Origin of the sequence: Brachyspira aalborgi (genome assembly GCF_008016455.1) — a bacterium.
GTDB lineage: Bacteria > Spirochaetota > Brachyspiria > Brachyspirales > Brachyspiraceae > Brachyspira > Brachyspira aalborgi.
Genome location: NZ_SAXU01000001.1, coordinates 1,730,148 through 1,787,818, shown reverse-complemented (window position 1 = coordinate 1,787,818; position 57,671 = coordinate 1,730,148). Strand labels below are relative to the sequence as shown.

The following is a 57,671-nucleotide window of genomic DNA, read 5'->3' as shown; positions in this document are numbered from 1 at the left end:
TTTTGTATATAAAAAGTTTTTTTAGTAGAATGCGCCCTTATAAAAAGCATGATAAAATTCCTATAATGTATCCTCCCGATAAACATTCTTTTCCTTCGGGACATACTATGGTTGGTTTTGCAATATCTTTTTCTGTTGGAAGTTATAGTTTTGGTTCTGCAATTTTATTTTATACTATAGCTTCGTTAATAGCTTTTAGCAGAGTTTATGTTGGACTTCATTATCCTTTGGATGTTATATGCGGAATAGTTTTAGGAAGTATTATAGGTATGTTGACAAATATGGCTTTTTATTATATGATAGGGCTTCCTATAGTAGGACATATATAATATGAAAAAGTGAAAAAATAAATATAAATTTTTTTATATTTTTAGTTGACAAATTTTTTTTATTATAATATAATTATTAGCAAGTTATTGTATATAATTGCTTAACTATAAATATTAAGGAGTGTGCGCTATGAAGTTTTATAGAAGTATGCGAGATAATTTTCGCTACCTCGTAATTGTTTGCTTGTTCATATGCATAAATTCGTTTGCTGTTTATGGGCAAAATATCAGCGTCTATATGGAAACAAGATTACTTTATAATTTTGAAACATTAGACGAATGGCAGCCAATATCGAATGCAAGTAGATTTATGTTTACGGGCGAAAGAACAAATGAAAACGGTGTTGTAATGAAATATCCGAATATGAGATTATTTGCAACAAAGCCTTACGGTATGGGTAATCAGGGATATAATTCCACCAATTCTTTATCGGTAAGCGTTTCTTTTTTCAGAAGGTCTTACAACTTTTTTGATTTAGTTCCTACTGTTCAAAAGATTATACCTGGTAAAGCTCAAACTTTCGATGTATGGGTATGGGGAGGAAATTATAATTATTCGATTGAGATGCTCTTCTCGGACTATAACGGTTATACCTATACTTTGCCTTTAGGTTCTTTGAAGTATATAGGCTGGAGGAATTTAAGCACGGCTGTTCCGTCTTTCATACCTCAATCAGAACCTTATGTTCCAAGGGCTAAAGGTTTAAGATTCTTAAATTTCCGTTTTTGGGCATCGCCTGAAGAAAGAGCGGATAATTTCGTTGTGTTATTGGATTATTTCCAAACGGTTACCGACACATTTAGAGAATCTTATGACGGTTCTGATATTGAAACTACGCTTGGACAAGAAGTAGGCGGAAGTTCTTCGGAACAATATACCGAAGGCGGAGCTAGAGTGGTTGGCGAAGGTTCAGAAGAAAATACAGAAGAGCAACAATAAGATTAATTTTTAAGGAGAAAATATAAAATGAAAAGATTAAGTATTTCGATAATAATGTTGATTTTAACTGTTGCATTCTTGTTATTTGCGCAAGATGCGGCTGAACAAACTGACGGAGAAGAGGGTAATAATTTCGTTACCGAATCTATGACTAATTTCTTGATAGATAATTTTGAATTTGCCAATACATGGCAAGGAGCTATGCCAAGAGATTACGGTTTGGTAAGTATTATTCGTAGAGAAGGCGGACCTTCAGATGTAGTTGCTGAAGGAGAAGAAGAGAATAAATATATACTCGGAGCTAAAGTTGAATATTTTAGAACGGGTTATCCTTATTTTTCTATTACGCCGCCAAGACCTGTGAAAATTCCTGGCTATACTAAAGAGATAAGCGTTTGGGTTGCTGGAAGAAATCATAACAATATGATGAGTTTCTATATTTACGATATAAACGGAAAACCTCAATCTATAGGAAATGTTCCTCTTAACTTTGTAGGTTGGAAAAATGTATCGGTTCAAGTGCCTGCTAATGTTAAACAGGAAGATTTTAGAGGACAGGTAGAGCAGGGAATCAGTTTTATGGGTATATTTATTAAAGTTGACCCTAAAGATTCTTATGGTAAATATTATATCTATTTCGATAATTTAGTGGCTAAAACGGATATGTATTTAGAAACTTATAGAGAAGAAGATGACCCTATAGATAATTGGTAACATAGTAACAAAAATATTGATTATAATTGGGAAGTAAATATTTTTTATTTCCCAATTTTTTTATTTTTTATAAAGTAAATAATCCTATAACGATTAAATCTATAAAATATAAAATTGAAATTAATTTAATTATAATATATCATAAATTATTATATTAAAATATTTGGAGATAAAAATGTCCCTTACGAATAAATTACTAATAATAGGTTTTATACTTTTATGCATATACGCTATTATAAGCAGAATAGTTAATAATAAAAATAAAAACGAAAATGATAAAGACGATAAAAAAGAAGATAATATTAATAAGGATTAAATTTTTTTTATGTTAAATATAAATAATATAATAAAGACTTTAATTATTTTATTTTCGATTTCGTTTATTTTATATTCTCAAAATACGGATAGAAATAACAAAACCGCATTTTTTTCTGCCATTGAAAGCGGAGATATAAAGAAAGTAAGAGAGCTTATAAGAAACGGAATCGATATAAATATAACGGACGAATATAATTGGAGCGCATTGCATAGAGCGGTTCAATTTAACAAAAGAGAGATAGTGAGAGAATTATTATTAAATAAAAAAATAAATATTAATCCTATTCTTCCAAATGGCGCTATACTTGAAAATGACGGCAAAAAATGGTATGCGGACGGCGAAACTCCTTTATTGCTTGCTTCATATTATGGATATTCTGAAATAGTTACGATTCTTCTTAATTTCGGCGCTAATATTCTTGCAAAAGATAATGTAGACGGCGCTATGGCTATACATATTGCTTCTGCAAGAGGTTGGACTAAAACGGTTTTGGCAATTTTAGAATCGTATTCCGCTAAAAATACTAAAGATATTGTAAACGTCGTTGATAATACGGGAACTACTCCTTTAATGTGGGCTGCTATGAATAATCGAGTTTCCGTTATGAATTTAATTTTGAAATTTGGAGCTTATATCAACGCTCAAGATGATGACGGTTGGACAGCTTTACATTTTGCGGCTGCATCCGATAGTTATAAAGCGGTTGAGATGCTTATTAATAATAAAGCGAATGCAAATATTAAAAATTTAGACGAAAAGAAACCTGTAGATATTGCTTCGGATACGGATATTCAAGCTTTATTAAATAAATATACTAAACAATAATAAATTTTTATGGACGCTAAAAAATTACAGAGATTCAGCGAATACAGTATCGGAACTTATTTGCTTTGCCCTAAAAAATACAGATATATCTATATAGAAAAACTTTATACGAAACAAAAAAGAAAAATCAATAAATATTTTATATTTGGAAATGTTATTCATTTAACTTGCAGAGAATTCTATCAAAAGAGAGCGGAAGAGAGAACTATAGAAAATCTTTATAATATATTTAGAGAAGGATGGAGAAGAAGCGGAATAAGACCGTTTTTTAAAACGAGAGAAGAAGAAAAAGAATTAGGAGAAAAAGGATTATATATGCTTTCCAATTTTTATAATTCATTCGGGCAGAAAGTTCCTTATTTGATAGAACATTATATGGAAAATATATTTAAAGATTATGTTTTTTTTGGCAGAGTCGACAGAATAGATTTATCTGCAGACGGAACTTTACAAATCGTGGATTATAAAACTAATAAATATTACGATGTCGGAGAAGATAACGAAGATAGAGAAAGGAAAACCGTTCAACTTAAATTTTATGCAAATCTTTTAAACAGTTTGAAACCGAATGTTACAAGCGCCTCATATTATCATTTTGAAGACGATAAATTTGATACTATTGAATTTAATCAAAAGTCTATTAAATATTATGGCGAATGGTTTGACGAGATAGTTAACGATATAAGATACGATAAAACTTTTGAAAGAAAATTAGGAAAACATTGCGATTTTTGCGACTTTTATAAATTATGTTATAACACCGAAAATAATTCTGACAATTTAATTGCATATTATGAAGAGCCTAAAGAAAAAATTGATAATGAAAATAGCGAAGAATTATTTAAATAAATACTAATAATAAATTAGAAATTCCTTCTTTAGCCATTCCAACCATAGAATGAACAGAATGAGGTTTTACTCTTATAATATCGCCTTCTTCCACATCCACAATTTCCTCTTCAACCGTATATCTAACTTTTCCCGTGAGAACTATTACCATCTCTTCCGTTGGATGTTCATGATAAGGTATTAATTGATTAGTTTTTTGCCTAACCGAATAAACCGTATATCCTTTATCGGATAAAGTTTCAATTAATTTTTCATCGTCTTTTACGCAATTAAATTCTTTTTTAGTTGTGGATTTATAATAATATTTTTGTTCGGTCATTTTCGCCCTCATTATATATTAAATTTCGGATTAAAGAGTTATAAAATTTAATTTGATGAAGGCAAATATAATATAAAAAATATTATTTTATTTTCTTATAAAGCTTTTTTATCAATCCTATTTTTCCAAAAGCTATATAATAAAATAAAGCAAGAAGTAAAACTATAGGAATAGCTATGGCTACAAATCCTATTAAGAAAAATATTATACTTGAAAAAAAGTATTTCAAAAAATTAATTGTATATAAAAATTTATCATAAAAATTTACATTTCTTCGCATAGCTTCGGGATTTTTTATCGTTATATTTACTTTAGAATATTCTATAAGGCTTGTAAGATTTTCAAAATTTCCTTTCATTCTTTCTATTTCATAAGTTAAATTATTTATTCTATCCTCTACGCTTAATATTTCTTCTATATTTTTTGCTTCTTTCAAATAACTTCTAAATTTGTCTAAAAGAGCTTCTCTATTTTTTATTCTATTTTCAATGTCATAATAATTTTCAGTTATATCTTCCGTGTTAATATTTTTATTTTGAACATTTTGATTATTTTCGATAAATTCTAAAAAATTATATAAATTATCTTTTGGAATTCTTAAAGCTATAAAATATCTATATTTATAACTGTCAATATTTTCAAAATAGCCCTTATATTCTTTTACTTTCTCTTCTATCGATTTATAAGATTTTTCAATATCTTTTGAGTTAACGCTTAAATCAACGCTTATAATTAATTTTCTTTCTTTTATGTTATTCTCTTCAATTTCATTTTTGCTATTATAATTATTAAAAGATTCTGTTTTTCTTTCGGATACGCTTTCTTCTCCAAAAGAATTATCCGCCGTAGTTTGAATAGTTCCATAATTATCGGTATTTGCTCTTGCGCATGAAATTAAAATAATTATAATAAAACTATATATTATATTTTTCATTTTCTTTCCTACTTTTTTAATATTATAACAATATAATATATAAAATATAATTTATCAATCATAATTTTAAATAAAATTATAATGCAATTAAATTTATTTCCGACATTTATAATAATGTTTTTAATATGATTTGGAGATTATATGTTTAGGAATATATTTATTGTTATATCTGTTTTGTTTATTTTTTCATGTAAAACTATAGAAATTCCGCCGCAAAAAGAAGAACCTAAACCTACAGTTAAAAAAGAAGAAGAGCCTCCTAAAATAAAAATCAAAGAGTTCGGAGCGGACAACGAGGTTTTATGCGTTACAATCGGAGATAAAATTTATTATGTATTGGGAAAAAATAGCTCTCAAAATATAAACGAACAGAATATAAAAAATATTTCTCTTGTAGCGCCTTTAAAAATCAGCGAAGAGATAGTAAAAGGTTATAAAGGAATAGTTATTACATATTACGATGTAAAAATATTTTTAGGCGAAAAATCTTCAAGCGAAGTTAAAGTCGGACTTTTTGAGCCTCAAAAAAATTCTTGGACTGTAGGAAACGATACAGACAGAAGCCAATCAATACAATTAAAACTTTCGGATAGGTCAACAGGACTTATGACTATTGGACGTTCAAGCATATCTTTATCGTATCGCTAATTAAATAATCAATATTTAATTACAATGTTTATCGGATATTTTTCAATCTCTTTTCTTCCGTTTAATTCTTCAAGTTCTATTAAAAACGAAGAGCCTATTACATTTCCGCCTAATTTTTCAACCATTTTAATCATAGCTAAAGCCGTTCCGCCCGTAGCGATTAAATCGTCAACGACTAAAACATTATCGCCTTTTTTTATCGCGTCTTCATGCATATATAAAGTGTCAGTTCCGTATTCTAAAGCGTATTCTTCCGAAATAGTTTTATAAGGCAATTTTCCTTTTTTTCTAACGGGAATAAATCCGCAATTCATTTTATAAGCCAAAGCCGAACCGATTAAAAAACCTCTGCTTTCAGCTCCTACTATTAAATCTACTTTTTTATCTTTAACTTGTTCCGCCATTTTATCTATAGCCAACTTAAATGCGTCCTTATCTTTTAATAAAGTCGTTATATCTCTAAATAAAATTCCTTCTTTAGGATAATCTTGAATACTTCTTATATAGTCTTTTAATTCCATAATAAATACCTCTCTTAAAAGATAACATTTTATTATATAATTAATTTCATAAAAAATCAATAATTTTTATATTTTAATTTATAATTTTCTGCAGGAATTTCTTATAACTATATTAGGCTGAAGAGTTATATTAATATTTTCTTTAACTCTTCCAGTTATTATATTTAGAATAGCCAAAACGGCATTTTTTCCCATTTCGTAAACTTGAGACGATACCGTTGTAAGTCCTATTATCGAAGAAAAAGGTATATCGTCATATCCTACTAAAGAAATATCTTCAGGTATAGATAATCCGCATTCTTCTGCGGCTTTTTTTATTCCAAAACACATAATATCGCATGCGGAAAATATGGCGGTGTATTCCAAATTTGATTTTATAATTTCTTTCATTTGTTTATAACTTTCGTCAAAATCAAAATCCGCCGTTTTATAATATTTTCTAATGTCAAAATCTATATCGTTTTCATTTAAAGCCATTATAAAACCGCTAAATCTTTCTTTTTCAGAACTTATATTTTTAGCTCCCGCCATATAAATAATTTTTTTATGTCCCAAATCTATTAAATATTTTGTGGCATTATAAGCGCCTTCTTCATTATTGCTGCCTACATAATTTGTATTTTCTATGTCGACTTTTCTGTCTAAAAATATTATTGGAGCGTTTGATTTTTTTATTATGTCTTTAAAATATTCCGTATTTCCTATAGACGGAATTATTATATATCCCGATATTCCTATATTTCCTATCTCTTTAAAATATTTATTTAATATATCTCTGTTTTCTCTATATTGCGATAAAACTATATGATAACCGTATAAATTAGCCGTAACTTCTATTCCTTGTATAATATTCGCAAAAAACGGATTTGTTATATCGGGTATAATAACCGAAATGATTTTTTTATTTTTCTTTTTTCTATTATATCCGTCCGATTTTATTATTTCGTTAATTTTATTTTTTATTCTTTCGTCTACGCATTCGTTTCCATTTAATACTCTTGAAACCGTAGCTATTGAAACATTAGCTTTTTGAGCAATTAATTGAAGAGTTATTTTCTTTTTGTTCATAATGATATTTATTTTAAATTTGTTTTATAGTTTATAGATATATTAATATATGTATGTTTATTTGTCAATATTTTATATTTTTAAGAATAGTTTTTAATTTATTTAAATTGCAAATAAAAGTATTTTAATCGAAGTATAATCAAAATTATACAAAAAAATTAAAACGAAACTATTGCAACATTTTATAACTATTGATAAAATAAAACGATTATTAAACATTTAAATAATTTTTAAAAAATAGGAGAAAAATATGTTTAAAAGCGAATATGTAAAAAAAGTTTATGACGATTTATGTAAAAAAAATGAGGGAGAAAAAGAATTTCTAAATGCCGCTCTTGAAATATTGGAATCTTTAGAGCCTTATGTTATAAAAAATCCTATAGTTGAAAAAGAAAAAGTTCTTGAAAGATTTATAGAACCTGAAAGACTTATAATTTTTAGAGTATGTTGGGTTGATGATAATCATAAAATTCAAGTTAATAAAGGTTATCGCGTTCAATATAGTTCCGCTATTGGTCCTTATAAAGGCGGGCTTAGATTTCATAAAAGCGTTAATGCTTCTATAATTAAATTTTTAGGATTAGAGCAAGTTCTTAAAAATTCTTTAACTTCGCTTCCAATGGGCGGAGGAAAAGGCGGCTCGGATTTTGACCCGAAAGAAAAAAGCGACAATGAAATTATGGCATTTTGTCAAGCGTTTATGACAGAATTATATCGCCATATCGGACATGATACCGATGTTCCCGCGGGAGATATTGGAGTTGGCGGAAGAGAAGTTGGCTATTTATACGGACAATATAAAAAAATTTGCAATGAATCTGTAGGAGTTTTCACAGGCAAAGGATTAACATTTGGAGGCTCGCTTGCAAGAACGGAAGCTACGGGATATGGATTATGTTATTTTACTGAAGAAGCTTTAAAAACATTAAAGAATACGGATTTTAAAAATAAAACTGCAATAGTATCTGGAAGCGGAAATGTTTCAATATACGCATGCGAAAAAGCTATTAATTTAGGCGCTAAAGTTGTCGCTATGTCGGATTCCAACGGTTATATTTACGATGAAAACGGAATTGATTTATCTTTAATTAAACAAATAAAAGAAGTTAAACGCGGAAGAATAAAAGAATATTTGGATGTTCATAAAAATTCAAAATATTCTGATAATTGTAAAGATATTTGGAAAATTAAATGCGATATCGCTCTTCCATGCGCGACTCAAAACGAATTAGATTTAGAAGACGCTAAAATTTTAGTTAAAAACGGAGTTATAGCCGTATGCGAAGGAGCAAATATGCCTTCAAGTTTGGAGGCCGCTAAATATTTTATTGATAATAAAGTAGTATTCGGACCTGGAAAAGCAGCTAATGCGGGCGGAGTCGCTACTTCTGGACTTGAAATGTCTCAAAACTCAATGCGTTATTCTTGGACTTTTGAAGAGGTTGATTCTAAATTAAAAGATATAATGATTAATATTTTCAAAAATACTCATGAAACCGCATGCGAATTTGGAAATCCTTTCGACACTCTAACGGGAGCAAGTATCGCGGGATTTAAAAAAGTATGTAACGCTATAATTAGTCAAGGAGTAATTTAAATAAAAAATCGTTTAATAAATTTTTAACTATAAATTATTAACGAATATATTATTTAATTTATTTTAAAATATTTATTTAAAAAGTATTGCATATTTTTTTATAACTATTATAATATTACTATAAAAAATAATCTTAAAAAATTGTAGGTTTAATTTGTTTTATGAAAAAAGTTAATTTATGTTTATTAGGAGCTTCTGGCGCCGTTGGTAAAGAAATGTTAAAAGTTTTGGAAGAGAGAAAATTTCCAATCAACGAATTAAGATTACTCGGCAATAAAGACGCTGGCAAAAAAGTATTATTTAGAGACAAAGAATATATAATAGAAAAAGCGGGTAAAGATTCTTTTAAAAATATGGATATTACTTTAGTTGCAGTCGGAGGCGATATAAGTAAAAAATTAAGTCCGATTGCAGTTAAATCTGGAAGCGTAGTTATAGACAATAGCAGCGCTTTTAGAATGGATAAAAATGTTCCTTTAGTTGTTCCCGAAGTTAATCCCGAAGATGTTAAATGGCATAAAGGAATAATATCAAATCCGAATTGCACGACTATAATCGCGTTAGTAGCGTTAGCTCCTTTAAATAAATATGCAAGAATTAAAAGAATAATCGCTTCGACATATCAAGCGGTATCGGGAGCGGGAAAAGAAGCTATGGAAGAGCTTGAAAATCAAGTTAGAAATTATTCTATTGGCAAGAGATTTGAAATTAAAGCGTTTAAGCATCAAATATGTTTTAATTTAATTCCTCAAATAGACGCGTTTGATAAAAACGGATATACAAAAGAAGAATTAAAAATGTTAAATGAAAGCAAAAAAATTCTTCATTCTCAATATTTGAAAGTAAATTGCACATGCGTCAGAGTTCCTATATTTAGAAGCCATAGCGAATCTATAACTATAGAAACTGCAAAAAAAATAACTCCTCAAAAAGCGAAAGAATTATTATCTAAAGCGAAAGGAGTTAAAGTTGTTGACAATCCCGCAAAATTCAAATATCCTATGCCTTTAGACACGACAGAGCAAGATTTGGTATTTGTTGGAAGAATAAGAGAGGATATTAGCGCTAAAAATTCTTTAACTTTATTTTGCGCGGGCGACCAATTAAGAAAGGGAGCTGCAACAAACGCCGTTCAAATAGCCGAATTGGTTTTAAAGAATTTGAAAGAAAAGAAATAAATAATCGTCATTGTGAGCGACTTAAAGGAAACAAAGTAATACAAATTTATAATTCGTTAATATTTTTAATAAAAGGCTTAAAACAAATTGTTATTATATTTATATTGCTTCGTTCATTTGCCAATGGCGACTTTAATCTCGCTCTCAATGACAATAAAATAAAATTTTTAATTCCTCTTTTTCAGTTAAAATAATTTTTTTTTAAAAAATTCGCCGTTTTTTATGGTTAATTTTTATACTTAAAAATAATAATTAAAGCCTAATCATATAAATTATACGATTAAGCTTTAAATTAATTTATTGTATAAAATTTACTTTCACATTATCTAAAGGAAGTTGACTCACATCTTTAGCGTCCGTATCTTTCAAAATTTTAACGCTTCCGTCAACTAACTTTTTATAAATATTATCGTAATCTTCTTTAGTAAAGTTTTTAAATTTTGAAGTTTCCATTGGCAAACCTATTCCATGAACTTTCGCGTCTAAAACGGCTATTTTACCGCCTGGAAAATTGCCTTTATAAAATTCGTCTATCGCATTATAAACGGATTCTCCAATCATTTTCATTGCCGAAGTTATAACCGTTGGCGATTCTACGCTTTGGTCAACATCGACTCCGATTACATAGCCGTTATTTTGTTCGGCGGCGGACATTATAGAATTACCCGCTCCTCCTGCTGGCGCAAATATAACTTGAACTCCCTTTATAAACCAAGAAGACGCTTTTGTTTGAACTTCTGGCGTAGGTTCATAACCGCCAATATAAGTATAATCGATTTTTATATTTTTAACGCCCAATTCTTTAGCCGCATAATCGGCGCCTTGAACGAATCCGTATCCGAATCTTATAACCGAAGGTTCAGCCATACCGCCCATAACTCCTAAATTTGTATAGCCTTCTTTAACTACTCCATAACCCGCTAAAAATCCCGCTTCTTCTTCAGCGTATAAAACCGAATAAACATTTTTTTCAATTCTAAAATCTGTATAAGTGCCGTCTTGAGGAGTTCCGTCTAAAAGCACAAAATTAATTTCGGGATAAATATCTTGAACTTTATATATTGCTGGCTCAAATAAATATCCTGGCGTTATAATTAATTTTGCCCCCGAAGATATTGCCAAATATATAGAATCAATTTTTGAATCGGTATCTTTTCCCGCTGGTTTATAATATTTATAAGTTATGCCTTTCTCTTCTGCATATTTTTTTAAGCCTTCCCAAGAACCTTGAGTAAAAGATTTATCGTCTATAGTTCCTATATCGGTTATCAATGCAAGCTCGTATCCGCTATTCTTTTTTGTATCTTTGCATGATAAAGAAATTATTAATATAATCGATAAAATTGTTAATTTTAAAAAATTTTTCATTGTTTTCTCCTTAAATTAAATTAATTTTTATAATTAAAAATAATAATTAAAGCCTAATCATATAAATTATACGATTAAGCTTTAAATTAATTTATTGTATTAAATTTACTTTTATTTTATCTAAAGGAAGTTTATTTACATCTTTAGCGTCCGTATCTTTCAAAATTTTAACGCTTCCGTCAACTAATTTTTTATAAATATTATCGTAATCTTCTTGAGTAAAGTTTTTGAATTTTGAGGTTTCCATTGGGAGTCCTATTCCATGAACTTTCGCATCTAAAATAACAGAATTTCCGCCTGGAAAATTGCCTTTATAAAATTCGTCTATCGCATTATAAACGGATTCTCCAATCATTTTCATTGCCGAAGTTATAACCGTTGGCGATTCGCTACTTTGGTCAACATCGACTCCGATTACATAGCCGTTATTTTGTTCCGCTGCCGACATTACGGAATTACCCGCTCCTCCTCCTGCCACAAATATAACTTGAACTCCGTTTCTATACCAAGAAGCAGCTTTGGTTTGAATTTCGGGACTCGGATTAAAACCGCCGAGATAATTATAATCCGCTTTAACATTTCTAATTCCCAATTCTTTAGCCGCATAATTTACTCCTTGAACGAATCCGTATCCGAATTTTACAACCGCAGGAACAGCCATACCTCCCATAAATCCTAAATTTGTATAGCCTTCTTTAACCGCTCCGTATCCTGCTAAAAATCCCGCTTCTTCTTCAGCGTAGAAAACCGAATAAACATTTTTCTCAATTCTAAAATCTTTATAATTTCCATCTTGAGGGCTTCCGTCTAAAAGCACAAAATTAACTTCGGGATGAATATCTTGAGCTTTATATATCGCTGGCTCAAATAAAAATCCAGGAGTCACAACTATTTTCGCGCCCGCAGCAACCGCTAAATCTATAGAGTCAATATAAGCGTCCGTAGTTTTTTCGGTTGGCTGATAATACTTATGAGTTATGCCTTTCTCTTCGGCATACTTTTTTAAGCCTTCCCATGAACCTTGATTAAAAGACCTGTCGTCTATAGTGCCGACATCGGTAATTAAAGCAAGCTCATAGCCGCTACTCTTTTTTTCATTTCCGCATGATAAAGCAAATATCATTATCATAGCAAAAACGATTAATACTAAAAACTTTTTCATTTTTTTCTCCTCGCCATTTTTTGGCATTTTTTATTTTATTAAAATTTAAGAATTATCTTTTTTAATAAGGACTTTTAAAGATTCTATTACCAAATCTATTGCCTCTTCTCCCGTATAATCTTTTTTATCATTTATATTATTTTTTACTCTCTCCTGATTATGAAGAACGAGCATTGCGGCTCCCGTGCGAACATTTTTAGCGGAACCCACGGCGAATAAAGTTGCAGATTCCATTTCAGAAGCCAAAGCGCCCGCTTTTATATAAGATTCCCATTTATATAATAATTCTTTATCCACAGCCATGCTATCTGGAGCATGTTGAGAATAAAAAGCGTCTTTACATTGAACGACTCCGATATGAGTTTTATTTTTTATATTTTTACTCGCTTCAATCATTGCCTCTAAAACTTCTATATTTGGAATGCATGGAAATTCTTTTGGAATATAATTATTCATAGTTCCGCCTAATTTTATAGCGCCGTTTACTATAACTATATCGCCAGGCAAAACATCCATATTCATTCCTCCGCAAGTGCCGACTCTTATAAATGTATCCGCTCCGATTTTAATTAATTCTTCCAAAGCTATTGCAGTAGAAGGTCCGCCAATTCCATGCGAAACTGCGGAAACTTTTACTTTATCAATATAACCCGTCCAAGTTGCAAATTCTCTAAAGTCTGCAATTAATTTTGCGCTTTCAAATCTCTTTGCAATCTTTTCGCATCTTTTCGGGTCGCCAGGCATTATAATATATCTTCCAACATCGCCTCTTTTTAATTTGAGATGATGAACAAGATTTTCATTTTCTTCGTAATATGCTTTTGGGCATTCAATCATAAATATTCCTTTAATTATTAACTTTCATTAACTTTTTTATCCAATATTACTATAGATTCTAATGCAGTTAATATCATGTTTTCTATATTGTTTGAATAATTTAAATGAGTTCCTAATCTTTCAATCATAGTATTTTCAACTATATGCATTATCGCTCCCGCTCTAACTTTTCTAATCGCTGCGCATGAAAATAAAGCGGCGCATTCCATTTCGGATGCAATCGCTCCGCATAAAGTATAATATTTTAAGTTGTTTTCAAATTTTTCTCTAAAAAAAGAATTTTGAGGCTCAAGCTCTCCGTAAAAACAATCTTTACTGTGAACGACTCCGATATGATAATTATAATTTTTTTCTCTCGCAGCATCTCTTAATGCAAAAATTATATCCGTATTTGCAATTGCAGGATATTCAAACGGAATATATTCTTTTGAAGTTCCTTCGTCTTTTATCGCAGCTTGAGCTATTGCCAAATCATTAGGTTTAACTTTTAAACTTAATCCTCCCGCAGTGCCTACTCTTATAAAAGTGTCCGCTCCGATTTTAATTAATTCTTCCATAGCTATTGAAGCTGAAGGTCCTCCAATTCCTGTGGAAGTTATTGAAACGGGAATATTTTTATATTTGCCTGTAATCGTAACATATTCTCTGTAATCGGCTTTTAAAACGGGTTCGTCTAAATATTTCGCTATAAATCCGACTCTTTTCGGGTCGCCAGGCAATAAAACATATCTTGCGACATCTCCTTTTTTTAATTTGATATGATATTGAAGAAGTCCGTCTTTATCGGCTTTATTGTCATAAAAGGCTTTTGGTTTTTTATATTCCATAAATTTTAAATCCTAAAAATTATAATCGATTTTTTAATTAGCGGATTTTATTATTGCAATTCCGCTGCTCGTTCCTAATCTATTAGCTCCCGCGTTTATCATTTTTATAGCGTCTTCGTAAGTTTTAATTCCGCCCGAAGCTTTAACTCCCATTTTATCGCCAACTGTTTTTCGCATAAGTTCAATATCATGTTCGGTTGCTCCGCCCGTAGAAAATCCCGTTGAAGTTTTTACAAAATCCGCTCCGTATTCTTTCGCTATTTGACAAGCTAAAATTTTTTCTTTGTCGGTTAAAAGGCAAGTTTCAATAATTACTTTAAGGACGGCAGCATGACAAGTTTCTCTAACTTTTTTTATATCTCTTTCAAATAAATCTATCTTATTGCTTTTTAAAAGTCCTATATTCATAACCATATCTATTTCATCGGCTCCGCTATCAATCGCAAATTTTGATTCGTAAGCTTTTGCTTCTTTTATCATAGCGCCAAGCGGAAAACCTACAACGGAACAAACTTTAACATTTGAATGAAGTAAAAAATTATAAGCGACATTAACATAAGCGGAGTTTACGCAAACGGAATAAAAATTATATTCTTTTGCTTCGATGCATAATCTTCTTATATCATCTATTGTGGCGTCTGGTTTTAATATAGTATGGTCTATTAATTGATTTATATTTTGCATTTTATACCTCTGATAATAGTATTATATAAAAGATTGTATTATTGTCAAATTATATTTTGAAAAGTTGCAGTTTTTAGTATTGCTTTTTTTTTTAATTATGTTATAATAATTATAATCCTAAAAAAATTATAGTAGCGCGGGCGTCGTATAATGGTTATTACCTTAGACTTCCAATCTAAAGATGACGGTTCGATTCCGTTCGCCCGCTTATAATCATTATCGTATGAAATCTATAACAAAAGAAGCGAAAGAATTATTAAAACGAAGAGATTTACTTAAATCTTCAATATTTTCAAACTTATCAAATACCGAAGAATTAAATAATTTATCAGAAAAACTTGAAATATATAAAAATGGAATTAGAAAAGCCAAAGAAGATAAAGAGAGCGAAGAGCATTGCAAAAATATATTGAAAGATTTTTTAAACGGAGCATTTAAATATAATTGCAATACCAAAGGAAAAATAGATTTAACTATAAAATACGAAGGCGATATAAAAGCGATTATAGAAACTAAAAATTATGACAATAAAACGGAAATGATAAAAGATAACGATTATTATTATAAATCTTTTTATCAATCGGTTCTTTATTATTATCAGAGTAGAAAAAATATTAATAAAGATATGACGGTAGAACATATAATTATTACAGATTTTGAAAATATATATTTATTTTTAAGAAGCGATTTTGAATATTTGACGGCAAATAAACAGATAATAAATTTTTTTAATGTTAAGAAAATAGACACTAACACTAAAGATTTTTATAATTCTTCAAAAGCGATACTTGAAAAAATTAATCGCGAAGTTGTCGGTTATAAGATTAATTTATTTGAAGACGATGCGGAAATTATATTTAAATTTTTAAGCCCTTATAATATTTGTTCTTTGAAAACGAATAACGATTTTAATATTATATCGAATACTTTTTATAGAGAGATAATTTATATGATGGGACTTGAAGAAACTAAAGATAAAAAATTGGTTTTGAATAAAGTCGACAATACTCTTATAAAATTAACTATGGATATTTTGGACGAAGATTTAAAAGGCGAAGAAAAATTTGAAACGGCTTTAAAATTAAATATTTTATGGATTAATAGAATTTTATTTTTAAAAATACTAGAAGCTCAATTAAGAGTTTTTAGAGATGATAATAATTTGCATATTTTAAATTATAATGAAATTGTAGATTATTCTTTTTTATACACTTTATTTTTTAAAGTTTTGGCAAAAAGCAAAGAAAGAAGAATAACGGAAAATAAAGAAAACGAATATTATAAACATATTCCTTATTTGAATAGCTCTTTATTTGAAGAAACTGAAGAAGAAAAAATTAACTCTATAACAAAATTAAATAATTCTTTGAAAATGAAAATAATGTCGGGAAGCGTTTTATATAAAGACAGAGATTTTGATAAAAAAGAATTAAATTTTTTAGAATATATTTTAAGATTTTTAAATTGCTATATATTCAACGCTATAAACGACAGTTCAAATATTAACAAAAATACAATAATTAAATCTTCAATTTTGGGATTAGTTTTTGAAAGATTAAACGGTTATAAAGACGGTTCGCATTTTACTCCGCCAGCGATTACAATGTATATGGCTAAATATTCTATAGAAAAAGCGATTGTCAATAAATTTAATAAATTTTTTAAAGACGCAAATTTTAAGAATATTGACGAAATAAAAATTTATGTCGATGCGAATATACATAAAATTAAAGAGCAAGTAAAATATATTTTGGATTCTATTACTATAATAGACCCCGCTTGCGGAAGCGGGCATTTCTTGGTTGCTTGTTTAAATGAACTTATAAAAATAAAAAGTTATTTGCATGTTTTGTCTAACGATATTAAAGTAGATATAGAAGATGACGAGCTTGTTATTAATTATATAAACGGGGCGGAATATAAATATAATATGGAAGGCGGAAATATTAGCGAGATAAAACAGAAAATACAAAAAATTTTATTTGAAGCGAAAAAACATATTATAAATAATCAACTTTATGGAGTCGATATAAATCCTAATTCGGTAAATATTTGCAGGTTGAGGCTTTGGATAGAATTATTAAAATCGAGCTATTATTTGGAAAATAACGGAGCGGATAAATATATAGATTTAGAAATTCTGCCAAATTTGGAGTTTAAAGTTTTGTCGGCAAATAGTTTGATAGAACTTGAAGAAAAAGAAGGAAATAATAATTTAAAACTTGCTTACGATAAAACGGAATTAGTAAAAAATATGAGAGAATATTTTAACGCCGATTTTGAAACAAAAAAAGAAATTAGAAAAAAGGTTTTAAAATTATTAAAAGAATATTCGCAATATAATACAAAATTGAAAGATTATAATCCTTTCGATATGCTTAAAAGTTATGATTTTTTCGATAGCGAGATAATGTTTGGAATCGATAGTTTTGATATTGTTATTGGAAATCCGCCTTATGTTTCTAATAAAGAAATTAAAAATAAAGATATGGTTAGTTATAAAAAGCTATACGGAATACAAGACGATTTATATTATTATTTTTATATAAAAGGAATTAAATTATTAGAAGATAAAGGCATATTGTCTTATATAAGTTCAAATAGTTTTTTGACAATTCAAAGTAAAAAAGGATTGAGAGAAATACTACAAAATAAGCATTTATTGGAAATTATAAATACGGGGAATGTTTTTGAACATGCGGAAGTCGAACCTGCGATAGTTACGCTTATAAACGAGGATTTAAATAATTACGAATTTAATTATTCTGATAATACAAAAGAAGATAATCCCGTATCTGAAAATAATTCTATAAAAATAAATGTAGATATATTTATTAATTCGCCAAATTCTATTTTCTTTACGCCAAATGAATTTAATATGCGACTTTATAATAAATTTGTAAAAGAGGCTTCCGTTCTTATAAATCAAAAATGGAATTTGATAAAAACAAGTAGAGATATAGAGAAAAATCAAAGCGCTTTACAAAATTATAGAAATTCTTTGAAAGAAGGAGATATTACTTTATTAGGTTTAATAACTGAAGGCGGGCAAGGTTTGGCTACGGCTAATAATGGTAAATATGTAGGAATTATTGAAAATACAAAAGACGCCGAAAGAGTTTATAATCAAAGATTGGAAAAAATAAAATATTTTAATAAAGAATATAATACAAATTATGATATTTCTAAAATGAAAGAAAAAGAAATAAGAGAACTTTTTGATTTATTAAAAGAAAAACATGGAAGAGATATTTTCGGACAGGGATTTATATATAGAATAGTTTCAAAAAATGAAATAGCGGATATTAATAATTTGAGTAAAGACGAAAAAGAAAATGGTATAGAAAATAAAAAAAGTTTTGTTCCTTATGATAAAGGAGATAAAGAAGGCAATAAATGGTATTCGCCAACTGTATTTGCAATCGATTGGAATTCAAACAATGTTAAATTTTTAAAAGAAAATAGCGGGAAAAAAGGTGAAGGAATGCCTGTTTTTAGAAATCCACAATTTTATTTTAAAGAAGGTTTTAGTTGGAATAATGTTTTAAATCCAAATTCGGAATATATAAAAGCAAGATATAAGGAAATTTCTATTAACGATGTAGCAAGTATGAGTTTATACAGTCTATACGAAAATACTTCAAGCAAATATTTTTTAGTATTATTAAATTCTTATTTTCTATTTTATTATTTAAGAATTTTTATAAATAATACGGTTAATTTGCAAATAAACGATGTAAGGCAATTACCGATTATTATACCTAATAAAAAGCAATTAAAACAAGCTGAAATTTTATTTGATAGAGGAAAAGATATTAAAGAAAAAAGAATAAATAATTTGATTAGCGAAGAGCAAGAGCAAAAAGAATTGAAAAAATTGCAGGAAGAGGTTGATGGGTTTGTTTGCGAGTTGTATGGTATTGAAAGGTAAAAACATATAGAAAATTATATTATTTGATATATAATTTATAATAATAATAAATAAAGGTAATACTATGGGTAAAGTAGAAAAAATATTAAGAGCTTATTCTTTATCGGTTGATGAGATGTCTAACACTCCTAATTTATTTAGAGATTTATTAGAATATATAACAAAATTAGGAAATACTTCAGAAAATAGGATGATGCCCATAGAAAATCTGCATAATATAGAAGAGGTGGATTTTATTAATTGGTATTACAAAGGCAATAATTATATATTTGGTTGTATATTAAGAATGAAAAAAGGGATTGCTAAAAGCATTTTTAAAGAACAATTACAAAAACCTATGATAGCATATGAAGATATAGAAACAAAAGAAAAAAATAATTCAAATATTGAAGGATTTATAGTAAATAGATATTACTTTTGCCTTAACGATAAATATGTAATTTTAGCGTTAAGGCATAGTGTTGATTTATTTGAAACATATATTAATTTTTTATTAAAAAAAATTAACAAGAGTTATTATATAGTTAATAGTATAGTAAAAGATTTAAATAACAAATCGGAACACTTTATAGAAAAGATAATTATAGGAAATAAATCTCGTATAACTAAAGATATAACTAAAGATATAACTAATAATAGTTTTCTAAAAAAGATGTTTGGGATTGCTAATAATTTATACGAAAAAGAATATGAAATATCAAATATAATAAGAGCTAGAATTATATTAACAATAAAAAATCCAGATGATGTCGGATTATTTTTGAAAGCGATGCCAGACGATTATATAACGGTTCAAACTTCAGACGGTAAAATTATAGATGGTAGTAAATATAAAGTTGCACAAATAGTAAATATAGCTACTAATAAAAATAATTCTATAAAAGAAGAAGAATTAAAACAGCAAATGGTTTCTTTCTTGTATAAAGTATCAAATAATAAAGAAGTGATATAAAAATGAAAACAATTTTATTTAAGTTGATAATATGTTTGATTATATTTTTTATAATTTCTTTATTGTTATCATTTACAAATATAAAAAACTTAAATATTGATTTTATTAATATTCAGGATATTTTATTTACAGTAATAGGAATAGTTTTTTCAGTTGGTTATAGCGTTATAATAGGATTTAGTTTAAGTGGGATTAAAAATGAAGAATATCTTAATTCATTTAGAAAAGATTTAAATAATATATCTATTGCATTTATAATCTATTTTATGCTTTCTATATTGGTGTATATTTTATCAAAAATTGATTTTGGTTTGACATTTATAAATATATTTTGCGTATTGACATTAATATATATTATAATTTTTCTTATATACAATTTTCATAGATTACAAGAAACTAAAATGCAAATAGAAGATAGATTGCAAAAAGAAAATAATAAAAATAAATAAGTAAATTAATAGATTGCTTCACCCACGCTCGCTCACTTTGTGCGCCTCGCTCGGCGATGACGGTTTAAATTTATTTTGAAGTTGATAAAAAGACAGAAAAGGAAATTGTTAATTTGGTTGAGAAAGTTATTGAAGGGAAGAAGAAAGGGATTGATACGAGAGAGTTTGAAGAGGAGATTGATAGGTTGGTTTATTGGTTGTATGGTTTGAGTGAGGAGGAGGTTGGGATTATTGAGGGGAAGAATTAAATTTAATAAAAATAACGGATATTATAGTTTTTCTATTTCTTCAATGCTTAATCCCGTATGTTCCGATATAAATTTATTATCAAGCCCAGAATTTTTTAAACTTTTAGCTATAGCATAATTTCGTTCTTTTCTACCTTCTTTTATACCTTTTCGTCTTTCATCTTTAAGCATTATTTGTTTATCGTATTGATAGATTTCTTTTTTCTCATACTCGCTCATCATTAATCGACTTCTAATAAAATTATTATATCGTTTATGCGCTTCTTCCATTATAGGTTTTTCTTTTACTATTTCTGACATATAAGCCTCCATAATTATTTGTAGTGAAAAATCCAAGCCAATAATTTAAATCCTTTTTTAAATCATTATCTTTGAATTTAAATTTCTTTAATTCTATTATATGTATCTGCAAATGGTCTGTTAATAGATTTTTATTTTTTGTATCGTAAATCATATAGCAACTGTGGATATTTTTATTAACCTTGTTTAAATTAAAATTAAGAAGATTAATACTTATCACAGGCGTTAAGTCTTCATACTCTTCGCCTTTATTTAAAAGTTTACTATAATTTGCAGCCCAATAATATAATATTCTTTCGGGAAATCTTAAATTACCTGAAAGCTGAACCTCGATAATTACAACCATTCCATTTTTTGTAATACATTTTACATCAACGATTGTCTCTTTATCTTTATAATGTCTTTTTAGATTAAACGGATTAAGAATTTCAACCGCTTTAAAAGTTTTCATGTCGGCGCTAATCATAACGGCGTTGATAAAATCAAGTAAAACTTTCTCTCCGCCTTTGTCCGTGAAAAAATACCGAACGAAACAATCATTTAATGCATTAAAAGGTTTTTTATTCATAAGAATATTATAACAGAATAATTTTATTTGTCAAAAAAGAATTTCTATTATTTTAGTTGTTAAAGTATTTTGCTTTTTTTAGTTTGTATTACCACGCTATAGCTTGCAATGACAAAATATAAATTCTTATCGATTTAATTCTTTTCAAAATAATATTTTAAATAATCGTTTATTATAAATATGCAATTATTTTTATCTGTAAAATATAAATAAGTGTTTGCATAATATCTACCGCCAAAAATCATAGTGAATTTATAATTTGTTTCTACGCTTCTATGTTGTCCGATTTTGAAACTTGCCGATTTAATGCCTTTTTCCTCAAAAATTCCGTATCCGAAATTATCTATTATGAGTTTTCTTCCAAAATTGTCGTAATATTCTCCGCTTCTTTTTGAAAGAAAAATATCGTTGGAATATAATATTTGAAAATAAATAAAAAAGAATAATAAAATTATTTTTAATTTGAAATGCATATTTCCTCCGTTTGATTAAATTTATTAATGGTTTAGAATTATTATATATTAGAATTATTGAAAATGTAATTAATCGATTTTTTAGTTTAACGCGCTTTATCGCGAAAACTTGAAATAACATTTAAATAAAAAATAGAAAATAATTATAAATATACAAATAAACTTTTGCTTTTGAAATTAATAATCTCTTCTGCCCTTCTTTATATTTCCTTCAAAATCAACCGTAATATTTGTTCGATTTTTAAACTTTATTTTATACGCGTTTTTTTGTTTTTTTACATAAATAACTTTTTCGTTTGGAAATTCTTTTTTTATAGAATTAATAACTTCTTTCTCCAAATATTCTATATTTATTTCATCTCCGCCTCCGCTTATAGTCGTCCATTCGCCTTTTGAATTGATATATATTTTAAGTCCGCCTTTGAATATAAGAGTAAACGAGCCAGAATTTTCAACCGCTCTGTATAAATAATAATCGGCAAAATATGTGTCCGCAAAATTAATCGCGCTTTTAGGAATTTCGCTCATAGCGACAGACGATGCAAACAAATTAAAAGCCGTAATAAAACTTAAAACGATAATTATTTTTTTCATTTATTTTTTTCTCCTTAAAAAATTAAAATTAATTAAATATTTTATTTTATAATTTAACATGTCCTGCAATATAATATCTTCCATCGGTAGAACCTTGAAAACCTATTGCAAACTCCGCAGGACCCGCCGCAAATTTTCCAAATATAGCATATTCCAAATAAGCTTTCGCGTTTTTATTCACAATATGAACCATCTCTCTTAAAGCGATATTTAGCATATACCATTCAAAACCTTGTTCTAAACGAATATAATGAGCGTCATTTTCTCTCCAAGTATATTCCGCTATAGCGTTTAGCCAAATTGTTTCGCTTAAAAAAGGAAATCTTAAAGTAGCCGAAGCCTGAATTAAAGACTCGAATAAAGTTATATGATAATCTTGAGGAGCTTTTCTATTTTCATGCTCGTATAATAATCTTAATTCTATATTAGGAATATTAAATCTAAATAAAAACGCTTTCGGTATGCTGTGTCTAAAATCTCCCTGCGAATAAGCTATTTCGTAATGATTGCCTATAAAACCGACTCTTATTCCAGGTCCGTTTAATACTTGAGGCAAATAATAATTTGGAGTGTCTATATTCGCTGGATTAAATAAAGTGTCGCTATTTGTTGAAGTATTTAAAGTCGTATAATAATAATGAGGCATTAACATGAATGTAGTAGTATTGATATCGAAAGTCGCTCTTCCTCTTGCCGAAACTAAAATTCTATCGATAAATATAACTTGCGCTCCGCCGTCATAAAGTCCCGCGTTTCCTTTTATATATCCATAATCATTTGTAGGTTCATGCGTATCAAAATAACCAAATGCAGTTATAAATCCCGTGAAAGCTATATAATCGTTATGAAAAGTCTGCCCAAGCGAAACGAAAGTGTCTCGCATATTAAAAGTATTCGTATGAGCCGCGTAAGAAAAAGTTGAAGTTAAATGAAATTCTAAAGGATATTTTTGAAAGAAAGATAAATTCGTGTTATTCAAATCGGGCAATTTTCTTTTATAATCGTCTCTTATTAAATCGTTTTTTATATATTGCGGAAGTTTATTATTTCCTTCTCTTCCGATAAACATATCAAACGCGCTCGGTAATTTTGGCATTATTGCGTTTGAATAATTTTCTTGAGCGATTAATAGAATATTTGATATAATCAATAAAGTTAAAATAAATTTTTTCATCTATAAGCCTTTTATAAATAATTAAGTTAAATTATATTTATTATAATAATCTAAATTGATTAAAAAGTAAAGTTTTTTAATTCTAATTAATAGTAGTCGCCTGCTTTTCTTGTAAATCAGTAATAGTTTTATTAAGGTCGTATTCTCTTCTAGGCAATCCTCCGCTTGGAAAGTCGGTTAAAGTAAATTCAATCCAAAATTCTTTGCTCCAATAAGAGCCTTTTACCGAACCGCTCGCAATATCCGAAGGCAAAGTTGAAGGGCGAATTGAAAAAGTGGCAAGAAATTCCCATCCGTCCAAATCATGCCAAATGCTCATTTCTATAGAACTTAATTTAAATAAACTGTCCGTTCTCTTTTTAGAATCTTTGAAATTAAAAGAATCTATAATATCCCAAAAAGGATTAACCCAAGTTTCATTTTCTTTTTGCGCGTATGATTTTATATATCTGTAAGCTCTGTTATTTTCGCTTGTTGTTGCAAATCTAAATCGCCATTGTTCTAATAATTCAAATTCTATTCCGAATATAAACGAAGCCGTATTATATTTATAATTGATAAAATCATGGCTATATGATATATCAAAAAATATTTCAAAAGAGTTTATATAATCGTCAAAAAAAGGTCGCTTGCCATTTCTTAATAATATCCAATCGGTAATCTTTCCAATCGGTATAGGAATATGCAAAATACCCTTTATATTATTAGCGGTTAAATTCGTTCCTAATAAATTTTTTCCCACATTATAAGTTATAGAAGATTGGTCATAATATAGTCTCGTAGAACCTCCGACTTCCGTATTCAATAATTTATTTGTAGAGATAGTAATTTTATACATTTTTCTTTCCCAATCATAATAAGGCTTCATATCTAATCCCGTTCTAATATATCCGCTTAAATCCAAATTCAAATTAGGAATATAAAATAAACTATAACCCGTTCCGCCTATAGATAATCTTGTATTAATATCATGAGCGTTAAACTCTCCGCTTGAACTTGCATTAGTATTTCCTTCAACGGTATTTTCTTTAAATCGATAGCCTAAATTATAAGAACTATCCCAAGTAATAGTAGGAGTAAAATAATTATCCCATTGATAAGGAACAACGCTATTAGGTAAAAACATCGAAAAACTCAAAGTTGTTCCCAAACCAAAATAAGTGCTGTTTCTATCGTAAATTAAATCTTCAGGTTTTGGATTAATGCTCTTTTGATAACTATAATCGGCTTTAGCTGTCGGAGTAAATCTTATAAATTCATTTGTAAAGCTTCTCGATAAATTTCCATATAAAGTTAAATTATCTCTTTCCGCTACTTTTTCTTTTAATTTGTCGTCAAGTTGTGGATTATTGTGAAAATATATTCCTTCGGAAGTTTTATAATTAATAGTATGAGCGTAAGTTCCGCCTAAAGAATAATTAATATTTAAATTTTGAAAATAATAAGAAGTTTCATCTCCCCAAACTGAACTATAACTTGCTTCTAAAGATGGCAATGTCAATTTGCTCGGTTTTGGCATATAATAATCAAAATTCGTATTATGTTCTACCGAAAGATTTCTAACGGCGGCTAAATCCCATTGCGCTCCAACTTTAAGATTAACTCCGTAAATCGTGTTATTAAGATAAATTGAATTCTCAAGAGAACTTTCAGGATAAGAATTTCCTATATCGTCCAATTTTCCCGTTAATGAAGTAAAGAAAGAAACTATATCTAAAGCTCCTCTTTCATTATAAAAATCAGACTTAAAATATAAATCGCTATTTAAATTTAATCTTCCCGTGACATAACTATTTATATTTTCGCCATTATATAATTGTATCGTGTGGTCGTATTCAAATTTAAATCTTGGAACAAATTTTCCAGCCTTTCCTCCAGAAAAATAGTTAACATATCTCGTCCCAAATCCTACGCTTGAAGAAATATAAGAATCTAATAAATAATATTGTCTTCCCATAGCAAACATCGCATCTAAAGATAAATCATGATATTGACTCGTATATCTTATTTCATCTCCTAAAAGAAAACCTAATTTTTGATAAGCGTCAAATCTTAATCTATGTTGCATTCCGTATATGTCAAAAGTTTTGCTATTTTGCATATAAACGCCTTCTCTTAAAGATGTGCCGAAAGTTGATATTATTCCCGTTCCCATATAATTCTGCAAAAATAATGGAAAATAAAACACGGGCTGCCTTCCGACTCTATACACGCTGTTAAATACCATAAACTTTTTAGTATCCCATAAATATACTTTGCTTGCCAAAAAGTCATGAGCTACGGGTGTTAAACGCGAAAAACTTACTCTGCTATTATCTGCAAAAAAATTCTCATTGTTAAATTTTATAATATCGCCTTCTATTCTATAAGATTGGAATTTTGTTCCGCCTCCAAATAAAACTCCTTTCTTACTTTCTCTATTAAGCATAAACCATTCGCCTTTAAGGTCGTTATCGGAAGATTGAACTCTTAAATTTCCTTCTGCAAATACTTCGCCAGTTTTTAAGCTATAAACGACTCTGTCCGCAGATAATGTATTATTATATAATTCAAGAGTGACATTTCCATACAAAAATATTATCTCTTCGTCCGCTTCTTTAATAGTATATCTTTCAACATAATCGGCGCTTTTAAGTTGGACTCTTCCTCCGCCTCTTCCGATAGTGCTTCTTGCAACATCTTTTATTTCGGCTTCTCCTTTTACTCTTTCAACTTTAACATTAACCTGTCTTTTTATTATTTTCGCTCTTAAATCGGCTTCGCTATCGTAAGGATATATTTCTATTCCATTAACTCTCGCATATTCCAATAATAAATTATAAGGAGTAAAGTTAACTATATTAATAAATGAAACGGGATTTTTCATCGCGTCAAATTTATTTATAAGCATTAAAGCGTTAGGATTTCCATTTTCATTCGTATTATTATTTTGATTAGTATTTTGGTTATTATTGTTTTGAGGATATAAATAAACATTAAAGATTAATGTAGATAAAAGCAAAATTAAGATTCGCATTATACCTCTTAATAATCGCTAATTTAAGAAAATTTTATTTTAAAGAAATTGCGTTTACCTACTTTTAAAACGCATTCTTTTAATATATTAAAATTCATATCGGTAATTTTTTCGCTATCCATAGAAACGCTTCCTTGAGAAATTAATCTTTTCAAATTCGATTTGCTTTCGGATTTCATACATAAAGACAATACGCTTAATATATTATTATCGTTTTTATCAATAATAATTTCTTCAATATCGTCAGGCAAACCTTTTGAGCTAAATATTCTTTTAAACTCTTCTTCAGCCGCGTTAGATTCTTCTTCGCTATGATATAATTTAACTATTTCTTTAGCCAATATAGATTTTACATTTCTTGGATTTTCGCCTTTTTCCATAGACATAGAATAATTTTTTATCTCATCCATAGGAATATCGGTTACAAGTTCCATATATTTTGTAATTAAATTATCGGGAATGCTCATAGCTTTTCCATACATATCTTTTGGAGAATCGTATATTCCGATATAATTCCCTAAAGATTTACTCATTTTATTTACTCCGTCCAAACCTTCAAGCAAAGGAACTGTTATAACGGCTTGAGGAGAAAGTCCATACTCTTTCATTAAACTTCTTCCGACTAATAAATTAAATTTTTGGTCTGTGCCTCCAAGTTCTATATCGCATTCCAAAGAAACCGAATCGTAGCCTTGAGCCAAAGGATATAAAAATTCCATTATGCTTATTGCTTGTCCGTTTTTATATCTATTTGAAAAATCGTCTCTCTCTATCATTTGCGCAACCGTATATCTCGAAGTTAATCCTAAAACATCGGCAAAATTCATTTTTTCAAGCCATTTTGAATTAAAATCAATTATAGTTTTTTCTGGGTCTAAAATTTTAAATACCTGCTGTTTATAAGTTTCGGCATTTTTCAAAACATCTTCCGTAGTTAATCTTGGACGAGTTTTAGTTTTTCCCGAAGGGTCGCCTATTCTTCCCGTAAAGTCGCCTATTAAAAAAATTACTTTATGCCCCAATATTTGAAAATGTCGCATTTTTTTCAATAAAACCGTATGTCCTAAATGAATATCGGGAGCGGTTGGGTCAAATCCCGCTTTTATAGTTAATTGTTTTCCTTCTTTTAATTTTTCTTTTATCTCTTCGAGTCCTATAACTTCGTTTATTCCGCGAGTAATTAATTCAATAGATTCTTCTACTGTGAATTTTTTATTTTCTTTCAAATTTTCCATAATTATAACAACCTCTAATTGATATATAAATAATATTTAATATATTTTCGGAATAATTCATAATATATAGTGTAGATTTTAAATTATTTTATTTTAAAAGAATAATAATTAATAACAATAATTTTTTAATAAGTCGCCTTGTTTTATATTTCTTTCATTCATTTTCTTTATTATCAAATTTATAATTTCATTTTTCGATTTTTTCCATTTTGGAGCGATTAAACTATCTCTCAAACTGTCGCCCGTTAATCTTGATATAATTATATTTTTTTTAGTAAAACCCAAAGCCTCTGCAATTAATTCAATATAATAATCTTCGTCTAAAGTTGGAAAATCAAATTCATTATAAATATTTTCAAAATGACTGCCTCGCACAATATCAAGTTGATGAAATTTTACGGCGTCAATTTTTAATTTTGAAATATCTTTAATAGTTTTTATCATATCGTTTTTATCTTCAATTATTATTTTATTATTTTCGATTCTTTTCGGAAGTCCAAAAATTATATGAGCGCAAATTATAAGATTTTTGTAATTTTCTTTTATATTATTAACCGTTTCTACAAAAGATTTATAATTATGTCCTCTGTTTATAAAATTTAAAGTTTCATCGTTTGAAGATTGTATTCCCATTTCAAGCCAAATTTCTTTATCGTTTTCTTTAGCCAAATCGTTTAATTTTTTTAAAGTTTCTTCTTCGAGCATATCGCTTCTTGCTCCAAACATAAGTCCAACGCAATCGTCAAATTTTATTAATCTTTCAGCGTAAAATAAAGATTCTTTTGAAGCCAATTTTGAAAGCGGAGTTCCAAGTTGAAAATATCCATAATATTTTTTATATCTATTTTTATAATTTTTAATTCCGTTCAGCCATTGATTTTCTATTTCATCTTCTTTAATGTAAGGCGGTTTATAACTTTCCAAATTACAAAATTTGCATCCGCCATCGTTTAATTTATGAGCGCATCCAAAATCGGTATTTATTGAAATTTTACCTACTTTAATTTTGAATTTATTTTTCGCATAATCGGAAAAAGAATAATAAGGTTTTTCGTTATTAAGATTATTTGAATTTTTCATTGATAAAGTATATAAAATGATTGATATTTGTCAAATAAAAAATTAATCTATTAAATAATTTATTTAAGATAGCGATTTATAAAATATCAAATTTAACAAAAAAAATAAAATTTATTTAGCTTCTTTTATAACTATTTTATTTCCTTCGACAAGAATAACTTTAATTTTTACTCCTTTGTTTATAAATTCTCCTTCCGTTATAGCGTCATATTTTTTGCCGTTTATTATAATATTTCCCGAAGGTCTTAAAAATGTGTCTGTTATTCCTTCGCATCCAAGCAAATCGTCATAAGAAACGCTTGAATAATATCCCGCCGTGTCAGTGTCTAAAGCTATTTTACTTTTGAAACCTTTTGATTTTAAAATAAATCTCGCTAAAATAATTATAAGAATAATATCGGCAATAAGAGAAACAAAAACTACAAAAGTCGCTTGAGCTATATTGTTTATTCCAAAAGACATAAATATTCCCGCGACTATTCCTAATATTCCAAGTATTCCCGTAATTCCAAAACCTGGAATAACAAATATTTCAATCGCCAAAAGAACTATTCCAAGCAAAAATATCGCGGGAGATAAAAAACCGCTATCGCCAACGAAAATTTGAGCGAAGAAAAATATTGAAAACGCGATTATTGAAATTACGCCGCCAATTCCAAATCCTGGAGTTTTTAATTCAATGTAAACGCCTATAATTCCTATCGATATTAACGCGCTTAAAACCGCGGGATTTATTAAAAATCTTAATATATAATCGTATTTTTCTTCTTCGACATTTTTTATAGTAGAGTTTTCGGATAGATTTCTTAATTTAATTATTTCGATTATTGAATTTGCTTTTGCATCGGCTATATTTACTTTTAAGGCTTCTTCAAGACTTAAAGTTAGTAAAGTTTTATCGTCTAAATCTATTCCGTCTTTTGATTTAGTTAAAATAATAGTTTCATCAACCATAGCTTCTGCTGCTCTAACATTCTTTTTGCTTCTCTCTGCAGACGAACGCATCGCTGCTCGCATCGCGCTTATTTCCTTTTCGCTCGCTTTTTCAATATTTCCGCCTTTCATATAAACGGGAGTAGCAGCTCCTATAATGCTTCCGTCAGACATATAAATCGCTTCGCAACTTAAAGATATTAAAGCGCCCGCAGATAATGCATTTTTATTTATATACGCTACAACGGGAATATCGCTTTCTATTATATAATTTTTTATAGATAAAGCGGAAGATAATAATCCGCCTGGCGTATCTAATTCTAATATTATTAAACTCGCTCCTTCGTCAGACGCTTTTTTAATAGCTTTTTTTATATAAGCTGCATACCATCTATTTATCTCTTGAAATTCTAATTTTTTAATAACATAAACTTTAGCGTTATCTTGACAGTAAATATTTTTTGAAATAAAAAATATAAAAATTAGTATAAATATAATAAATATTTTTTTATTGTTCATAAACTTTTTTAAAACTTTCCCATATAGATTTTATTTTTATTATATATTAGAATTTAAATATAATAAATATGTTTTATAAAAAACTCAAATTATCAAATCGAATTTATTAATAAATTTTATAAATAATCAATTTAAATACTTGATTTTTATCTTTCATATAATATAATATATACAAATAAAATTAATTTATAAGCCGAGATGGCGAAATTGGTAGACGCGTCAGACTCAAAATCTGATTGGGGCAACTCAGTGAGGGTTCGATTCCCTCTCTCGGTATATTTTATTATTGGGTTATGTTTATGAAAAGTCCTGTCATAGTCGTAGACGATGATAACAGAGCCACTAAAATAAAGGCTTTTTTAGAAAGTTGTTCCGTAGATGTTTTTACGGCGGAAAATCTTTACGAATTAATGGGAAAAATTTACAAACATAATATAAAAACTTTAATTTTTAATCCTCATTTAGTTTGGGTTAATGTTATTGAGTTTATAGTCGAATTAGAAAAAAGAAAAGAACTTAAAGAATATAAAATATTTTTTCTATGCGATAATATAGACAAAGAAATCAAAGAAAAAGCTAAAGAATTAAATATAACATGTTTAGATTATCCCGCTAATATGAATAAAATTATAAATTATATAGAAAACGATTAAATCTCAAACCTTATAAAAAAAGTGCTTCCTTCTCCAATAATCGATTCTACGGAAATATATCCTTTATGTTCCATAATAATTTTTTCGGTTGTAGCGAGTCCTATTCCTGTGCCTTTCGATTTTGAAGTAAAATAAGGCTCAAAAATTCTTTTTATATTATTATTTTCTATTCCAATTCCCGTGTCGGTTATGCTTACCGTAAAAAATTCTTTATAGTCGATTATTTCATGATAAGAAGACAAATATATTATAGATTCTATATTATTATTTTCCATAGCTTCTATTGAATTTTTAATTAAATTTCTAAAAGACATAATAAGTTTATCTCTATCCATATTTAAAGAATAATCATGCTTCGTTAAAGAAACTTTAAATTTTATATTTGGAATATTTTTAAAAGAATCCAACACTTCTAAAATTACTTCATTAATAGATTCTTTTTTATCAGAAATTTTAATTGCAAATGAAAATTCAGAAAAAGATTTTATCAAATTTGAAATTGAGTTTGCATTTTTTATTATAATAGTTGTAGAATTTTTTATTTTTTCTATATCCTTGTCGGACATATTATTTTTTAAATTTCTTTCTATAATTTCGGCGTTCATTACTATAGGCATTAGAGGATTTTTAATTTCATGAGCGACTTTAATCGCAGCTTCTCTCCAAGTTTCTAATCTCAATCTCGTATTTTCTCTATCTCTATGATATTTTAAAGCTCTCGCCATAATATTGAATCTGTATATAAGATTTCTCAAATCATGAATTCCCGAAAATTTCATGTCGATGTCAAAGTCGGCGTTTATTATAGAATTTGTAGCTTTCAAAAGAAGACTTATCGGTTTATATATTAATCGCGCTAAAATTATTCCAAATATTATTGAGAAAAATGTCGATATTCCCAAAACGAAAATATATAAAAGTTTTAATATAATTGAAAATTCATTTAAAAACATACTTGCCGAACTGTAAAGCCTAAAAGATTCCAAAGCGTTATTTCTAATCTCTATATAATTTGAAGACATAGGCTCGGACCATATTACATAATTATTTGCCATAGAAAGCGGAATAATTGCATTAACATAAAATAAATCTTTATATTCGCTATTTATAAATATAACTTCATCGGTATATAATCTAGAATTTACATCCAAAGGCAGAAAATCGGCGGTATTAAATAATATAGAACTTTGTCCGTAATAAGAATTAGACAGAAAAGTTATATTTTGAAAATTATAATAATTTTTAATCATATCGTTTAATCTATTATAATTATTAAAATTATTAGTCGGATTTACAAAATCAATATATTTATAAATATTATTAAAATAATTTCTACCGACATTCGACAAAACCGAAAGCATACTATTTTGTTTATTTATAATTTCGTTATTCGACATATCTATAACATTGTATATAGAATTATTGATATCGCTATTTATAAAAAGATTAATATTCGATTTGATAATATAAGAAGAAATATAACTTATAATGAAACTCGGAAGAATTGTAATTAAAGCCATAATTATAACGATAACCAATTTTATATGCGAGCCTTCTTTTTTTTTGAAAGCTTCAAGTATAAATTTAATTATTGTAATAATTCCGACAAAAATGCTCGTTGATGGAATAAATAATATTAAAAATAAATTTAAAGGATTAGTATTCGGTTCGTATAAAAAATTTGTTATAAAAGCAGAAGCTATAATATCAAGTATTATAAATATAGATATTACGCTTAAATATATCAAACCATAGCGATTTTTTATTTTTAAAAATAAATTATTTTCCATAATTAATTATTTTATTATATTTTTTAATTCAAAATTCATATCGTTCATATTTTTTAATTGAAAAGAATTAATTCCCAATTTTATCGCGGCGTTAACATTATCTAAATTATCGTCTATAAATAAACATTCTTCCGCTTTTAAATTAAATCTATTTAATAATAATTTATATATTTCCTCGTTTGGCTTTATCATTTTCTCGTAAGCGGAAACTATTCCTCCAATGCAAGTTTTCTCAAAAAAATCGGTTTTTTCTCTTAAGCATTTAAAAGTTTCGACTGTCATATTTGACAAATAATAAATATTATATCCTCTCTCTTTATATTCTTTTAAAATATTTATATTATTATGATGCATATTAAGACATAAAGTTAAAGAACTGTCGAAAAGTTTATTTAAAATATCTTTATATTTTGGAAATACCGATAAAAAATAATTTCTGCCATCTTCAAAAGATAAATCGCCCTTGTCTAAAAGTCTCCAATTATCGCTTGCAAAAACCAAATTAAAAAATTTTTCTTTGTCTTCGGCTTCAATATTTTTGTCGATAAATCCCGAAGTGTCGAATTCAAAAAGAACATTTCCAATATCCGAAATAATATTTTTTATCATAAAATTAAATTCCTTAAATTAAATCGAATTAAATATTTTTTTATTTTGATTATTATATTTTTATATTATAGAAAAAACAAGCTGTTTTGTAGAAAGATTTGATTGTTTATTTATTATTGATGTATAAATTAAAAATTCCTGCTCTTTTTATAAAAAAGAACTAAAAAATTTATAATTGTTATTTTCATTAATTATGATAAAATTAATAAATAATAAATTGAATAAAATTTAAAAATTAGGAAATAAAATTTTGGCTAAAGTATTAGGACAAAGCGTCCCGTTAAAAATAATGTCGGGAATTTATAAAAGCGGAAGACTTCATCATGCATATTTATTTTATGGCGAAGAAGGAATCGGGAAATTTGAAAGCGCCTTAAATTATGCGAAAGCGATTTTATGCGAAAGAGAAAACGGAACTTATTGCGGAGAATGCGAGTCGTGCAAAATGATTGACAGATATAAACATCCCGATGTAATAGTAGCGGGAACTGACGAAAGATTTAGAAATGCAGAAATATATTTTAATCAATATTTGGAATATAAATTGCCTTATTTGTTTAACGATTTTTATACAGCCTGCCGTTCGATTTTGTATAAAGTGGAATCTATGATTTTTGATAGCTATGATAATTATCCTGCAAGCGAACCTAAAGAATATATGCTTGGGCAGAAAAAAGATACTTCTAGATTTTCTTTAATCGAACCTTATTATTTAGCCGTTAATTATACTTTAAATGAACTTAACGAAGATAATATTGAATTTATAGATTCTATATTTAGAGGAAAATCTAAAGAAGCAATTGATATTGTAAAAAATAAGGGAAATAAAAAGAAATGCGTTATAGAAGGAAATTTTTTTGACGCATTAAAAAAGATTCATTATAATATAATTCACACGGTTATTCCTCTTGATACGGTTAGAAATATTATAGAAATGACTTACAGAAAAACAAGATACGGAAAGAAAAGAATTATTATTATAGAAGGCATAGAACTAATGGATAAGCGAGCGCCGAATATATTTTTAAGAACTTTAGAAGAGCCTTCGGATAATAATATTTTTATTTTAATCGCATCCGATACGAATAAATTAACTCAAGACGGAATGAAACCTTTAATGTCGAGGATGATGGAATTAAAATTTTCTCCTTTGTCTGAAAATACTTTAAGAGAGATTTTAATGAAAAGGCTAAAATTTGACGAGGAAAAAACCGCCCTTGCATTGCAATATTCTTACGGAAGTGTGGCAAAATCTATAAAATATACTCTTGACAAAAAATCGAATTCAAGCGATAATATACGAGAAGTTTTATTATCTTTCATAGAGGCTATTTTTAATAATAACGCTTCTAAAATATCGGCGATAATGACTTTATTAATTGAAGGAAATTACGATATTATAGAAACGATAAAAGAGATAATAAATATTTTAAAAAAGTCTCTTGAAGATAAATATCTTGAAGTCGAAGATAGAAATTATATATTTCCAAATTCGATTTCGGATAAAAGCGTAATATGGGTAATTGACGAATTGGATTTAGCGGTTAATACTCTGATAAATACCAACTCTCAACCTAAAATGGCGCTTTATAAAACTTTAAGCAATATTTATATATGGTTGCATAATTATTAAAAATTTTAAAAACAGGAGTTATACATGAAAAAAATATTTCTTGTATTAGTTGTAACAATTTTGGCTATAGTTTCGGTATATGCTCAAAACAATACCAATACTACCGACCAAAATAAGCAAACGGAAAACGCGGAAACCGAAGAAACGAGCGAAGAGACTGCGGATAATGTCGAAGGAATTTCTTCATTTGCACCTTCTTTTAGGGATTTGAGGAATACGGACGACCAGGCTCTTGACAGAAGTTATAATCTTCTTCAAACAAATTTAGGCATATTGAAAGACGATTATTTGTTTAGAATACTTTATAAGGCTAATAAAATATTGGAAGATTATACAAATGTAAAATTTACGGACACAAACGAAATGTTTTATAATGCCGTATATTATTACGATTTAGTTGCAAGACCTATAGCCAACGATAATAATGTCGATTTGGCTTTAAGAGAGCTTTACAAATGTTTCAGATTATACGATGAAGTAAAACCCGTATATGAAATTTTAGGGAAGACAAATGAAATTGCTCAAGCCGATTATGAATTAAATTTATACGGAGGCATTTTGAATTTGTTTAAAGGCTCTCATCATTATTATGCCGTAAGCAGAAATTATTTAACAAAAGCCGTTGATAATATAAATAAAAGCGGTTCTACAAATACTACTAATTTGATTATGTTAAATACTTATTTGGCTGGAGTTAATTATAAATTGGCTACGGAAAATCAGTCGAGCGATGTTAGAAAGGTTTATTATTTAAATGAAATGTTTAATAATCTTTGGGATTTAACGACTTTAAAAACCGAAGATGAAACTATAAGAGACGCTAAATATAAACTTTTATTAACGAGATATCATAAAATATTATATACTACTTCCGAAAGATTTAGAGGTATATATTCAAAATATTATGACGAATTAGGCTTTACTTACGGAGATACGGAAAGCGAAATAATGGGCAGAGAGGTTATGCCTGTTTATAAAGACGAAGAGAGCGAAAATTCCGAAGGTAGCGAAGAAGAATAATTAATTTAGATTTTTTGGTTCATTAGATAAATTCCTTTGAAAAGGGGCATGCCAATTAATTTTGGTATGCCCTGATTTATAATTAGTAATATTTATTAATAAGTTAAAAATATCATTTAATAAATACTTGACATAAATTTAAAATAATATAAACTATTATAAAATTAATTTTAAATTCATTTATGAAGGAGATAAAAATATGTTTGAATTAATTAAATTACCTTATGGCAAAGAAGATTTAGCGCCTTATATGTCTTCAAATACTTTAGATTTTCATCATGGAAAACATTTAAACGCTTATGTAACCGCCGTTAATGATTTTGTTTCCAAAGATAAATCATTGGAAGGAAAAAGCATAGAAGAGTTAATACTTCTTTCCCATAATAACGCCGATAAACAAGGCTTATTTAATAACGCGGGACAGGTTTATAATCATGAAGAGTTTTTTAAAGTTTTGAAAAAATCTGAAAAACCAAGCATTCCGTCAGAATTAGAATCAAAAATAAAATCCGATTTTGGCTCTTTTGACGCATTTAAAGAAGCTTTCACTACGGCGGGAAAAACTCAATTTGGTTCGGGATGGGCTTGGCTCGTTTTGGCTAATGGAAAATTGGAAGTTAGAAAATATCCTAACGCTATGAATCCTATCGCGGATAAAGTTCATGGTTTGCTTACTTGCGATGTATGGGAACATGCTTATTATTTGGATTATCAAAACAGACGCCCAGATTTTCTAAATACTTTTGTTGACCATTTGGTAAATTGGGAATATGTTGCAGAAAAATTAAAAAATGCAAAATAAAATAAATATTTTTACAGTTTAATATTTGTTTTATAAAATTAATTATTAAGGAGAAGTTAAATGAAGGACTTAAAAGGAACAAAAACGGAAAAGAATTTAAATGACGCTTTTGCGGGCGAATCTATGGCAAGGAATAAATATACTTATTTCGCAAGCGTTGCCAGAAACGAAGGCTACGAACAAATAGCGGCAATATTTCTTGAAACCGCCGAAAACGAAAGAGAGCATGCAAAAATACATTTCAAATATCTTAACGGCATAGGAGACACGCTTGCAAATTTGCAATCCGCTTGGGAAGGCGAAAATTACGAATACGAAACGATGTATCCTCAAATGGCTAAAGAAGCCAGCGAAGAAGGTTTTGACGATGTCGCTCGTTCAATGAAATTAATTGGCGATGTTGAAAAAGAACATAGAGAAAGATACGCTAAATTAAGAGAAGCGGTTAAAAGCGGAACGGTTTTCAAAAGAAACACAAAAGTTCAATGGAAATGTAGAAATTGCGGCTATATTTTTGAAGGCGAATCCGCTCCAGAAGTTTGTCCAGCTTGTAAGCATGCAAAAAAATTCTTTGAAGTTAGAGTTGAAAATTATTGATAATTATTAATTAAAGCAAATTTATTTAAGGGGGGCTTTAAAACCCTCCTTTTATTTTTATATTTTTTTAATTTAAATTTAATAAAACATTTTTGGATTTTTAAAATCTTCTTTCAAAGTTCTTATAACTTCCTCGTCATCTTCTTCCGATATTTTTAATTCGTCTTCAAGAGTTTTTAATTGAGAGTCAATTTCTTTGTCTATATTAAATTTATCGTCTTTAAGAAGAGCGTTCTTTGTTTCTTCTTCATTTTTTTCATCGTCTCTATTTGTAATAAAGTTCATGAGCAATGTGTTAAAAATGGTGAAATTATTATTTAATCTGTTTGTCATATTATAAAATCTATCCTTATTTTCAATAATTTGAGTCGAAATCGAATTTAATGAAGTAAGCGAATCATTAACCTCGTTTACCTCCATACTATTAGCTTCTACTATATTTACAACCTCTTTATTTATTTTATCTAATAAAGTAATTTGAATATCTACCGCATCTCCGCTATTAATCTGTTCTTTTACGCTATCTTTAACTCCCGAAGTTGTCGCGTTCAATTTTGTAATAGTTTCAAGTATATCTTTACCGCCTATTTCAAGCTCGCTATTTGCCGTATTTATTTCGGAAACTATTCTCGATGCGCTTTCCGATATGCTAACTATATTGCTTAAAGATTGTCCGCTATTATTTGCAAGCTCAACGCTCTCTTCAATTCTTCTTGTAATTTCTTTAATGATTGTAGTTATAGATTTTGTATTTTCCGCAGTATGTTCGGCTAAAGACCTTATTTCATCAGCGATAACGGAAAATCCTCTTCCCATCTCGCCCGCATGCGAAGCCTCTATAGAAGCGTTCATAGCCAAAAGGTTAGTTTGCTCCGCGATATTTTGAATAATGTTTATAATATTTTTTATTTGCTCGCTGCTCGCTTCAACATTTCTAATTGATTCTATAACCTCTTCTACTATATCGGCTCCATCTCCCGCTTCAACCAAAAGCTTTTTAAATAAAGCGTCAGCATTGCTCGTGCTTTTTGCAATACTCGTAATATTTGAAATCATCTCTTCAACGGATGCGGAAGTTTGCTCAACAGAAGAGGATTGCATTTCTATATTATTGTTAATTCTATAAACGGTTTGCAATAATTCATCAACTGCAACGGATGCGGAAGAAAACGCCGTTCTCTGTTGTTCGGTTGAACTTGTAATATTTTTTATAGAAGCTATTATAGATTGAATATTTTCTACGCTTTTTTTAATGCTTTCCGTTTGAATATTTACGCTGTTAGAATTTTCAGTCATAATTTTTTCTACATTATTTATATCGTTAATCAAATTTTCGCTTTTTAATTTCAAATTATCTATAATTAATTCCAAGTCGTTAATAAATAAATTAAAATTATAAACCAAAAGCCCAATTTCATCGTTATTCTTACACATTATTCTTTTTCTTAAATCTCTATTTTGTTCTCTAAGCTCTACCGTAGAAGCGTTAGTGGTTTTTATCGGAGTAAAAGTAAGACGCAAAATAAGAATATAAACAGAAGACAATATAGAATAGCCTATAAAAAATACTATTATAAATAGAGTTATAGTTTTTTCTATATTTGAATATTTTATTATAGAATTTATATCTTTATAAAATACGATTACAGAATCCAAATCTTTCATATAAAACATAATAGCTACGGTTTTTTCGTTATTCATATCAAACATTGGAGTTATAAAAGAAGGCTTATCGTTTAATTGATTTTCAAATTCCATTATATATTTAGAAAAATTCTCGCTTGAGCCTAAAATATTTAATACATTTTGATTCAAAAATCTTCTATCTTTAGCATAAACTATATTTTTATTATTTAATTTATAATTAATATAATTCCAAGAAGAGAGAGAAGGATTGCTTTCTATATATTTAAAATATTCCATTATATCCGCATTCGCTATTATATGTCCAAGCTGTCTATCATTTAATTCCAAAGGATAATAAGAAGATACCGAAATATCGCCTTCGTTATTATAAGAAATTATAGAATAAAAATCATTGCTTTTTATAAGAGTAGTTGAAGGAAAATTATAACTTGTCGCCGTTGAATATACATTATTCGTATTTCTTAATATAGACAACGAAGCGGGAGAATTATTTGTTAAAAATTCTCTGTTTATATTTATAGAAACAGATTTATAATTATTGCTTAAATTATAATCTAAATATTGAATTCTATTATTTATATAAGTTCTTAAAGAGTTTATATCTAATTGATTTTGATTTAAATTATTTTTTACTATTCTATCATAAACTTTCAAATCTAAAAATGCGTTTTTGTAAGTTTGATTTATATGACTATTTACGCCTATAATTTCGCTTAAAGTTTCATCGCTATTTAAGTTTAAAAATGCCTCTTCTCTTATTCTTACATAATTTAAAATTAAAACAAAAACAACGCTTGAAAAGAAAAAGAAAATCGTATAAAGAACTTTAAAAGTTAACGAAAGATAAAAAACGGTAACGCTCTCTTCCAAATCGCTTTTATGCGAAATTATTCTAAATACTAAAGCGTATAAAGAATTAATAGCGCCGCTTGAAAGCAAGCAGGCAAAAACAGCCGCTAAAGAAGTATATATATAAATATTCGGATTTAGAAAAGCGAATATTGTTATTTCTATTATACTTCCCGATACTGCAGAAGTTGAAAATATTTTAGTCACTTTGTCGGCAAGTTTTATTTTTTCCCCTTTTGCCCATTGATTACAGTATCTTAAGAATAATATAAAAGCTATTATTGCAAAAACTATTTTGACTCCGTAAAAAGGAAATGCATGTTTATCGTATAATGAAAACCATAAAAACAAATACCATAATATCAAGTCTAATAATATATATATGCCTATAATCTGAATCTTCAAAGAAAGAATCAGTTTTTTCTTGGATTTATTTAAAGCCATAGTATCCTCGTAATCAGAATTATTTATATGCTATTATATATTATCGTAAATTTTTTATCAAAATATTAATAAGGAATTCTATATTATTTTTTATTATTTATTAACGAAATTTTTAAACTCTTCCAACTTCGTTTACGACTCTTCCTATTAAAGTATCATGAGTCGCTATCGATTTTGAGTTTAATTCATAAGCTCTTTGAACTTCTATCATTCTAACCATTTCATTAATAGGATTAACATTGCTCATTTCTAAAAATCTTGATAAAACTTTCGGGCGGTCAATTCCTTTTTGCGCTATATACGCGGGTCCGCTAATTTGAGTATCAACCCAAAAAGATTCTCCTTCTTTTTTTAAATATCTTTCGTTTTCAAATCTAACTATTTTTAAAGTGTCTAAAATTTCTTCGTCTTTCCATTCGTTTTGAGTCATTTGAACGAAATCATCATTATTTTGATATCTTTTATTAACGCTTACTCTTCCCTCTTCGTCTATAACATAATTATTAGTTTTTATTTGTATATAACCGTTTTCTCCCATTACTTTATAACCATGTTTCGTCACCAAATAATTATCTTTATCGATAAGAAAGCTTCCGTTTCTTGTATATCTTTCGCCATTAGGAGTTTCTATTGCAAAAAAACCTTTATCGCTTAAAGCAATATCGAGTTGGTTTCCCGTTTCTCTTAAAGAGCCTTGTTCCCATTCCGTAAAAACTTCATTAACTTCAACGCCCGTTCCCATTCTTCCAACATAAGGTCTTATATCTGTAGAACCTAAAGGAAATATAACAACTCCATCGTCTTCCGTTCTTGCAGCCATCATTTCAGGAAAAGCCTTAAAAGTCGCCGTATCTCTTTTAAATCCTGGCTTATCTACATTAGCCAAATTATTTGCGACAACATCCAATCTCTCTTGTTGCGCTATCATTCCGCTTGCTCCCGTGTAAACTCCTCGAACCATAATTTTCTCTCCTTAATTAAAATAAAATTATAAAATATCGTCTTTTTCTTTTTTTGTATTTATATTAATATTATTTAATTTATTTTCTAAACTCTCATATCCTCTTTCAATATGATATATTCTATGAAGATTAGTAATTCCTTCGGCTATAGCTCCCGCAGCAACCAAAGCCGCTCCCGCTCTCAAATCGCTTGCTTGAATATCCGCTCCCGATAATTTTTTTCCGCCATTAATAATTATACTCGCTTCTTTCTCTTCTATATCCGCTCCCATACGAATCAATTCTGGGACATTGCTAAATCTGTCGGGATAAATTGTTTCTTTTATATAGCTTTTTCCATTAATAGCGCATGCTAAAGTCGTAAAAATTGCCTGTAAATCTGTAGGAAATCCAGGATAAGGCATAGTTTCTATAACAAAAGGTTTTAATTCTCTATTTGTCGCGTCAATTTCAATAGTATCGTCCGTAGTTTTAATATCGCAACCTATAGAAGTTAATAAATCTAATACACAAGTTAAATGTTTATGATTAGTTTTTTCTAATTTTAATTTTCCTCTTCCTGCAGCCGCTATTGCCAAAAAAGTTCCCGTTTCTATCCTGTCGGGTATAACTTCAAATTCAGCTCCATGCAATTTATCGACTCCATCTATAGTTAAAGTTGAAGTTCCTATTCCTTCAATTTTAGCTCCCATAGATAAAAGAAGTTCAGCCAAATTTACGCATTCAGGCTCTCTTGCTGCATCATTTATTATAGTTCTGCCTTTTGCTAAAGTTGCAGCCATCATAACATTATCAGTTCCAAGCACGGTTGGTCCATTTTTTCCCGATAAAGTTATTTCGTTTCCTTTAAGTCTATCTTTTACCGAAGCGTTTATATAACCGCCCGATAAATTTATTTCAGCTCCCAACATTTCCATGCCTTTCAAATGTAAGTCTATCGGTCTTGGTCCAAAAGCGCAACCTCCAGGATAAGAAACTCGGCAATGTTTTCTTTTCGCAAGCAAAGGTCCCAAAACTATTATTGAGCCTCTCATTTTTTTTACTAATTTATAAGGCGCTTCATCGCTTTTACCATTTTGAGATATTATAATCGTAGTGTTATTTTTAAAATCGACTTTTTTACCCAAAGGTTCTAATATATTTATAAGAACATGAACATCTACTAAATCGGGCACATTATGCAAAGTTATAGGCTCGTCCGTTAAAATAGACGCTACCAAAAGAGGAAGCGAAGCGTTTTTTGAGCCTGAAATTTTAACCGTCCCTGATATATTTTTTGAACCTTCTATAACATACTTAAACATATTTTACATTAATACCGCCTGTTTATTTATATTCGGTATATTGAAAAAATGCTTAATTAATTTAATTTTTCGATTTTATTTATCGTTAAAAATGTATTAAATGTAGTATAATTGTATTTATATTTAATTTACAATGCCTAATTTATGTAAATTTTATTTATAAACTCTTTACAAAATAATTACAATATGTTATAATTATAATATAAATAAAACTTCATTAAAATTTTAAGGAGGCAAAAAAATGAAGAAAATTTATGCTATAATATTAACTTTTATAATCGCTATTAATTTATACTGTTTCGATTTAATAGAAGACACTTTTGATTTTATATTTGACGATTTGGCTCAATTAATCGGAATAGCCGTAATAATAGCGGCGGTAATATTTTTTGTTAGAAAATATTTGAATAAAAAAAATTCCGATAAAGGCAATTAATATTTTTTAAGGACGATTAATTTGAAAAAGATAATTTTAAATAGTTTAATTTTTTTATTTATAGTTTCTATAAAACTATATTGTTTTGACGATATTCTTGAAGATATATTTGACGACTTTGAAGATTTATTTAAAATTGTAGGAATAATAGCTATGATTATAGCCGTTATGTATTTTGTAAAAAAATTTATAAGAGACGACAATAATTTAAATAACAAAAACGAAAATAGAGAATATAAAATAAACTATGATAAAAAAGAAAATAAAGAATTCAAAATAATAGAATATGATAGAAAAGATATTAATATTAAAAAAGACGAGTATGACGATTAATTTTATTTTTTAAGGAGGTTCTATGAAAAATAATATTATAACAAATTCAAAAAAGTCTAAAAAGTTTTTATTGATTTTTGGAATAATAGCCGTAATAGGATTATTATTTTTAGTCTTAATCTATTTTAGCGGAAGTTTACCGACAAATTATATTTTGTATAAAATAGTTGACGACTTTGACGATATTGTAGAAACTTTATTTGAATTGGCATTAACTGTCGCTGTTATAGTTTTTTTAATCGTATTTTTCAAAAAGATATGGAATAAACTATAATTTATTTTAAATTAAATTTTAAAACGAAAGATTAGCTTTTATTATTTATTATTAAATTTATTAAAAGTTATTCTTTCGTTTAATTTTTTTTATTATTAAATTATTCGGTTTTTTGAAAGGCTATTCTCTCTCCGCCATTTCTTCTTATTTTTATTATTCCGCATTTTATATAACCTTCTTTTTGAAGTAATTTTTGCATCGGAATATTATATTTTCCCGTGTCTATTCTTATATTTTTAAATTTATCAAAACAGAATCTCATACAAAATCCGCCGACTCCTTTTTGATTGCTCATTACGGCTATTCTATGAATAACGGCGTATTCTCTATCGTTAAGCCAATTTCCTTCGTAAATTTCGTTATAATCTTCTTCAATTCCGACATAAAAACAAAAATAACCGACTATATTATTTTCATTGTCTAAACAAACATAGCCGATTGAATTTTTAATATCTTCTTCTATAAGACTTGTTGGCGGATGATTATCTCCCCATTGATTAGGATTATTATTTTCTTTCATATAATTTCTTGCATGCTCAAATATTTTTACAATACTGTCTAAATTATTTAATTCTGCTTTTCTTATTATCATAAAAGATAAAATCCTTACATACCAAAAATATACAAAATATAAAAGATAAAGCTATAATCATAAATCTAACTCCTTATTAATGCTTCTATTAATAAGATAAGAAATTATTTTATATAGTCAAGCATAAATTTATTAAAATAATTAATTCTTCAAAAAATTCTTTATATATTTTGTCTGCTCATCGTTTTTTATCAAAAAAGCGTCATGCCCGTAATTTGATTTTATCTCATGATATTCCGTTTCTATATTTGAATAATTATAAGCTTCTTCTATATCTAAAGATTGCGAACTTGGATAAAGCCAATCGGATATAAAAGAAATTATAAGAACTTTTTTAAGAGCAATATTTTTTTTAGTTTTTATTTTTTTAATATCTTCTTTTATGTCGAAAAAATCCATCGCTTTAGTGAGATATAAAAAACTATTAGCGTCAAATCTTGAAGTAAATTTTTCGCCGTTATAATGCAAATAATTTTCAACTTCAAAAGAAGGCGTAAAATATTTTAAAGATTTTTTTCTTTTTCTTCCAAATTTTTCTCTCATATATTCTTCGCTCATATAAGTTATATGCCCGAGCATTCTTGCCAAAGCGAGTCCTTTATCTGGAGATGACATTCCATAATATTTTCCGCCATACCATTCGTTATCTTCCGTTATTGCCTGACGCGCTATTTCATTTAAAGCTATTTGCATAGGCGAATGCGACATAGAGCTTGCTATTATAATTGCCTTGTCAAGCATATTAGGATAATCTGCAGTCCATTGTAAAACTTGCATACCGCCCATAGAACCTCCGACTACGCAATATAATTTTTTTATTCCCAAATAATCTATAAGAATTTTTTGAACTTTCACAATATCTTTAATAGTGAAAGTTGGAAAATCCGTTCCATAATAAGAATTGCCATTTGATTTTTTAGAAGAAGGTCCCGTAGTTCCCGAGCATCCTCCCAAAACATTTGAACATATAACGAAATATTTATTTATATCTATCGCTTTATTTTTTCCTACAAAATTACTCCACCATAGAGAGACATTCGAGTCGCCCGTAAAAGCATGACAAATAAGAATAGCGTTATCTTTTTTTACATTTAATCTTCCGTTAATCGTGTAGGCTATTTTTAAATTATCTATAGTCTCTCCGTTTTCAAATTTGAAAGTTTTATTCGTATCGAAAAATTTAACTTCGGGTATTTTTTGTTTTATACTCATTTTAATAAATCTCCTCTAATAATAAAATTTTAAAATAAAAAAGCCGCCAAAAAATTTGACGGCTGAAATTATAAAATAAAAATAAACTATACTATGCAGCCGTCCTCAAATCGCATTTGCATCATAGAAAAATGATTTCTTGAAATTCGATTATTTACGAAAGCCGTTTTATTCAATTTATTCTCCTAAAAAAAATTTATTTTAATTAATTGGAACTATTATAAACAAAATAAAATAATTGTCAATAGCGTATATATTTTTTTTAATATATTTTTTTATTAATCGCTTAAAATATTTTTTAGGTTGAAAAAATAACACAATTTTATTGCTTTTTTTCAATTCGATTGTTATAATATAGCAATTAATAAATAGGAAAAAATTTATATATGTATATAAAGAATCTTAATTTGCATGGATTCAAATCATTTGCTATAGAAACGAATATAGAATTCAACGAAGGCGTTACGGTTGTTCTAGGTCCAAACGGAATAGGAAAAAGCAATATTGTTGAAGCTTTTTTATGGGTTATGGGCGAACAGTCGGCAAGCAGATTGAGAATGGACGCTTCAAAAGGGCTTGAAAGCGTTATATTTCATGGAACGGATACAAGAAAACCATCTTCGCTCGCTCAAATAACTTTAACTTTAGACAATAAAAATAAATGGATAAAGAAATACGATAAAGAAGAGATTACGGTAACAAGAAAATATTATAGAAAAGGTTTGTCGGAATATTATATAAATGACGAACAGGTTAGATTAAAAGATATAGTCGATATGTTTTTAGATACGGGACTTGGAAAAAACGCGTATTCCGTTATTAAACAAGGAACTGTATCGGAAATTGCTAAACAAAAACCCGAAGAGAGAAGAAGCATAATAGAAAATGCGGCGGGAATAAGTAAGTATCTTGAAAGAAGAAGAGAAGCTACAAAAAAATTAGAAGAGTCGGAAAGAAATCTTGATAATGTAAAAATAGAAATTAAAAACGCCGAAAAATATTACAAATCTTTAAAAGAGCAAGCCGCTAGAACTGAAAGATATTATTCTTTAATTGACGAAAGAAAAAAAATAAGCATTAGCATAAATGTAAATCAAGTAAAAAAATCAAAAATTAATCTTGAAGAGCTGATAAAAAATTTGGAAGAATTAAATAATAAAAAAATAGAATTAGAAAAAGAATTAAAAGAATTAGACAATCAAAAACAAATGGAACTTCTTAAATTTGAAGAGACAAGAAATTTATCAATAGAATTAGATAAACAAGTTTCTCTAATAGACAAAGAACTTATTCATATAGAGAAAATGTCTAATCAATTAAAAATTCAATTAGAAAATAAAGATAAAGAAAAAGAAGAAAATATTAACAGAAAAAATATTTTGGATAAAAGAATTGAAGAAAATAAAAATCAAGTAAAAGAATTGGAAGAAGATATAAAAAATATTATTGAAAATATAGAAAGAGCATTAAAAGAATTGGAAGAGGAAGAAAATAATATAGCCAACGAACAAAATAAAATTGCAAGCCTTAACGATGAAATTGCCGCATTAACTCAAAACAATCAAAACGCTAATTTGAAAATATCGGATGCTCGCGAAAGACAACTTGAAGCGATAAATAAAATAATAACCGAAATAGACGAAAAGAAAAAAGATATAATGGGAAATAGTTTTTATCAAAATATTGGAAAGCATGAAAGTGATATTGATATTGGATTTAATAATTTATTAAACGCGATAGATTCTAAAATGAATTCTATAAAAGAATTTGAAGAATATAATATATTGAATAATTTTAACGAACTTAATTTTCATTCTATTTCGGGTTTTATAGAAAAATTAAAAGATAGTTTGGATAATGAAAAAAATGACGCTTTATTTTTGCAAGGAATATTTAAAGAATATACTAAAATAAAAAATCCTTTCTTTGATTTGCTTTTTGATAAAGAAGGCGCTTATATGCAAAAAGAAAATATAGATAAAGAAATTGCCGAACTTGAAAATCATATTAAAAATAATAACGATAAAATTGAAGAGATTAATAATCAAATAAAAATATCTACGGAAAATATAAATAGAGCGAACTCAAATTTAACTACTTTAACGGTTGAAAAAGCAAAATACGAAACCAATAAAAAAGCGATTGAAGAGAGAAAAGAGATAATAATAAAAAATATAAAATTGATTGAGGAAGAAGTTTTATCTCATAATGAAAAATTTAATAAACTTGAAGAAGATTATAAAAACCTTAACGAAGAGTTTAAACAGAATAATATTAATTTTAAAGAGCTTGAAAAGAAAAAATCTCAAATGGAAAGCGAATCGAGAAGCAAAGCGAACGAGATAAAAAAAGCGGAATCTACTTTATCTAATTTTGAAGCGAGTCATTCTAAAAGAGTAAAGAGATTAAACGAAGTTAATGACAATATCGCTAGAATAAGCGAGAGAATAAATCAAACTAACGAAAAAATAAACGATATATATAATCATTTTTACGAAAATTACGCGCTTAACTTAAAAGATTTTGAAAACGAAACTCATAATTTAATTGACGAAGAAACTTTTAAAAATAAATTAAACGCGGTAAACGATAAAATAAAAAATTTAGGGCATATAAACGAAATGGCTTTAGACGAATATCAAGAGGCAAAAAATCGATTTGAATTTTTAAGCAAACAAAAAGAAGATTTGGAAAAGTCTAAAGAAGAAATTTTAAAAATTATTTTTGACGCCAATAAAAAAGCGGGAGAAGATTTCTTAAAAACATTTAACGAAATAAATAAAAAATTTTCCGAAACTTTTAGAATATTATTCGGCGGCGGAAACGCTGGCTTAAAAATACAAAATGAAGAAGATTTATTAAATAGTCCTATCGATATATTCGCTCAACCGCCTGGCAAAAAAATGGAAAATATAGTTTCTTATTCTGGAGGCGAGCTTACAATGACGGGCTTGGCTTTGGTTTTTGCAATTTTTTTATATCGTCCTTCGCCTTTTTGCATATTAGACGAAGTTGACGCCGCATTAGACGGAGCAAATATTATAAGATTTAAAAATATGGTTAAGGGATTGTCAAATAAAACTCAATTTTTAATAATTACGCATAATGAAGTATCGGCGACTATAGCGGATGCATATTACGGAATAACCGCCGAAGAAAAAGGCGTTTCAAAAATATTTACGGTTAAAGTCGATAAAGACGGAACTATTAACGGAAGTAAAGATAAAGTTGTTTCTGAAAATTAAATTTAAATAAAAAATAAAAAAGTCCCGCATTATAACGAGACTTTAATTTTTAATTTCTAATTTTTTAATTTTTAATTTCTAAAATATTTTAATCATTCATATTTATAGAATTAGGATTATTCAAATAATCTCTTGTAGTTTTCGCTATTACAGGCGAGAGTATTAAAAGCCCAATTAAATTTGGTATTGCCATTAAACCGTTTAATGTGTCTGCAATATTCCATACTAATTCAAGTTCGCTTACAGAACCAACGACTATTAATATAATAAAAATTATTTTAAATATTAACTCCGCTATTTTATTGTTTTTAGTTAAATATCCTAAACTTACAACTCCATAATGCGACCAACCTACGAGAGTCGTGAAAGCAAAAAGAAATAAAGAAACCGTTAATATAGTAGAGCCTATATAAAAATCGCTACCAGGCATAGACACTCTAAACGCTTCTGAAATTAAAGGCGCTCCTTTAAGATTAGTTTCATTTGCCAAGTTTAAATTTAAAAGCATTACTATTCCCGTTATTGAACATACTAAAAAAGTATCGACAAATACTTCAAATATTCCCCAAAGAGCTTGCTCAACGGGATTTTTATTATTAGAAGATGCATGAGCCATAGGCGCAGAACCCATGCCAGCTTCATTTGAAAAAATTCCTCTTGCAAAACCGTATCTCATTCCCATAGCTATAGTATAACCCATAAAACCAGCTCCGACTTGCTTAAAAGAAAAAGCCTCTGAAACTACGACTTTTAATATTCCAGGAATTTTCTCTAAATTAAGAAATATAATTATTATTCCGCATACTAAATAAAATAAACACATTAAAGGAACTAATTTTTCGGCGACAGCTCCTATTCTTTTAATGCCTCCAATTATTATAATTGCAACTATAATAGTAACCGCAATTCCCGTATATAAATTAGGGACTCCAAAATTTTGATTAACTACATTCGCCATAGCGTTAATTTGAGTTAAATTGCCTATTCCAAAACATGCCAAAGTCGCAAGAGCGGAAAATAAAGCGCCAAGCCAAGTAATATTCGCTCCTTTAGATAAATAATACATAGGTCCGCCAAAATGTTGTCCGTTAGAATCTTTTTCTCTAAATTTAACGGCTAATAAAACTTCAGAATATTTTGTAACCATTCCAAAAAAAGCTGCAAACCACATCCAAAATAAAGCCCCAGGTCCGCCCGAAATAATCGCCGTAGTAACTCCGACTATATTTCCCGTTCCTACAGTGCTTGCCAATGCAGTGCTTACCGCTTGAAAAGGAGTAATATTAATATCGTCCAAATGCTTTTTAAACATCGCGCCAAAAGTTCCTTTAACCCATAATTTTATATGAGTTATTTGAAAGAAACCAATTATTATAGTTAAGAAGATTCCCGTTCCAACTAATAATATTAACATTACAGGTCCCCATATAAAATTGTTGATAATGCCGTTAATTTTTTCTATCATTTCCATGATAAATCTCCTTAATAATTTATTTATATAAAATTAATCTTTATATACTCTTTTAACTCTCTCGCCAATATTTGTCAAAATCTCATACGAAATAGTTTCAGATTTTTTAGCCATATTTTCGGCGTTAAGTTCTTTATCGTTTCCAAATATTAAAACATCGTCTTCAATATTTATTTTGTCGTCAAATATTTCAATAATCATTAAATCCATGCATATTCTTCCGCGAACAGGATAATATTTATTTTTAATTTTTACATTCCAATTATTTGATAATTTTCTCGGAATTCCATCCGCATAACCGATTGGAATTAAAGCTATTTTTGTATCTTTGTCGGCTTTGAAAGTCATACCATAAGAAACCGACTCGCCTTTTTTTAGGCTTTTTATTAAAACTATTTTAGATTTAACTTCCATAACGGGTTTTATTTTTAAATTCGTTTCTATTTGCGGATAACCATATAAAATAATTCCCGCTCTAACCATATCAAAATAAGATTCTTTATAAGATAATATCGCTGCAGAGTTTGCGCTATGAATTATATTAAGTTTTATATTATTTTCTTTTAAGTTATTTACAACTTCGTTAAAAGTTATTATTTGTTTTTTTGTAAAATTTATAGATTCTTCGTCATTCATATCGGCGGATGCATAATGCGTGCTTATTCCTTCTAAAATTAAATTTTTATAAGATAAAACTTTTTTAGCCAAATTTAAAGCCTCTTCGGGTTTAGCGCCAATTCTATTTAATCCCGTATCTATTTTTATATATACATTTAATTTCAAAGAACCTTTAAATCTTTCCATATAATTATCATAATAAGGCAGAAAATCGGCATTGCTTATAGTCGGACTTAAATTATAATTACAAATTTCTTCAAACTCCGATTTGAAATGTTGAAATAAAACTATAATAGGAATTTTAACTCCGCTTTTTCTTATTTTTATACCTTCTTCGACTGTGGCGACTCCGATAGCGTCAACTTTGAATTTTTCAGAGGCTTTCGCTATTTCAATTATTCCATGCCCATAAGCGTTAGCTTTTAATATATTAAGAATTTTAGTTTTTTTAACAATAGAAGATATTATATTTATATTATTTTTCAAAACGGATAAATCAATTTCGGCGATAGTATAATTCGACATAGTTAAACCTTAATAAAATATTCAAATATATTATAATAATTTATAATTATTATCAATAGTAATTTAAATAAAAAAATCCCTATGCTCATAAAGAACATAGGGCTTCAAATCTTTATTTTGTTTTTTTAATTAATTTTAAAATTATTTAAGCTTCCCAATTACCAGAAGGTTTAATATTTAGTGTTAGCGTAGCTGTTTTTGCTTTTGCATCGTAAGTATAATTATCTCCGCCTGTTATTGTAGTATCAAATTCAAAACCACTTTTTGCAGTAAAGACTATAGTTGCTACTAAATCACTACCATTATTTGCTGCAGCACTACCGCTAAAATTTAAAGTTACAGAAACTGGAGTTAATGGAGTTTGAAATACGGTTGTTATAGTTTGCTTAACTTTTTGTAACCTTTTATCTTCAGTTGCTGCTTTTGTTATACTAGCTGTGCCATTTGCAGGGTCAGTCATTAATCCAAAATTTATAGCAGTTTTAGATGTATCTCCTAATTCTCCAAGCGCTTTAAGTGTGCTAGTTAAATCAGCATCGGTTATTTTTTGAATTGTAGGAGTAGTTGGCGTTTTTGTTCCGCCTTCGTCCTTACTGCAGCTAACTGTAAACAATGATATCGCTACTATCATTATTAATAAAGATTTGAAAATTGTTTTTGTGTTGTTCATGTTGAACTCCTTGTAATTAAATTTTTTATAATATGCGTTAAAGATAACGCTTATTAACGAAATTAGTTTATGAATAAAATATTGAATATATTTTAATAAATCGTTTGAAAAGGATATAGTTATCCCTAAAAATAATTTTTTATATAATATTAGTGAGTTGAGTTGAGTTGAGTTGAGTTGAGTTGAGTTGAGTTCTCAAAAGCGTATTTTATAATATTCATTTTAATCATATATTTAAATTATACAACATAAAAAAATATTTGTCAAGCGTTTTTTTTGTATTTTTTTAAATTTTTTAATCATTTTTTATAAAATATATCAATTTATACTACATTTAATACATATTTTAGGGTTTTTAAAAATATATAGTTTGCTATATAGTTGATTTTTTTAAAAAATTAAAAAATTTTATTGAAAAATTTTATTTAAAAATTATGATTTTAAACCTTTAAAAAACCCTTTAATAAAGAAAAATCCATAAACAAAATGAGAAAGAAATATTCCAATTATTTTGCAAAATCCTTTAATTAAAGAAAAAGAACTTATCCAACTTATAATTAAACAAATAAAATATAAAATATGCGGAATAAATAAAACAAATTTTATTATATTTATATTAAAAGCGGGAATTAAATTATTTATAAAAATTGGAAATTTGAAAATTAAAAGAATTGGCAAAAGAATCGTCCATAATAAAAATATTGAAGGAATAAAATATGATAATTCAAAAGAATTTCCGCCAAATTTTTTAACAAAATAACCTCTATGCCAAGCGTAGCCTTTAAGTTGTTTGAAATGTCCAAAAAATAAATCTCTTCTATGGTGATAAACTTGCATCTCGGGAGTATATAATATTTTTTCTTTATTCTTCATTATATTATTGCAAAGAATCGTATCTTCTCCAGGCCAATATTCGCTATTAAAACCGCCGACTTTATCGTAAAGTTTTTTTGTTATGATAAAATTGCAACTTGGAAAATCTCTAACATATTGAACTTTACATGGAATATATCTCGCTCTATGCTTTCCGCTCATTAAAGTAGAACTATAAATAAGTCCGCTAATTTGTTTTGAAAAATTATCTTTTGGCGAAGTTATAGCGGGTCCGCCTAACGCGTTTATATTTTTAGTTTCTAAAGCTCTTAAAGAATTTTTAAGCCAATCTTTTTCGGGATAAGTATCATCGTCTAAAAAAGCTAAAATCTCTCCTTTTGAAATTTCAACTCCTTTCGCTCTTTTTAATGCAGGCGGAATATCTCCCGTTTCAATTATTTTTATTCTTTTATCTTTAAAAATTTCTAAATCGATTTCTTCATTTGAAAAAGAATCTGGAAGTATAATAACTTCAAAATTTTTATAAGTTTGTTCAAGCAAATATTCCACTTCTTCTTTTATATAATCGTTTATTTTTTTTAAAGGAATTATTATACTTACAAGCGAGTTTAATTTTAATTCTTCAAATAAATCTTCATAGAATTTAACTATATTTAATCTATAAAAAATTGCCAAAGTGTCTATAAAAGTTTTCCAAAGAACGCTTAATTTTATAAAACCAAAATGTCTATTAGGATTAACTATAACGGGAGCGGATACTATTTTTTTACCGTTTGAATTGCAAGCGACTAAAACTTCCAAATCATAAGCGAAAGCTTTAACTAAAATTCTTGGAAAAATATTTATTATCGCTTCTCTTTTAAATAATTTTAATCCCGTTTGAGTGTCTTGTATTGGCAAATTAAAAAATATTTTAACGAACATAAAATATACGAAAGAAATAATTTTTCTTATATTAGAATAATTAACTATAGAATCTTTATGCCTTTTAGAACCGATTACAATATCGGCGTTTTCTTTATTCATTATTTCAAAAAAGTTTTCAAGTTGCGAAGGATTTATTTCCATATCGCCATCGCAGAATATAATATATTTTCCTTTTGCAATTTCGCATGCTCTTTTTAAAGCGTTTCCTTTTCCATGATTTTCTTTTGAATATACGCCTATAATATTTTTATTTTCTTTGCATATTTTTTCTATAATTTTTTTTGAATTATCTTCGCTTCCATCGTCTGAAATTATTATTTCAAAATTTTCTATAAACGGAGAAATTTTTTCTATAAGAATATTAATATTTTTTTCTATATTTTTTTCTATATTATACACGGGAACTAATATAGAAACTAAATCGTTTATCTTCATAAAATATTTTTAATTAATTTATTATTTAAATATTATAATTCATAATCAAATAAATTTAAATAAAGAAATGCATTTTTTTACAAATAAACTTTATCTATTAATGAAAGAAAGTTAATAATATTCCAACAGAAATAGCGCCCGAAATTATTCCCGAAATATTTACAGCCATAGCATGCAAAAGTAGACAATTTGAAGAACTATTTTCTTGTCCGTAAATATGCGCGCCCCAAGCGGGAATAGGAAAAGCGCTTAATCCTGCAGAGCCTATAATTGGATTAACTTTTCCTCTTGTTAAAATATTCATTATCTTTGCAGTAAGAATTCCAATAACGGTGCTTAATATTAAAGAAAGCAAACCGAATAAAAATATAATAATCGTATTAAATGTTATAAAAGTTTCGGCGGTTGTCGAAGAACCTATTGCAATTCCTATAAACATTGTAAGAATTCCGTTTAAAGATTTTTGTAAATTAACGGAAAAATTTTTAATTATATCGGATTCTCTTAATATGCTTCCAAATAATAAAGCCGCAATTAAAGGAAAAGCGTTTGACAAAAATATTCCGCAAAATCCCATAGATATAACGGCGAATATAATTTTCTCTCCTCTTGAAACATGCCTTAAATAAGACATAGAAATTTTTCTTTCTTTAGAAGTTGTTAAAAATTTTGTCACGCCCATTTGTAAAATTGGCAATAATTCCATATACAAATAAGAAGCTATAACTATTGGCGCAAAATATCTTGTCTCGGCAATTAAAGAAGCCATATACATAGCTAAAGAACCGTCAGCCGCTCCTATAATTGAAGTCGCAGCCGCTATATTATCTCCCAAATTTAAATACTCGCCAAAAGAACTCATTATATAAAAAATTATAAATATTCCGATTTGAGAACTTGCTCCTATAAAGAAATTTTTTGGGTCCGCTAAAATAAGTCCCAAATCTATCATTGTTCCAACGGCAAAAAATACCAAAATAGAATAAACTCCCGAATCCGCTCCGCTAAATATAAATCCTAAAAAACCGTTTATAACTTCGGTTGTCATTTTAGGCAAAGGCATATTTGAAGCCAATATTGAAACGCCCATAGGAAGAAGAAGCAAAGGCTTTTTATTATAATAAATAGACATATATATTAAATAAGCGCCCAAAAGCATCATTATAATTTGAGCGAAAGACGGCGGATAAAATCCTGCAAATAAATTATTAAAATCTAAACCTAAAATTTTATTCATAAATGAGCCTTAAATTATTTGTAATATTATTTGATTTTCAACAACCGAAGAGCCTTTTTCGACATGAATCGATTTTACTTTTCCCGAAGCGGGCGAGACTAATTCGTTTTCCATTTTCATAGCTTCAAGTATCGCTAAAACTTGCCCTTCTGAAACCGTATCGCCAACAGAAACATTAAAAGATAAAATTGTCCCAGGCATTGGCGCTTTAATAGAGATTGCATTTTCGTCTATAGGAATAGAATCTTGCGGTTTATTTGAAATTTGTTTTTCATTATTATTATTTATATTTGTATTGCCCGTATTTACAAAAGTAGAAATAGTTTTTGAAGCTTGAACGCCTCCTAAAATTTCTCCGATTTCTTCGACTGAAACATCGTATAATTTTCCGTTTACCGTTATTTTATATTGTTTAATCATAATATCTCCTCTTGTTAATTTTATTTCTTAATTGTTATTAAATATTATCGCCTAATCTATCAATCATTCCCCAAATTGGCGTTTTAGATTCTCTTATAGATTTTATTACAAATTTATTGCCTCCCGCGTATGCGGATATTGAAGCCGTTATAACCGCGATAAGTTCCGTATCGTCAAGCAAATCTTCCTCTTTAGTTTTACTCTCTTCAATAGCTTTGCTTATTTCTTCTTCCGCTTTTACATTTCTGTTTTTAAATAATAAACCCAAAAATATTGCCAAAACATAAAAAATTAAAGCCGCAATAAAAACGGATATAATTCCAAATATTGTAATAGCGCCGCTATGTTCCATTTATTTTCTCCTTAAAAAATAAAATTCAAATAATTATTTTTTATTATAAAGGTATATTTCCATGCTTTCTTGGAAGTCTTTTTTCTCTCTTGCTTGCCAAAAGATGCAAAGCGTTTATTAAATAACTTCTTGTATATTCAGGCTCTATAATATCATCAACATAACCTCTAATTGCCGCTCTATAAGGATTTGCAAATTCTTTTTTATATTCTTCTATTTTAGCAGCTCTCAATTTTTTAGAATCTTCGGCGTTTTCTATCTCTTTTTTAAATATTATATTCGCAGCTCCCTCTGGTCCCATAACCGCAATTTCGGCTGTGGGCCATGCATAAACAATATCCGCTCCCAAATGTTTTGAACACATAGCTATATAAGCGCCGCCGTAAGATTTTCTTATTATTAAAGTAATTTTAGGCGCTGTCGCTTCAGAATAAGCGTATAAAAGTTTTGCGCCATGCCTTATTACTCCGTTATGTTCCTGCCCCACTCCCGGCAAATATCCTGCCGTGTCTACAAAAGTAATTATTGGAATATTAAAACTATCGCAGAATCTTATAAAACGAGCGGCTTTATCAGCGGCGTTAATATCTAAAACTCCCGCCATAACATTTGGTTGATTTGCTATTATTCCTACAGATTTTCCGTCAAAGCGCGCGAAACAAATAACTATATTTTTTGCAAATAAAGGTTGTAATTCAAAAAACTCTCCATTGTCGACTACGCTTTTAATAATATCTTTTATATCGTAAGGTTTATTAGGTTGGTCTGGAAGAATATTCGATAATTTGCTGTCGTTTCTGTTTGGAAAATCTCCCGTTTCTTCAAAAGGCGTATCTTCCAAATTATTTTGCGGAATATAAGAAAGAAGTTTTTTAACTCCTTCTAAAGTTTCTCTTTCGTCTTTAAATATTAAAGAAGCGACTCCCGATTTTTGACTATGAACTAAAGCTCCGCCCAATTCTTCAGAGTTTACTTGCTCGCCTGTAACCGCTTTAACTACTTGAGGTCCCGTTATAAACATATTTGAAGTTTTATCAGTCATAAGAATAAAATCCATTAAAGCTGGCGAGTAAACCGCTCCGCCCGCGCAAGGTCCCATAATAACGCATATTTGAGGAATAACTCCCGAAGCTTGAACATTTCTATAAAAAATATCTCCGTATCCTCTTAAAGCGTCAATTCCTTCTTG

At 28.1% G+C, this 57,671-nt stretch carries 53 protein-coding genes, 2 tRNA genes and 1 pseudogene (2 of these 56 cut by a window edge); 24 read left to right on the top strand and 32 right to left on the bottom strand.

Annotated features, from left to right (window positions below; all coding sequences use genetic code 11):
* From EPJ79_RS08075 to EPJ79_RS08055, 6 genes are all read left to right on the top strand, one after another.
* On the top strand, positions 1-329 hold the 3' portion of the coding sequence (locus EPJ79_RS08075) for a phosphatase PAP2 family protein (RefSeq protein ID WP_147739100.1). Its footprint begins 316 nt before the window's first position; only the last 329 of its 645 coding nucleotides appear in the window; the start codon falls outside the window, past its left edge; it ends in the stop codon at positions 327-329.
* Positions 330-567: 238 nt separating this feature from the next.
* Positions 568-1,269, top strand: coding sequence for a flagellar filament outer layer protein FlaA (locus EPJ79_RS08070; RefSeq protein ID WP_199751107.1), 702 nt, complete (start codon positions 568-570; stop codon positions 1,267-1,269).
* Between the two features lie 27 nt (positions 1,270-1,296).
* Positions 1,297-1,983, top strand: a complete 687-nt coding sequence (locus EPJ79_RS08065; protein WP_147526461.1) for a flagellar filament outer layer protein FlaA — start codon at positions 1,297-1,299, stop codon at positions 1,981-1,983.
* 175 nt (positions 1,984-2,158) lie between these two features.
* Positions 2,159-2,299 carry a hypothetical protein gene (locus tag EPJ79_RS11675; RefSeq protein ID WP_021959117.1) on the top strand — a complete coding sequence of 47 codons (141 nt, stop codon included), beginning with the start codon at positions 2,159-2,161 and terminating at the stop codon, positions 2,297-2,299.
* Positions 2,300-2,308: 9 nt separating this feature from the next.
* Positions 2,309-3,127 carry an ankyrin repeat domain-containing protein gene (locus EPJ79_RS08060; protein ID WP_147739099.1) on the top strand — a complete coding sequence of 273 codons (819 nt, stop codon included), beginning with the start codon at positions 2,309-2,311 and terminating at the stop codon, positions 3,125-3,127.
* A 9-nt stretch (positions 3,128-3,136) separates the two neighbouring features.
* Positions 3,137-3,976, top strand: coding sequence for a RecB family exonuclease (locus tag EPJ79_RS08055; protein ID WP_147528135.1), 840 nt, complete (start codon positions 3,137-3,139; stop codon positions 3,974-3,976).
* Here EPJ79_RS08055 and EPJ79_RS08050 read toward each other — a convergent pair.
* Both EPJ79_RS08050 and EPJ79_RS08045 read right to left on the bottom strand, forming a co-directional pair.
* A complete protein-coding gene (locus tag EPJ79_RS08050; protein ID WP_021959114.1) occupies positions 3,969-4,295 on the bottom strand; it encodes a cupin domain-containing protein in 327 nt (108 codons plus the stop codon). The two genes, EPJ79_RS08055 and EPJ79_RS08050, sit on opposite strands and share 8 nt — an antisense overlap.
* A gap of 82 nt (positions 4,296-4,377) precedes the next feature.
* Positions 4,378-5,229 (bottom strand): DUF4349 domain-containing protein, encoded by an 852-nt coding sequence (locus tag EPJ79_RS08045; protein ID WP_147739098.1) that lies wholly within the window; start codon positions 5,227-5,229, stop codon positions 4,378-4,380.
* A gap of 141 nt (positions 5,230-5,370) precedes the next feature.
* Between EPJ79_RS08045 and EPJ79_RS08040 the strand changes: the two genes are divergently transcribed.
* Positions 5,371-5,877 carry a hypothetical protein gene (locus EPJ79_RS08040; protein ID WP_147739097.1) on the top strand — a complete coding sequence of 169 codons (507 nt, stop codon included), beginning with the start codon at positions 5,371-5,373 and terminating at the stop codon, positions 5,875-5,877.
* An 8-nt stretch (positions 5,878-5,885) separates the two neighbouring features.
* Here EPJ79_RS08040 and EPJ79_RS08035 read toward each other — a convergent pair whose 3' ends face one another.
* Entirely contained in the window at positions 5,886-6,398 is a 513-nt protein-coding gene (locus tag EPJ79_RS08035; RefSeq protein ID WP_147739096.1) for an adenine phosphoribosyltransferase, read from the bottom strand.
* A gap of 78 nt (positions 6,399-6,476) precedes the next feature.
* Positions 6,477-7,466 carry a LacI family DNA-binding transcriptional regulator gene (locus EPJ79_RS08030; protein ID WP_147739095.1) on the bottom strand — a complete coding sequence of 330 codons (990 nt, stop codon included), beginning with the start codon at positions 7,464-7,466 and terminating at the stop codon, positions 6,477-6,479.
* Between the two features lie 250 nt (positions 7,467-7,716).
* Here EPJ79_RS08030 and gdhA point away from each other — a divergent pair, with 250 nt between their 5' ends.
* Complete coding sequence (gdhA, locus tag EPJ79_RS08025; protein ID WP_147739094.1) at positions 7,717-9,063, top strand: NADP-specific glutamate dehydrogenase; 1,347 nt, start codon at positions 7,717-7,719, stop codon at positions 9,061-9,063.
* A gap of 161 nt (positions 9,064-9,224) precedes the next feature.
* Positions 9,225-10,241 carry an aspartate-semialdehyde dehydrogenase gene (locus EPJ79_RS08020; protein ID WP_147739093.1) on the top strand — a complete coding sequence of 339 codons (1,017 nt, stop codon included), beginning with the start codon at positions 9,225-9,227 and terminating at the stop codon, positions 10,239-10,241.
* Between the two features lie 297 nt (positions 10,242-10,538).
* Here EPJ79_RS08020 and EPJ79_RS08015 read toward each other — a convergent pair whose 3' ends face one another.
* The 5 genes from EPJ79_RS08015 to deoC form a co-directional block, all read right to left on the bottom strand.
* Entirely contained in the window at positions 10,539-11,609 is a 1,071-nt protein-coding gene (locus EPJ79_RS08015; protein ID WP_147739092.1) for a BMP family lipoprotein, read from the bottom strand.
* Positions 11,610-11,700: 91 nt separating this feature from the next.
* Positions 11,701-12,771, bottom strand: a complete 1,071-nt coding sequence (locus EPJ79_RS08010; RefSeq protein ID WP_147739091.1) for a BMP family lipoprotein — start codon at positions 12,769-12,771, stop codon at positions 11,701-11,703.
* Between the two features lie 45 nt (positions 12,772-12,816).
* Entirely contained in the window at positions 12,817-13,608 is a 792-nt protein-coding gene (locus tag EPJ79_RS08005; protein WP_147739090.1) for a nucleoside phosphorylase, read from the bottom strand.
* Positions 13,609-13,625: 17 nt separating this feature from the next.
* Positions 13,626-14,435 (bottom strand): nucleoside phosphorylase, encoded by an 810-nt coding sequence (locus EPJ79_RS08000; protein ID WP_147739089.1) that lies wholly within the window; start codon positions 14,433-14,435, stop codon positions 13,626-13,628.
* Between the two features lie 33 nt (positions 14,436-14,468).
* Positions 14,469-15,119 (bottom strand): deoxyribose-phosphate aldolase, encoded by a 651-nt coding sequence (deoC, locus tag EPJ79_RS07995; protein ID WP_147525920.1) that lies wholly within the window; start codon positions 15,117-15,119, stop codon positions 14,469-14,471.
* Between the two features lie 136 nt (positions 15,120-15,255).
* On the opposite strand from deoC, the gene EPJ79_RS07990 reads away from it, so the two are divergent.
* The 5 genes from EPJ79_RS07990 to EPJ79_RS11920 all read left to right on the top strand — a co-directional run bounded on the left by EPJ79_RS07990 (position 15,256) and on the right by EPJ79_RS11920 (position 20,699).
* A tRNA-Gly gene (locus tag EPJ79_RS07990) sits at positions 15,256-15,327 on the top strand.
* A complete protein-coding gene (locus EPJ79_RS07985; RefSeq protein ID WP_147739088.1) occupies positions 15,301-19,050 on the top strand; it encodes a type IIG restriction enzyme/methyltransferase in 3,750 nt (1,249 codons plus the stop codon). Before EPJ79_RS07990 ends, EPJ79_RS07985 begins: the two co-directional genes overlap by 27 nt.
* A 64-nt stretch (positions 19,051-19,114) precedes the next feature.
* Complete coding sequence (locus EPJ79_RS07980) at positions 19,115-20,002, top strand: hypothetical protein (protein WP_147739087.1); 888 nt, start codon at positions 19,115-19,117, stop codon at positions 20,000-20,002.
* Positions 20,003-20,004: 2 nt separating this feature from the next.
* Positions 20,005-20,451: a hypothetical protein gene (locus EPJ79_RS07975; RefSeq protein WP_147739086.1), complete on the top strand. Its 447-nt coding sequence runs from the start codon at positions 20,005-20,007 to the stop codon at positions 20,449-20,451.
* A 113-nt stretch (positions 20,452-20,564) separates the two neighbouring features.
* A complete protein-coding gene (locus EPJ79_RS11920; protein ID WP_274596000.1) occupies positions 20,565-20,699 on the top strand; it encodes a hypothetical protein in 135 nt (44 codons plus the stop codon).
* A gap of 21 nt (positions 20,700-20,720) precedes the next feature.
* Here the strand turns inward: EPJ79_RS11920 and EPJ79_RS07970 are convergent.
* The 8 genes and pseudogenes from EPJ79_RS07970 to EPJ79_RS07935 all read right to left on the bottom strand — a co-directional run bounded on the left by EPJ79_RS07970 (position 20,721) and on the right by EPJ79_RS07935 (position 30,591).
* Positions 20,721-21,567 (bottom strand): annotated as a pseudogene (locus tag EPJ79_RS07970) (Rpn family recombination-promoting nuclease/putative transposase).
* A gap of 134 nt (positions 21,568-21,701) precedes the next feature.
* Positions 21,702-22,040, bottom strand: a complete 339-nt coding sequence (locus EPJ79_RS07965) for a hypothetical protein (protein WP_147739085.1) — start codon at positions 22,038-22,040, stop codon at positions 21,702-21,704.
* A gap of 177 nt (positions 22,041-22,217) precedes the next feature.
* On the bottom strand, positions 22,218-22,634 hold the full coding sequence (locus tag EPJ79_RS07960) for a PepSY-like domain-containing protein (RefSeq protein WP_147739084.1): 417 nt from the start codon (positions 22,632-22,634) through the stop codon (positions 22,218-22,220).
* 46 nt (positions 22,635-22,680) lie between these two features.
* Positions 22,681-23,808 (bottom strand): hypothetical protein, encoded by a 1,128-nt coding sequence (locus EPJ79_RS07955; protein WP_147739083.1) that lies wholly within the window; start codon positions 23,806-23,808, stop codon positions 22,681-22,683.
* 82 nt (positions 23,809-23,890) lie between these two features.
* The gene (locus EPJ79_RS07950) at positions 23,891-26,824 is read right to left on the bottom strand and encodes an LPS-assembly protein LptD (protein WP_147739082.1); all 2,934 of its coding nucleotides are present in this window, start codon (positions 26,822-26,824) and stop codon (positions 23,891-23,893) included.
* Between the two features lie 23 nt (positions 26,825-26,847).
* Entirely contained in the window at positions 26,848-28,059 is a 1,212-nt protein-coding gene (tyrS, locus tag EPJ79_RS07945) for a tyrosine--tRNA ligase (protein ID WP_147739081.1), read from the bottom strand.
* Positions 28,060-28,167: 108 nt separating this feature from the next.
* The gene (gene mnmL / locus EPJ79_RS07940) at positions 28,168-29,139 is read right to left on the bottom strand and encodes a tRNA modification radical SAM protein MnmL/YtqA (RefSeq protein WP_147739080.1); all 972 of its coding nucleotides are present in this window, start codon (positions 29,137-29,139) and stop codon (positions 28,168-28,170) included.
* Positions 29,140-29,250: 111 nt separating this feature from the next.
* Entirely contained in the window at positions 29,251-30,591 is a 1,341-nt protein-coding gene (locus EPJ79_RS07935) for an NfeD family protein (protein ID WP_147527095.1), read from the bottom strand.
* Positions 30,592-30,783: 192 nt separating this feature from the next.
* Here EPJ79_RS07935 and EPJ79_RS07930 point away from each other — a divergent pair.
* Positions 30,784-30,867: transfer RNA gene (locus tag EPJ79_RS07930), tRNA-Leu, on the top strand.
* 23 nt (positions 30,868-30,890) lie between these two features.
* Positions 30,891-31,244: a response regulator gene (locus EPJ79_RS07925; protein WP_147739079.1), complete on the top strand. Its 354-nt coding sequence runs from the start codon at positions 30,891-30,893 to the stop codon at positions 31,242-31,244.
* Here EPJ79_RS07925 and EPJ79_RS07920 read toward each other — a convergent pair.
* Together EPJ79_RS07920 and EPJ79_RS07915 are read right to left on the bottom strand one after the other, a co-directional pair.
* Entirely contained in the window at positions 31,241-33,034 is a 1,794-nt protein-coding gene (locus EPJ79_RS07920; RefSeq protein WP_147739078.1) for a sensor histidine kinase, read from the bottom strand. The genes EPJ79_RS07925 and EPJ79_RS07920 overlap by 4 nt on opposite strands.
* Before the next feature lie 6 nt (positions 33,035-33,040).
* Complete coding sequence (locus EPJ79_RS07915) at positions 33,041-33,643, bottom strand: HAD family hydrolase (RefSeq protein ID WP_147739077.1); 603 nt, start codon at positions 33,641-33,643, stop codon at positions 33,041-33,043.
* Between the two features lie 250 nt (positions 33,644-33,893).
* Here EPJ79_RS07915 and EPJ79_RS07910 point away from each other — a divergent pair, with 250 nt between their 5' ends.
* From EPJ79_RS07910 to rbr, 4 genes are all read left to right on the top strand, one after another.
* A complete protein-coding gene (locus EPJ79_RS07910; protein WP_147739076.1) occupies positions 33,894-35,276 on the top strand; it encodes a DNA polymerase III subunit delta' in 1,383 nt (460 codons plus the stop codon).
* 24 nt (positions 35,277-35,300) lie between these two features.
* Complete coding sequence (locus EPJ79_RS07905) at positions 35,301-36,296, top strand: hypothetical protein (protein ID WP_147527339.1); 996 nt, start codon at positions 35,301-35,303, stop codon at positions 36,294-36,296.
* A 199-nt stretch (positions 36,297-36,495) separates the two neighbouring features.
* Positions 36,496-37,098, top strand: coding sequence for a superoxide dismutase (locus tag EPJ79_RS07900; protein ID WP_021958400.1), 603 nt, complete (start codon positions 36,496-36,498; stop codon positions 37,096-37,098).
* A gap of 60 nt (positions 37,099-37,158) precedes the next feature.
* A complete protein-coding gene (rbr, locus tag EPJ79_RS07895) occupies positions 37,159-37,695 on the top strand; it encodes a rubrerythrin (RefSeq protein WP_021958401.1) in 537 nt (178 codons plus the stop codon).
* A 78-nt stretch (positions 37,696-37,773) separates the two neighbouring features.
* On the opposite strand, the gene EPJ79_RS07890 is transcribed toward rbr, so the two are convergent.
* The 3 genes from EPJ79_RS07890 to murA form a co-directional block, all read right to left on the bottom strand.
* Positions 37,774-40,635 (bottom strand): methyl-accepting chemotaxis protein, encoded by a 2,862-nt coding sequence (locus EPJ79_RS07890; protein ID WP_147739075.1) that lies wholly within the window; start codon positions 40,633-40,635, stop codon positions 37,774-37,776.
* A 112-nt stretch (positions 40,636-40,747) separates the two neighbouring features.
* Positions 40,748-41,596 (bottom strand): flagellar basal-body rod protein FlgF, encoded by an 849-nt coding sequence (gene flgF, locus EPJ79_RS07885; RefSeq protein WP_147526403.1) that lies wholly within the window; start codon positions 41,594-41,596, stop codon positions 40,748-40,750.
* Between the two features lie 27 nt (positions 41,597-41,623).
* Positions 41,624-42,901, bottom strand: coding sequence for a UDP-N-acetylglucosamine 1-carboxyvinyltransferase (gene murA / locus EPJ79_RS07880; protein WP_147739074.1), 1,278 nt, complete (start codon positions 42,899-42,901; stop codon positions 41,624-41,626).
* Positions 42,902-43,142: 241 nt separating this feature from the next.
* Here murA and EPJ79_RS07875 point away from each other — a divergent pair, with 241 nt between their 5' ends.
* The 3 genes from EPJ79_RS07875 to EPJ79_RS07865 are packed head-to-tail and all read left to right on the top strand — an operon-like array spanning position 43,143 to position 43,944.
* Positions 43,143-43,337 carry a hypothetical protein gene (locus tag EPJ79_RS07875; RefSeq protein ID WP_147561546.1) on the top strand — a complete coding sequence of 65 codons (195 nt, stop codon included), beginning with the start codon at positions 43,143-43,145 and terminating at the stop codon, positions 43,335-43,337.
* A gap of 21 nt (positions 43,338-43,358) precedes the next feature.
* Positions 43,359-43,670: a hypothetical protein gene (locus EPJ79_RS11760; RefSeq protein WP_199750875.1), complete on the top strand. Its 312-nt coding sequence runs from the start codon at positions 43,359-43,361 to the stop codon at positions 43,668-43,670.
* 22 nt (positions 43,671-43,692) lie between these two features.
* Positions 43,693-43,944 carry a hypothetical protein gene (locus EPJ79_RS07865; protein ID WP_147739073.1) on the top strand — a complete coding sequence of 84 codons (252 nt, stop codon included), beginning with the start codon at positions 43,693-43,695 and terminating at the stop codon, positions 43,942-43,944.
* Between the two features lie 100 nt (positions 43,945-44,044).
* Here the strand turns inward: EPJ79_RS07865 and EPJ79_RS07860 are convergent, their stop codons facing one another.
* Together EPJ79_RS07860 and metX are read right to left on the bottom strand one after the other, a co-directional pair.
* Positions 44,045-44,536 (bottom strand): GNAT family N-acetyltransferase, encoded by a 492-nt coding sequence (locus tag EPJ79_RS07860; RefSeq protein WP_147545995.1) that lies wholly within the window; start codon positions 44,534-44,536, stop codon positions 44,045-44,047.
* A 141-nt stretch (positions 44,537-44,677) separates the two neighbouring features.
* Positions 44,678-45,748: a homoserine O-acetyltransferase MetX gene (gene metX / locus EPJ79_RS07855; RefSeq protein ID WP_147739072.1), complete on the bottom strand. Its 1,071-nt coding sequence runs from the start codon at positions 45,746-45,748 to the stop codon at positions 44,678-44,680.
* A 386-nt stretch (positions 45,749-46,134) separates the two neighbouring features.
* On the opposite strand from metX, the gene EPJ79_RS07850 reads away from it, so the two are divergent.
* On the top strand, positions 46,135-48,993 hold the full coding sequence (locus EPJ79_RS07850; RefSeq protein ID WP_147739071.1) for a chromosome segregation SMC family protein: 2,859 nt from the start codon (positions 46,135-46,137) through the stop codon (positions 48,991-48,993).
* 88 nt (positions 48,994-49,081) lie between these two features.
* Here EPJ79_RS07850 and EPJ79_RS07845 read toward each other — a convergent pair whose 3' ends face one another.
* From EPJ79_RS07845 to EPJ79_RS07810, 8 genes are all read right to left on the bottom strand, one after another.
* Positions 49,082-50,467 (bottom strand): alanine/glycine:cation symporter family protein, encoded by a 1,386-nt coding sequence (locus EPJ79_RS07845; protein ID WP_147739070.1) that lies wholly within the window; start codon positions 50,465-50,467, stop codon positions 49,082-49,084.
* A gap of 30 nt (positions 50,468-50,497) precedes the next feature.
* Positions 50,498-51,607 carry an alanine racemase gene (gene alr / locus EPJ79_RS07840; RefSeq protein ID WP_147739069.1) on the bottom strand — a complete coding sequence of 370 codons (1,110 nt, stop codon included), beginning with the start codon at positions 51,605-51,607 and terminating at the stop codon, positions 50,498-50,500.
* 145 nt (positions 51,608-51,752) lie between these two features.
* Entirely contained in the window at positions 51,753-52,277 is a 525-nt protein-coding gene (locus EPJ79_RS07835) for a hypothetical protein (RefSeq protein WP_147739068.1), read from the bottom strand.
* 432 nt (positions 52,278-52,709) lie between these two features.
* On the bottom strand, positions 52,710-54,473 hold the full coding sequence (locus EPJ79_RS07830) for a glycosyltransferase family 2 protein (protein WP_147739067.1): 1,764 nt from the start codon (positions 54,471-54,473) through the stop codon (positions 52,710-52,712).
* 97 nt (positions 54,474-54,570) lie between these two features.
* Entirely contained in the window at positions 54,571-55,710 is a 1,140-nt protein-coding gene (locus EPJ79_RS07825) for a sodium ion-translocating decarboxylase subunit beta (protein WP_147526789.1), read from the bottom strand.
* Positions 55,711-55,719: 9 nt separating this feature from the next.
* A complete protein-coding gene (locus EPJ79_RS07820; RefSeq protein WP_147739066.1) occupies positions 55,720-56,130 on the bottom strand; it encodes a biotin/lipoyl-containing protein in 411 nt (136 codons plus the stop codon).
* A gap of 37 nt (positions 56,131-56,167) precedes the next feature.
* Positions 56,168-56,482 carry an OadG family protein gene (locus tag EPJ79_RS07815; protein WP_147528743.1) on the bottom strand — a complete coding sequence of 105 codons (315 nt, stop codon included), beginning with the start codon at positions 56,480-56,482 and terminating at the stop codon, positions 56,168-56,170.
* A 43-nt stretch (positions 56,483-56,525) separates the two neighbouring features.
* A protein-coding gene (locus EPJ79_RS07810) for an acyl-CoA carboxylase subunit beta (RefSeq protein ID WP_147739065.1) crosses the window boundary here: on the bottom strand, positions 56,526-57,671 show its 3' portion. Its footprint extends 396 nt past the window's final position; only the last 1,146 of its 1,542 coding nucleotides appear in the window; the start codon falls outside the window, past its right edge — the gene reads right to left on this strand; it ends in the stop codon at positions 56,526-56,528.

What these genes read in the sequence shown, in the direction of transcription:
- EPJ79_RS08070 (WP_199751107.1), top strand. Translation starts at nt 568, where the DNA reads ATGGAAACAAGATTACTTTATAATTTTGAAACATTAGACGAATGGCAG.
- EPJ79_RS08065 (WP_147526461.1), top strand. Translation starts at nt 1,297, where the DNA reads ATGAAAAGATTAAGTATTTCGATAATAATGTTGATTTTAACTGTTGCA.
- EPJ79_RS11675 (WP_021959117.1), top strand. Translation starts at nt 2,159, where the DNA reads ATGTCCCTTACGAATAAATTACTAATAATAGGTTTTATACTTTTATGC.
- EPJ79_RS08060 (WP_147739099.1), top strand. Translation starts at nt 2,309, where the DNA reads ATGTTAAATATAAATAATATAATAAAGACTTTAATTATTTTATTTTCG.
- EPJ79_RS08055 (WP_147528135.1), top strand. Translation starts at nt 3,137, where the DNA reads ATGGACGCTAAAAAATTACAGAGATTCAGCGAATACAGTATCGGAACT.
- EPJ79_RS08050 (WP_021959114.1), bottom strand. Translation starts at nt 4,295, where the DNA reads ATGACCGAACAAAAATATTATTATAAATCCACAACTAAAAAAGAATTT.
- EPJ79_RS08045 (WP_147739098.1), bottom strand. Translation starts at nt 5,229, where the DNA reads ATGAAAAATATAATATATAGTTTTATTATAATTATTTTAATTTCATGC.
- EPJ79_RS08040 (WP_147739097.1), top strand. Translation starts at nt 5,371, where the DNA reads ATGTTTAGGAATATATTTATTGTTATATCTGTTTTGTTTATTTTTTCA.
- EPJ79_RS08035 (WP_147739096.1), bottom strand. Translation starts at nt 6,398, where the DNA reads ATGGAATTAAAAGACTATATAAGAAGTATTCAAGATTATCCTAAAGAA.
- EPJ79_RS08030 (WP_147739095.1), bottom strand. Translation starts at nt 7,466, where the DNA reads ATGAACAAAAAGAAAATAACTCTTCAATTAATTGCTCAAAAAGCTAAT.
- gdhA (WP_147739094.1), top strand. Translation starts at nt 7,717, where the DNA reads ATGTTTAAAAGCGAATATGTAAAAAAAGTTTATGACGATTTATGTAAA.
- EPJ79_RS08020 (WP_147739093.1), top strand. Translation starts at nt 9,225, where the DNA reads ATGAAAAAAGTTAATTTATGTTTATTAGGAGCTTCTGGCGCCGTTGGT.
- EPJ79_RS08015 (WP_147739092.1), bottom strand. Translation starts at nt 11,609, where the DNA reads ATGAAAAATTTTTTAAAATTAACAATTTTATCGATTATATTAATAATT.
- EPJ79_RS08010 (WP_147739091.1), bottom strand. Translation starts at nt 12,771, where the DNA reads ATGAAAAAGTTTTTAGTATTAATCGTTTTTGCTATGATAATGATATTT.
- EPJ79_RS08005 (WP_147739090.1), bottom strand. Translation starts at nt 13,608, where the DNA reads ATGATTGAATGCCCAAAAGCATATTACGAAGAAAATGAAAATCTTGTT.
- EPJ79_RS08000 (WP_147739089.1), bottom strand. Translation starts at nt 14,435, where the DNA reads ATGGAATATAAAAAACCAAAAGCCTTTTATGACAATAAAGCCGATAAA.
- deoC (WP_147525920.1), bottom strand. Translation starts at nt 15,119, where the DNA reads ATGCAAAATATAAATCAATTAATAGACCATACTATATTAAAACCAGAC.
- EPJ79_RS07985 (WP_147739088.1), top strand. Translation starts at nt 15,301, where the DNA reads ATGACGGTTCGATTCCGTTCGCCCGCTTATAATCATTATCGTATGAAA.
- EPJ79_RS07980 (WP_147739087.1), top strand. Translation starts at nt 19,115, where the DNA reads ATGGGTAAAGTAGAAAAAATATTAAGAGCTTATTCTTTATCGGTTGAT.
- EPJ79_RS07975 (WP_147739086.1), top strand. Translation starts at nt 20,005, where the DNA reads ATGAAAACAATTTTATTTAAGTTGATAATATGTTTGATTATATTTTTT.
- EPJ79_RS07965 (WP_147739085.1), bottom strand. Translation starts at nt 22,040, where the DNA reads ATGCATTTCAAATTAAAAATAATTTTATTATTCTTTTTTATTTATTTT.
- EPJ79_RS07960 (WP_147739084.1), bottom strand. Translation starts at nt 22,634, where the DNA reads ATGAAAAAAATAATTATCGTTTTAAGTTTTATTACGGCTTTTAATTTG.
- EPJ79_RS07955 (WP_147739083.1), bottom strand. Translation starts at nt 23,808, where the DNA reads ATGAAAAAATTTATTTTAACTTTATTGATTATATCAAATATTCTATTA.
- EPJ79_RS07950 (WP_147739082.1), bottom strand. Translation starts at nt 26,824, where the DNA reads ATGCGAATCTTAATTTTGCTTTTATCTACATTAATCTTTAATGTTTAT.
- tyrS (WP_147739081.1), bottom strand. Translation starts at nt 28,059, where the DNA reads ATGGAAAATTTGAAAGAAAATAAAAAATTCACAGTAGAAGAATCTATT.
- mnmL (WP_147739080.1), bottom strand. Translation starts at nt 29,139, where the DNA reads ATGAAAAATTCAAATAATCTTAATAACGAAAAACCTTATTATTCTTTT.
- EPJ79_RS07935 (WP_147527095.1), bottom strand. Translation starts at nt 30,591, where the DNA reads ATGAACAATAAAAAAATATTTATTATATTTATACTAATTTTTATATTT.
- EPJ79_RS07925 (WP_147739079.1), top strand. Translation starts at nt 30,891, where the DNA reads ATGAAAAGTCCTGTCATAGTCGTAGACGATGATAACAGAGCCACTAAA.
- EPJ79_RS07920 (WP_147739078.1), bottom strand. Translation starts at nt 33,034, where the DNA reads ATGGAAAATAATTTATTTTTAAAAATAAAAAATCGCTATGGTTTGATA.
- EPJ79_RS07915 (WP_147739077.1), bottom strand. Translation starts at nt 33,643, where the DNA reads ATGATAAAAAATATTATTTCGGATATTGGAAATGTTCTTTTTGAATTC.
- EPJ79_RS07905 (WP_147527339.1), top strand. Translation starts at nt 35,301, where the DNA reads ATGAAAAAAATATTTCTTGTATTAGTTGTAACAATTTTGGCTATAGTT.
- EPJ79_RS07900 (WP_021958400.1), top strand. Translation starts at nt 36,496, where the DNA reads ATGTTTGAATTAATTAAATTACCTTATGGCAAAGAAGATTTAGCGCCT.
- rbr (WP_021958401.1), top strand. Translation starts at nt 37,159, where the DNA reads ATGAAGGACTTAAAAGGAACAAAAACGGAAAAGAATTTAAATGACGCT.
- EPJ79_RS07890 (WP_147739075.1), bottom strand. Translation starts at nt 40,635, where the DNA reads ATGGCTTTAAATAAATCCAAGAAAAAACTGATTCTTTCTTTGAAGATT.
- flgF (WP_147526403.1), bottom strand. Translation starts at nt 41,596, where the DNA reads ATGGTTCGAGGAGTTTACACGGGAGCAAGCGGAATGATAGCGCAACAA.
- murA (WP_147739074.1), bottom strand. Translation starts at nt 42,901, where the DNA reads ATGTTTAAGTATGTTATAGAAGGTTCAAAAAATATATCAGGGACGGTT.
- EPJ79_RS07875 (WP_147561546.1), top strand. Translation starts at nt 43,143, where the DNA reads ATGAAGAAAATTTATGCTATAATATTAACTTTTATAATCGCTATTAAT.
- EPJ79_RS07865 (WP_147739073.1), top strand. Translation starts at nt 43,693, where the DNA reads ATGAAAAATAATATTATAACAAATTCAAAAAAGTCTAAAAAGTTTTTA.
- EPJ79_RS07860 (WP_147545995.1), bottom strand. Translation starts at nt 44,536, where the DNA reads ATGATAATAAGAAAAGCAGAATTAAATAATTTAGACAGTATTGTAAAA.
- metX (WP_147739072.1), bottom strand. Translation starts at nt 45,748, where the DNA reads ATGAGTATAAAACAAAAAATACCCGAAGTTAAATTTTTCGATACGAAT.
- EPJ79_RS07850 (WP_147739071.1), top strand. Translation starts at nt 46,135, where the DNA reads ATGTATATAAAGAATCTTAATTTGCATGGATTCAAATCATTTGCTATA.
- alr (WP_147739069.1), bottom strand. Translation starts at nt 51,607, where the DNA reads ATGTCGAATTATACTATCGCCGAAATTGATTTATCCGTTTTGAAAAAT.
- EPJ79_RS07835 (WP_147739068.1), bottom strand. Translation starts at nt 52,277, where the DNA reads ATGAACAACACAAAAACAATTTTCAAATCTTTATTAATAATGATAGTA.
- EPJ79_RS07830 (WP_147739067.1), bottom strand. Translation starts at nt 54,473, where the DNA reads ATGAAGATAAACGATTTAGTTTCTATATTAGTTCCCGTGTATAATATA.
- EPJ79_RS07825 (WP_147526789.1), bottom strand. Translation starts at nt 55,710, where the DNA reads ATGAATAAAATTTTAGGTTTAGATTTTAATAATTTATTTGCAGGATTT.
- EPJ79_RS07820 (WP_147739066.1), bottom strand. Translation starts at nt 56,130, where the DNA reads ATGATTAAACAATATAAAATAACGGTAAACGGAAAATTATACGATGTT.
- EPJ79_RS07815 (WP_147528743.1), bottom strand. Translation starts at nt 56,482, where the DNA reads ATGGAACATAGCGGCGCTATTACAATATTTGGAATTATATCCGTTTTT.